The sequence below is a fragment of the Vibrio sp. T20 genome (assembly GCF_007858795.1).
Classification (GTDB): Bacteria; Pseudomonadota; Gammaproteobacteria; order Enterobacterales; family Vibrionaceae; genus Vibrio; species Vibrio satsumensis.
In genome coordinates, this window is record NZ_VFEB01000091.1 from 115,343 (window position 1) to 173,013 (window position 57,671).

43 protein-coding genes and 2 pseudogenes (2 of these 45 running past the window's edge) are annotated in these 57,671 nt (G+C 44.0%); 25 read left to right on the top strand and 20 right to left on the bottom strand.

Annotated elements, in window-relative coordinates; translation table 11 throughout:
- On the top strand, positions 1-861 hold the 3' portion of the coding sequence (locus tag FTW16_RS10195; protein WP_146490954.1) for an NAD-dependent succinate-semialdehyde dehydrogenase. It extends 567 nt beyond the left edge of the window; only the last 861 of its 1,428 coding nucleotides appear in the window; its start codon lies beyond the left edge, outside the window; the stop codon is at positions 859-861.
- 280 nt (positions 862-1,141) lie between these two features.
- Here FTW16_RS10195 and FTW16_RS10200 read toward each other — a convergent pair whose 3' ends face one another.
- Together FTW16_RS10200 and FTW16_RS10205 are read right to left on the bottom strand one after the other, a co-directional pair.
- On the bottom strand, positions 1,142-3,328 hold the full coding sequence (locus tag FTW16_RS10200) for a malate synthase G (RefSeq protein ID WP_146490955.1): 2,187 nt from the start codon (positions 3,326-3,328) through the stop codon (positions 1,142-1,144).
- A gap of 117 nt (positions 3,329-3,445) precedes the next feature.
- Positions 3,446-4,399 carry a LysR family transcriptional regulator gene (locus FTW16_RS10205; RefSeq protein WP_061038005.1) on the bottom strand — a complete coding sequence of 318 codons (954 nt, stop codon included), beginning with the start codon at positions 4,397-4,399 and terminating at the stop codon, positions 3,446-3,448.
- Between the two features lie 130 nt (positions 4,400-4,529).
- On the opposite strand from FTW16_RS10205, the gene FTW16_RS10210 reads away from it, so the two are divergent.
- Both FTW16_RS10210 and FTW16_RS10215 read left to right on the top strand, forming a co-directional pair.
- Positions 4,530-6,128 (top strand): isocitrate lyase, encoded by a 1,599-nt coding sequence (locus tag FTW16_RS10210; RefSeq protein WP_146490956.1) that lies wholly within the window; start codon positions 4,530-4,532, stop codon positions 6,126-6,128.
- Between the two features lie 221 nt (positions 6,129-6,349).
- Positions 6,350-6,928 (top strand): hypothetical protein, encoded by a 579-nt coding sequence (locus FTW16_RS10215; protein WP_146490957.1) that lies wholly within the window; start codon positions 6,350-6,352, stop codon positions 6,926-6,928.
- A 98-nt stretch (positions 6,929-7,026) separates the two neighbouring features.
- On the opposite strand, the gene FTW16_RS10220 is transcribed toward FTW16_RS10215, so the two are convergent.
- Both FTW16_RS10220 and FTW16_RS10225 read right to left on the bottom strand, forming a co-directional pair.
- On the bottom strand, positions 7,027-7,401 hold the full coding sequence (locus FTW16_RS10220; RefSeq protein ID WP_146490958.1) for a cystatin domain-containing protein: 375 nt from the start codon (positions 7,399-7,401) through the stop codon (positions 7,027-7,029).
- Between the two features lie 275 nt (positions 7,402-7,676).
- Positions 7,677-10,133 (bottom strand): M9 family metallopeptidase, encoded by a 2,457-nt coding sequence (locus FTW16_RS10225; protein WP_146490959.1) that lies wholly within the window; start codon positions 10,131-10,133, stop codon positions 7,677-7,679.
- 422 nt (positions 10,134-10,555) lie between these two features.
- Between FTW16_RS10225 and FTW16_RS10230 the strand changes: the two genes are divergently transcribed.
- Both FTW16_RS10230 and FTW16_RS10235 read left to right on the top strand, forming a co-directional pair.
- Positions 10,556-11,791: an acyl-homoserine-lactone synthase gene (locus FTW16_RS10230; RefSeq protein ID WP_146490960.1), complete on the top strand. Its 1,236-nt coding sequence runs from the start codon at positions 10,556-10,558 to the stop codon at positions 11,789-11,791.
- Positions 11,784-14,360: a hybrid sensor histidine kinase/response regulator gene (locus FTW16_RS10235; protein ID WP_146490961.1), complete on the top strand. Its 2,577-nt coding sequence runs from the start codon at positions 11,784-11,786 to the stop codon at positions 14,358-14,360. Before FTW16_RS10230 ends, FTW16_RS10235 begins: the two co-directional genes overlap by 8 nt.
- A gap of 98 nt (positions 14,361-14,458) precedes the next feature.
- Here FTW16_RS10235 and FTW16_RS24730 read toward each other — a convergent pair whose 3' ends face one another.
- Together FTW16_RS24730 and FTW16_RS24735 are read right to left on the bottom strand one after the other, a co-directional pair.
- Positions 14,459-14,734, bottom strand: coding sequence for a hypothetical protein (locus FTW16_RS24730; RefSeq protein WP_048661167.1), 276 nt, complete (start codon positions 14,732-14,734; stop codon positions 14,459-14,461).
- A 441-nt stretch (positions 14,735-15,175) separates the two neighbouring features.
- Positions 15,176-15,463, bottom strand: a pseudogene (locus FTW16_RS24735) (DUF1254 domain-containing protein); the annotation flags it as partial.
- Between FTW16_RS24735 and FTW16_RS10245 the strand changes: the two are divergent.
- The 4 genes and pseudogenes from FTW16_RS10245 to FTW16_RS10260 form a co-directional block, all read left to right on the top strand.
- Positions 15,432-16,502: pseudogene (locus FTW16_RS10245) on the top strand (DUF1214 domain-containing protein); the annotation flags it as partial. The pseudogenes FTW16_RS24735 and FTW16_RS10245 sit on opposite strands and share 32 nt — an antisense overlap.
- A 230-nt stretch (positions 16,503-16,732) precedes the next feature.
- Positions 16,733-18,064, top strand: coding sequence for an MFS transporter (locus tag FTW16_RS10250; RefSeq protein WP_146490963.1), 1,332 nt, complete (start codon positions 16,733-16,735; stop codon positions 18,062-18,064).
- Between the two features lie 123 nt (positions 18,065-18,187).
- Positions 18,188-19,069, top strand: a complete 882-nt coding sequence (locus FTW16_RS10255; protein ID WP_048661060.1) for a DMT family transporter — start codon at positions 18,188-18,190, stop codon at positions 19,067-19,069.
- Positions 19,070-19,229: 160 nt separating this feature from the next.
- Positions 19,230-19,475 carry a hypothetical protein gene (locus tag FTW16_RS10260; RefSeq protein WP_048661059.1) on the top strand — a complete coding sequence of 82 codons (246 nt, stop codon included), beginning with the start codon at positions 19,230-19,232 and terminating at the stop codon, positions 19,473-19,475.
- A gap of 53 nt (positions 19,476-19,528) precedes the next feature.
- Here the strand turns inward: FTW16_RS10260 and FTW16_RS10265 are convergent, their stop codons facing one another.
- On the bottom strand, positions 19,529-20,716 hold the full coding sequence (locus FTW16_RS10265; RefSeq protein ID WP_048661058.1) for a GGDEF domain-containing protein: 1,188 nt from the start codon (positions 20,714-20,716) through the stop codon (positions 19,529-19,531).
- 303 nt (positions 20,717-21,019) lie between these two features.
- Between FTW16_RS10265 and FTW16_RS10270 the strand changes: the two genes are divergently transcribed.
- The 3 genes from FTW16_RS10270 (at position 21,020) to FTW16_RS10280 (ending at position 25,023) form a co-directional block, all read left to right on the top strand.
- Positions 21,020-21,808, top strand: coding sequence for a phytanoyl-CoA dioxygenase family protein (locus tag FTW16_RS10270; protein ID WP_048661057.1), 789 nt, complete (start codon positions 21,020-21,022; stop codon positions 21,806-21,808).
- Between the two features lie 20 nt (positions 21,809-21,828).
- Positions 21,829-22,818, top strand: a complete 990-nt coding sequence (locus FTW16_RS10275) for a zinc-dependent alcohol dehydrogenase family protein (RefSeq protein ID WP_146490964.1) — start codon at positions 21,829-21,831, stop codon at positions 22,816-22,818.
- Positions 22,819-23,118: 300 nt separating this feature from the next.
- Entirely contained in the window at positions 23,119-25,023 is a 1,905-nt protein-coding gene (locus tag FTW16_RS10280) for a bifunctional metallophosphatase/5'-nucleotidase (protein ID WP_146490965.1), read from the top strand.
- Positions 25,024-25,214: 191 nt separating this feature from the next.
- On the opposite strand, the gene FTW16_RS10285 is transcribed toward FTW16_RS10280, so the two are convergent.
- The gene (locus tag FTW16_RS10285; protein WP_146490966.1) at positions 25,215-25,844 is read right to left on the bottom strand and encodes a hypothetical protein; all 630 of its coding nucleotides are present in this window, start codon (positions 25,842-25,844) and stop codon (positions 25,215-25,217) included.
- Between the two features lie 541 nt (positions 25,845-26,385).
- Here FTW16_RS10285 and FTW16_RS10290 point away from each other — a divergent pair.
- From FTW16_RS10290 to FTW16_RS10305, 4 genes are all read left to right on the top strand, one after another.
- Positions 26,386-27,084, top strand: coding sequence for an ABC transporter ATP-binding protein (locus FTW16_RS10290; protein WP_146490967.1), 699 nt, complete (start codon positions 26,386-26,388; stop codon positions 27,082-27,084).
- Between the two features lie 8 nt (positions 27,085-27,092).
- Positions 27,093-29,627, top strand: coding sequence for an ABC transporter permease (locus FTW16_RS10295; RefSeq protein WP_146490968.1), 2,535 nt, complete (start codon positions 27,093-27,095; stop codon positions 29,625-29,627).
- Entirely contained in the window at positions 29,627-30,760 is a 1,134-nt protein-coding gene (locus FTW16_RS10300) for a lipocalin-like domain-containing protein (protein WP_146490969.1), read from the top strand. Before FTW16_RS10295 ends, FTW16_RS10300 begins: the two co-directional genes overlap by 1 nt.
- A 457-nt stretch (positions 30,761-31,217) precedes the next feature.
- Complete coding sequence (locus FTW16_RS10305) at positions 31,218-32,147, top strand: LysR family transcriptional regulator (RefSeq protein WP_146490970.1); 930 nt, start codon at positions 31,218-31,220, stop codon at positions 32,145-32,147.
- 62 nt (positions 32,148-32,209) lie between these two features.
- On the opposite strand, the gene FTW16_RS10310 is transcribed toward FTW16_RS10305, so the two are convergent.
- On the bottom strand, positions 32,210-33,274 hold the full coding sequence (locus FTW16_RS10310; protein ID WP_261383436.1) for an alpha/beta hydrolase: 1,065 nt from the start codon (positions 33,272-33,274) through the stop codon (positions 32,210-32,212).
- A 265-nt stretch (positions 33,275-33,539) separates the two neighbouring features.
- On the opposite strand from FTW16_RS10310, the gene FTW16_RS10315 reads away from it, so the two are divergent.
- The 4 genes from FTW16_RS10315 (at position 33,540) to FTW16_RS10330 (ending at position 37,516) form a co-directional block, all read left to right on the top strand.
- On the top strand, positions 33,540-34,631 hold the full coding sequence (locus FTW16_RS10315; RefSeq protein ID WP_146490971.1) for a calcium:proton antiporter: 1,092 nt from the start codon (positions 33,540-33,542) through the stop codon (positions 34,629-34,631).
- 67 nt (positions 34,632-34,698) lie between these two features.
- Positions 34,699-35,349, top strand: coding sequence for a DedA family protein (locus FTW16_RS10320; RefSeq protein ID WP_146490972.1), 651 nt, complete (start codon positions 34,699-34,701; stop codon positions 35,347-35,349).
- 9 nt (positions 35,350-35,358) lie between these two features.
- Complete coding sequence (locus FTW16_RS10325) at positions 35,359-36,750, top strand: magnesium transporter (protein ID WP_146490973.1); 1,392 nt, start codon at positions 35,359-35,361, stop codon at positions 36,748-36,750.
- A gap of 115 nt (positions 36,751-36,865) precedes the next feature.
- Positions 36,866-37,516 (top strand): MarC family NAAT transporter, encoded by a 651-nt coding sequence (locus FTW16_RS10330; protein WP_146490974.1) that lies wholly within the window; start codon positions 36,866-36,868, stop codon positions 37,514-37,516.
- Between the two features lie 489 nt (positions 37,517-38,005).
- Here FTW16_RS10330 and FTW16_RS10335 read toward each other — a convergent pair whose 3' ends face one another.
- The 7 genes from FTW16_RS10335 to FTW16_RS10365 form a co-directional block, all read right to left on the bottom strand.
- Positions 38,006-41,059 carry an efflux RND transporter permease subunit gene (locus FTW16_RS10335; protein ID WP_146490975.1) on the bottom strand — a complete coding sequence of 1,018 codons (3,054 nt, stop codon included), beginning with the start codon at positions 41,057-41,059 and terminating at the stop codon, positions 38,006-38,008.
- Complete coding sequence (locus FTW16_RS10340; protein ID WP_146490976.1) at positions 41,059-42,150, bottom strand: efflux RND transporter periplasmic adaptor subunit; 1,092 nt, start codon at positions 42,148-42,150, stop codon at positions 41,059-41,061. The genes FTW16_RS10335 and FTW16_RS10340 overlap by 1 nt, the downstream gene beginning before the upstream one ends.
- A 117-nt stretch (positions 42,151-42,267) precedes the next feature.
- The gene (locus FTW16_RS10345) at positions 42,268-44,067 is read right to left on the bottom strand and encodes a mechanosensitive ion channel family protein (RefSeq protein WP_146490977.1); all 1,800 of its coding nucleotides are present in this window, start codon (positions 44,065-44,067) and stop codon (positions 42,268-42,270) included.
- 676 nt (positions 44,068-44,743) lie between these two features.
- Positions 44,744-45,427: a hypothetical protein gene (locus FTW16_RS10350; protein ID WP_146490978.1), complete on the bottom strand. Its 684-nt coding sequence runs from the start codon at positions 45,425-45,427 to the stop codon at positions 44,744-44,746.
- Positions 45,428-45,673: 246 nt separating this feature from the next.
- Positions 45,674-46,618: a protein translocase subunit SecF gene (gene secF, locus FTW16_RS10355; protein ID WP_186728048.1), complete on the bottom strand. Its 945-nt coding sequence runs from the start codon at positions 46,616-46,618 to the stop codon at positions 45,674-45,676.
- On the bottom strand, positions 46,605-48,365 hold the full coding sequence (gene secD / locus FTW16_RS10360) for a protein translocase subunit SecD (protein ID WP_186728049.1): 1,761 nt from the start codon (positions 48,363-48,365) through the stop codon (positions 46,605-46,607). The genes secF and secD overlap by 14 nt, the downstream gene beginning before the upstream one ends.
- A gap of 10 nt (positions 48,366-48,375) precedes the next feature.
- Positions 48,376-48,717: a DUF1214 domain-containing protein gene (locus FTW16_RS10365; RefSeq protein ID WP_186728050.1), complete on the bottom strand. Its 342-nt coding sequence runs from the start codon at positions 48,715-48,717 to the stop codon at positions 48,376-48,378.
- Positions 48,718-49,121: 404 nt separating this feature from the next.
- Here FTW16_RS10365 and FTW16_RS10370 point away from each other — a divergent pair, with 404 nt between their 5' ends.
- Entirely contained in the window at positions 49,122-49,484 is a 363-nt protein-coding gene (locus tag FTW16_RS10370; protein ID WP_146490982.1) for a hypothetical protein, read from the top strand.
- A 50-nt stretch (positions 49,485-49,534) separates the two neighbouring features.
- Here the strand turns inward: FTW16_RS10370 and FTW16_RS10375 are convergent, their stop codons facing one another.
- On the bottom strand, positions 49,535-50,323 hold the full coding sequence (locus tag FTW16_RS10375) for an AraC family transcriptional regulator (protein ID WP_123283566.1): 789 nt from the start codon (positions 50,321-50,323) through the stop codon (positions 49,535-49,537).
- Between the two features lie 98 nt (positions 50,324-50,421).
- Between FTW16_RS10375 and FTW16_RS10380 the strand changes: the two genes are divergently transcribed.
- The 4 genes from FTW16_RS10380 (at position 50,422) to FTW16_RS10395 (ending at position 54,504) form a co-directional block, all read left to right on the top strand.
- Positions 50,422-51,315, top strand: coding sequence for a DMT family transporter (locus FTW16_RS10380; RefSeq protein WP_146490983.1), 894 nt, complete (start codon positions 50,422-50,424; stop codon positions 51,313-51,315).
- A gap of 193 nt (positions 51,316-51,508) precedes the next feature.
- Positions 51,509-53,131: a peptide ABC transporter substrate-binding protein gene (locus tag FTW16_RS10385; RefSeq protein ID WP_146490984.1), complete on the top strand. Its 1,623-nt coding sequence runs from the start codon at positions 51,509-51,511 to the stop codon at positions 53,129-53,131.
- A 374-nt stretch (positions 53,132-53,505) separates the two neighbouring features.
- Positions 53,506-54,009 carry an acyl-CoA thioesterase gene (locus tag FTW16_RS10390; RefSeq protein WP_146490985.1) on the top strand — a complete coding sequence of 168 codons (504 nt, stop codon included), beginning with the start codon at positions 53,506-53,508 and terminating at the stop codon, positions 54,007-54,009.
- 222 nt (positions 54,010-54,231) lie between these two features.
- Positions 54,232-54,504 (top strand): hypothetical protein, encoded by a 273-nt coding sequence (locus FTW16_RS10395; RefSeq protein ID WP_060980586.1) that lies wholly within the window; start codon positions 54,232-54,234, stop codon positions 54,502-54,504.
- 571 nt (positions 54,505-55,075) lie between these two features.
- Here the strand turns inward: FTW16_RS10395 and malG are convergent.
- From malG to malE, 3 genes are all read right to left on the bottom strand, one after another.
- The gene (malG, locus tag FTW16_RS10400) at positions 55,076-55,966 is read right to left on the bottom strand and encodes a maltose ABC transporter permease MalG (protein ID WP_017633186.1); all 891 of its coding nucleotides are present in this window, start codon (positions 55,964-55,966) and stop codon (positions 55,076-55,078) included.
- An 11-nt stretch (positions 55,967-55,977) separates the two neighbouring features.
- A complete protein-coding gene (gene malF, locus FTW16_RS10405) occupies positions 55,978-57,549 on the bottom strand; it encodes a maltose ABC transporter permease MalF (RefSeq protein ID WP_132981774.1) in 1,572 nt (523 codons plus the stop codon).
- An 81-nt stretch (positions 57,550-57,630) separates the two neighbouring features.
- Positions 57,631-57,671, bottom strand: the 3' end of a protein-coding gene (gene malE, locus FTW16_RS10410) for a maltose/maltodextrin ABC transporter substrate-binding protein MalE (RefSeq protein WP_017060048.1). It continues 1,144 nt past the right edge of the window; 41 of the gene's 1,185 nt are visible here — the last part of the coding sequence; the start codon falls outside the window, past its right edge; the stop codon is at positions 57,631-57,633.

Consider the following 57,671-nt stretch of genomic DNA (forward strand, 5'->3'; position numbering starts at 1 on the left):
TACCAAGCGGGTATCCCTAAAGATCTGCTTCAAGTGGTATTGGGTGACAGCCCAGAACAAATTGGCGAGCTATTCACATCACACCCATTAATCAAGAAGATCTCTTTTACAGGCTCTACCCGTGTTGGCAGTATCTTGATGGCTCAAGCGGCAAAAGGCATCAAACGTACCTCGATGGAGCTTGGTGGTAATGCTCCGTTTGTTGTGTTTGACGATGCGGACATCGATGCTGCGGTTCAAGGCGCAATGGCTTCGAAATTCCGTAATGCAGGACAAACCTGTGTTTGTGCTAACCGATTCTATATTCACAGCAAGGTGCATGACGAGTTTGTGGCTAAATTCGACCAAGCGGTGCAGCAACTTAAAATTGGCAATGGCTTAGACGCGGACGTCAACATTGGCCCTGTGATCAGTGAGAGAGCGAAACAAAACATTCAAGGTTTGATTGATCGCGCCATTGAACAAGGTGCACAGCCTGTCACCCCAACTCAAGAGCTTGCGGGATTGTTCATTCAGCCTGTCATTCTCAAAGATGTGAAGCACGATATGGACATCGTTCAACAAGAGATCTTTGGCCCTGTCGCTCCGGTGATGAAGTTCGACAGCGATGAAGAGCTGATCGAAATGGCTAACGACACCATTTATGGTTTAGCGTCTTACTTCTACAGTCAGAATATCCACCGAGTGTGGAAGGTAGCAGAAGCACTTGAGTACGGTATGGTTGGTATTAACGACGGCATGATCTCAACTGAGGTTGCACCTTTCGGTGGGGTTAAACAGTCAGGCATTGGCCGCGAAGGCGCTAAAGAAGGCATAGATGAGTACATGGATATTAAGTATCTATGTTTCGGTGGCAACTAAGCCTCGATGAAAAGTAAGGTTTGGTGATAACTGAGCTTCGATGCTAATACGGTTTTAGTGGGAGATAAAATAACTGCTTTCCACTTCTGTTCTCAGATCCCGCATCTAATTAACAGCTAAAAAAAAGCCGCGCTATAAAGCGCGGCACCTTGGGCTCGGTTAAAGGGGGGTTTCTTTTTTAGTATTTTTCTTTCTCTGTTTTTATTATTAGATCACTTTTCTATTTCAGTGATTTGGGCTTTTTGTGCTTCCGCTTATCTGCGGCTCAGCACTTTCCGACTCAAGCACTCTGAGCTTTCAGCTTTAGACGCATCGCGTGTAACACTGGCTCGGTATAACCACTCGGCTGAGCACAGCCTTCAAATACCAACTGACACGCTGCTGAAAACGCAATGCTGTTTTCAAAATCAGGCGCCATGTTTTGGTAGCTTGGATCCCCTGCATTTTGCTCATCAACCACTGCTGCCATACGCTTCATGGTTTTCATTACTTGGGCTTCCTCGCAAATACCATGACGCAACCAATTAGCGATGTGTTGGCTTGAAATACGCAGCGTCGCACGGTCTTCCATTAAGCCTACATCGTTAATATCAGGCACTTTCGAACAACCTACGCCTTGGTCTATCCAACGAACTACGTAACCAAGAATACCTTGCGTATTGTTGTCCAGTTCATTTTGGATATCTTGAGCAGTAAGCTTTTGGTTGCCTAGCAGCGGGATAGTAAGAATATCGTCAACATTTGCTCTCACACGCTCACGAAGCTCTTTCTGACGGCTAGGAACACTCACCTTGTGATAGTGCAAGGCATGCAGAGTCGCCGCAGTTGGAGAAGGAACCCAAGCGGTATTTGCACCGGCTTGTGGGTGTCCGATTTTCGCGTCCATCATCTTGGCCATGTTATCTGGCTCTGGCCACATACCTTTACCAATCTGGGCTTTACCTTGCAGGCCACAAGCTAAGCCAAGATCAACGTTTTGATCTTCGTATGCGCCAATCCATGTCATGGTTTTCAGCTGTGTTTTAGGTGCAAAAGGCCCTGCTTCCATACTTGTATGGATCTCATCCCCCGTTCGGTCTAGGAAACCTGTGTTGATAAATACGACACGGTCTTTGGCTGCGCGAATACACTCTTTCAAGTTCACAGAGGTACGACGCTCTTCGTCCATGATGCCGACTTTAATCGTGAAGCGATCTAAACCTAATGCATCTTCAATGCGACCAAACAGTTCATTGGTGAAAGCCACTTCTTCAGGGCCATGCATCTTAGGTTTAACAATATTAATGCTGTTCGCGGTCGAGTTTTGGTAAGGGCTATTACCCTTTAAATCGTGCATTGCGATAAGCGATGTCACCATGCCATCCATGATACCTTCAGGCACTTCGTTACCTTCAGCATCAATAATCGCAGGGTTAGTCATTAGGTGGCCCACATTGCGTATGAACAACATGCTGCGGCCTTTAAGCGAGATTTCACCACCCGTCACACTGGTGTATTGACGATCGGGGTTCAGATTACGAACAATGGTTTTGCCGTTTTTCTCTAGCGACTCTTGTAGGTCGCCCTTCATTAAGCCCAACCAGTTGCGGTAAGCCAATGCTTTGTCTTCACCATCAACCGCAGCGACAGAATCTTCACAATCCATAATCGTGGTTAGTGCCGATTCCACCAGCACATCTTTAATACCAGCAACATCGACGCTACCAATTGGCGCGCTCGGGTCAATTTGAATTTCGATATGGAGATTATTGTGTTTAAGCAGGATACAAGAAGGCGCGCTTGCGTCTCCTTGATAACCAATAAACTGGTTGCGATCAATTAGAGTGACTTCTTCACCATTATCTAGCGTTGCTGTCAGCGTGTTGCCAATGCTCACATTGCTGATGCTGTATTTGGTCACGTCTTTATGAGAAACACCATTCAGCGGGGCGGCATCATCAAGGAACCCGCGCGCATAGCTCACTACTTTGGCGCCACGAACAGGGTTAAAGCTTCCACCTTTCTCTGCGCCGTCGCTTTCGCTGATCACATCAGTGCCGTAGAGCGCATCATATAAACTGCCCCAGCGCGCGTTTGCTGCATTAAGTGCAAAACGTGCATTCATGATAGGCACCACAAGCTGCGGCCCAGCTTGTGTTGCGATTTCAGGCTCTACGCTTGCGGTAGTAACTTGAAAGTCTTCGCCTTCAGGTACTAGGTAACCAATCTGCTGTAGGAACTGTTTATATTCTGCAGCATCTAATATTTGACCTGCACGCTCTTGGTGCCACACATCGATTTGATGTTGAAGATCTTCACGTTTGATAAGCAGTGCACGATTCTTTGGTGCCAGATCTTTAAGGATGGCTGCGAAAGATTGCCAAAAGTCCTCTGCAACTATGCCTGTTCCAGGAATGACCTGCTCATTAATTAATTGGTAGAGGGTGCTATCAATGCTCAAGCTTCCCTGTTGAATACGACTGCTCATAAAATCTCTCTCAAATTAACCGCTGACTACTAAATAAATTTACGTAACTGACAAAAATTTAGCTAATTTATGCCGCTTATATTGGATATTCACAAAAGAAATACCACAAAAACTGTGTTATCCGGTCACACCACTTTCGATTTCATTGGCGACACTTTTGATCAAGCGACGCATCCACTGGTGATCTGGATTGGTTTGTAACAATGGGCTCCACGCCATCTTCACTTCAAAGGGTTCAATCGCAAATGGGGCTGGTTTGATTAACAAATTAGGGTTGTTGCGCTGCAATTGCGCGGCTTTAGTTGGAATAGTAAGAATAAGGTTTTTCTGCTGAGCGAAGAGAATTGCAGATAGGTAATGTCGGGTAAACACCGTGATATTACGGGTTTTACCAATGCGCATTAATGCTTCATCTATCCAACCGAGCTTTTGCGCTTCACTTGGGTTGATCCCCACTCCGGTTCCCATACCCGTCTTACTTACCCAGATATGTTGCGCTTTTAAATAGGACAAAATATCAAAGTTATCGGCTATTGGATTATCACAGCTGAATAGGCAAGAGAACCCGTCGTGCCAAAGGCTCATCTGGTGAAAGGACTGTGGAATGTCATCAAAACGGTTGATAATAATATCAACTGTACCTTGTTCTACATCCTGATAGCTCACATCACTTGGCGTCATGATATCCAAGCGTATTTTCGGCGCTATCTCACTCAGTTTTTTCAATAGCGGTTGAATAATGGTCGACTCAGCATAGTCACTCGCCATGATACGAAACACGCGCTCACTGTCTTCTGCATTAAACTCTGTGGTCGGCTGGAGTGTCTTTTCTACATTCGCCAAGATGTTGCGGATTAGCGGTTGCAACTTTTGCGCGCGCTCGGTCGGCACCATCCCTTCGCTGGTTCTCACCAATAGCGGATCTTCAAACAGATCACGCAATCGGCGCAGTCCATTACTCATGGCTGGTTGAGTTATTCCTAATTGATTTGCCGCTCGTGTAACGTTTCTTTCACGTAGCAACATGTCTAAATACACAAGTAAATTAAGGTCTATACGAGCAATATTCATAAGAAAAATACCGAATATAATAACTATAAATTAACAAAATTATCACATGCGTGGTTATTCTTTGTCCATAGCAAAGTTTTAATCCAAGCCAATTTGGCAACCATACCCCACGTGAAACTAAGGAATAGTTATGTCGCAAATTACACAAGATATCGAAATGATAGAAGTTGCAAAAAGCGCTGCAGGTGCTCCATGGGATGCAATCAATGCTGAATCTGCTGCTCGTATGCGAGCTCAAAACAAATTCAAAACAGGTCTAGATATCGCGCAATACACAGCAGATATCATGCGTGCGGATATGGAGGCTTACGACAAAGACAGCTCTCAATACACTCAATCTTTAGGTTGCTGGCATGGTTTTATCGGTCAACAAAAGCTGATTTCTATTAAGAAGCACTTTGATGGCAAGACAGACCGACGCTACCTATACCTTTCAGGTTGGATGGTTGCAGCACTTCGCTCGGACTTTGGTCCACTTCCAGACCAATCAATGCATGAGAAAACATCGGTTGCAGGCCTAGTAGAAGAACTATACACATTCCTGCGCCAAGCTGATGCTCGTGAACTGGGTGGCTTATTCCGTGAACTGGATGCAGCCCGTGAAGCAGGCGATGTAAACCTACAAGATCGTATTCAAGACAAAATTGACAACCACGTAACACACGTTGTGCCAATCATTGCCGATATCGATGCAGGTTTCGGTAACGCAGAAGCGACTTACCTAATGGCTAAGCAGATGATTGAAGCGGGTGCATGTTGTCTACAAATTGAAAACCAAGTTGCCGATGAGAAGCAATGTGGTCACCAAGATGGCAAAGTAACGGTTCCACACGCTGACTTCCACGCAAAACTTCGTGCACTTCGTTACGCTTTCCTTGAACTAGGCATCGACAACGGCGTTATTGTTGCTCGTACCGATTCTCAAGGTGCTGGCCTAACAAAAGAAATCGCAGTAGTGAAAGAGCCGGGCGACCAAGGTGATATCTACAACTCATACCTAGATGTTGAAGAGATCGATGTTGCAGATATGGCAGAAGGCGACGTTTGCTTTAACCGTGACGGCAAGCTAGTTCGACCTAAGCGTCTACCTTCAGGCTTATATCAATTCCGCCAAGGTACGGGTGAAGACCGTTGTGTATTCGACTGTATTGAAGCAATCAACGCAGGTGCTGACCTACTTTGGATTGAGACTGAGAAGCCACACATCGGCCAAATCAAAGAGATGATGGACGGCGTTCGTGAAGTTCACCCTAACGCGAAACTGGTTTACAACAACTCTCCATCATTCAACTGGACGCTAAACTTCCGTCAGCAAGCTTACGATGCATTGGTTGCTGAAGGTAAAGATGTATCAGCTTACGACCGTGCAAACCTCATGAGCGCGGAATACGACGAAACTGAACTGTCTGCGAGTGCTGACGAGAAGATTCGTACATTCCAAGCGGACGCATCTCGTGAAGCGGGTATCTTCCACCACTTGATTACGCTACCGACTTACCACACTGCAGCGCTGTCTACCGACAACCTTGCGAAAGAGTACTTCGGCGACCAAGGCATGTTGGGTTACGTTGCAAATGTTCAACGTAAAGAGATCCGCCAAGGCATCGCATGTGTTAAACACCAAAACATGTCTGGTTCAGACATCGGTGATGACCACAAAGAGTACTTCGCTGGTGAGAATGCACTAAAAGCAGCGGGCGAAGCGAATACATCTAACCAATTTGATTAATCTTGATTAATCGCTAGAGCTAAAGCCTCCCCCGCCCTTCTCTCTTACTTAGGTAAGATCCGGGGGAAGGCTTTGAGATAAAGCTTGTACTGCCGGCTTTATCTCAAAGTCTAAGAATTGTGTTCTACACCACGGTCAGCTAAGCAACATCTGTTTAAGCTAACTGTATTCATGTTGTTGAGATTCCTGTTTGTTGATATTTTTTTTGATCGAGAGTGCCTATGACTTCAATACCTAAACACCTACAAGATGCAAAAACGCTGCTATCAGAAAATGGTTTCGCAACGGGTGATACTTGGTATCACGGCACATCTTCAGCCTTGCTTGCTTCAATTAAAGGCCAAGGCCTGAAACGTTCTGGAGACAAAGCACTCAATGAAGCCGCTTCAAAAACCATGGCAACGATTGGTAATAACTACACCGAGTCGGTTGAACCTGTGTTCCTAACTCAGAGTAAAGAGCTGGCGTATTACTGGGCGCAACAAACCGTTCGTGAGCGAGGTGTTCGCTTCGAAGGTGAAGAACACCCTATCGTGTTAGCGGTAAACCTATCTGAAAAGCAACGAGCTAAAGTAAGACCGGACGTGGGTGCGATGAGCCTGTTAATGATGAGTGTGGGTGAACAGTTCATGGCTCACATGGCTAAGGTTTATCAAGAGAACAACATCGCAGGCCCTGATATTGAACTTCGCACTGCTGATCGTATGGATTACTTGAACAAGCTGGGTATGGCTTACATTGATGAAGACATCAGCCGAGCTTGTATTCAAGAGTTAGCTGTCCCCGAGCTGGCCAACTAAAAACGTTCAATAATCAGTCTTCTTAAAAACAAAAATGGCTCCCAATAAGGAGCCATTTTTATTTGCAGTCTATCTAACAAAGTACAGACGCATCTAGACTATGAACACAAACGACCTTTCTGTGCCGGTTGCATCATTTCGATGTCACCCTGTAGAGATCGATATACGATGGTATTCCACACTTCACCATTATCCATTTCAAATTCGATAGCATAGTTCAAACCCGCGACGACCTGAGTTCGAACACTCAAGATCTGCTTGAGCTCAGCTGAAGTATTCATTTGGCCAAGAACCGCGTCTAGAGCTTGCTTAGCTTCTGGTGTGATATCGCTTTGCGACCAACCACCAGTTAGGTTTTGAGTGCTACAGATAGGGTTCGCATTTTCTTGTGATTGAGCTAAAACCTCAGCCTTCTGGCTGCATCCTGCTAACGCAGCAACACTAAACAAGGTTGCCAATAGTACTTTCTTCATAAACCCTCACTAAATAAATCATTAACGAGTGACCACTCGCAACGATATTTCATATGCAGACAAGCTTAAACTTCTAATGTCATCACTTCATCAGAGATTATGGTATAACTACTCTATAAACACAGAAGATTGTCAGAAAAACAAAGCCGGGCACTGATGCCCGGATTTTATCCGTCTACTTTATTGATATTTAAACATTTAGTTTAGTGACGTTCTCGTTAATACAGCTTGAAGGATACCCCTTTTTTAATGCCAATTACCTAATGCCTGTTCTGTTAGTGAAAATACACCAACATCACGACATCATCCCCTTGCTGCTCTGCACTCAATAAGAAGTGTATATAGCCTTCTTCTGTTACAGGTATTTGCAGGTACTCATTGCTTCCACGGTAATCAGACGCATAGTCATGCTGCCCTGCCGTTGGCCAGTATGAGTGGCTAGCGAACAGATCAACGTTACCCGCATTCGACTGTTCGTTTTCCGCTTTGTCGCTCTTATCGTTGAGCCACACTCGCACCTCTTGTACACCTTCTGGTACATAGACAGCGGCATAACGTCGTTGGTGCACGGTAAGCACTTGAGCCTGACCGGCCTCCAATACCACAGGCGTTAAATCATCTTGCTGTTGAGTTGGAGGCGTTGGCGTTTCTGTGGCTACCGATGCGGTTAGCGACACCTCATTAAATTTAGTACGACCCGTAACACTCATGTAGTAGCGACCCGACTTAATGTAGCCCGAAGGTTCTTGTTCAAACGTCACCACTTCATTGCTGCCATTGCCGTATTCGCTGAATTCAAAGTCGTAGTAATGCGCTGGTTTGTTGTAGCTCATGTAGAGGTCAGCATCACCTTGAGTTTGCCCCTCAATAGACACTTCAAAATGCGTAGTATTCTCTGGAATATCAACATAGAACAACTGCTCGCTATACGCCTCGCCACTCAACAACACACTTTGGTTTGCTGTAAGCACTATGGCTTGATCTGTTGGTTGCGTAGGATCTGTCGGCTCTGTGGGATCAGTTGGTTCTGTAGGTTCTGTGGGATCACTTGAAACCGAGTCTAACCAGCACTCAAACTCGCCATTGTATTGCTGCCCTAGCACTTTTACTTGTTGTACCCATTCGGAGAATTGACCAGTACGAGACAATGCCAATAAACCTTGCACCTCTTGAGGATGCTCTTCCAGCATGAAGCGTACCGCCAAGTATCCCCAACGATATATACGATTGGAGTCATGGGAGTAAGTAGTCGCAAGCACATCCGACAGACTCATCTTCCCGCTGCTGATCAAACTAATCGCTGCATCATAGCGTTGCTTGTAATGCATAAATTCGGCAAAGCCCTCTAACCACCACACTACATAGCCATGTGCTAGGTTGTCGTTGAATGAGCCATATTGGTTAAAGCGAGCATCGAGATAGTGAGTGTATTCATGCTCTAAATTGAGAATAGAAAGGTCATCATCATTGGCATAGCGATAAGCCACAAAGCGAGCGACGTTACCGACTTCTGCAGGATTACCCTCTAAATACTGACCGCCATTGTCTGTGGTATTGCCAAACAAGAACGATGAATAATCAATGTAACTGCCTTTGCTGCCAAACACAGCGACTTCAACTCGCTCGTTGTTATCATCAGCGACAGGTTGCTGACCCGTATTCGCAACTTGGTGGAAGTCGGCCTCTTTGGCAGCCAACACATCACACGCCTCCATCGCTTGTGACTCAGTTAGATCTTGAGAGCGAATAATCGCAGGCCCTTGGCACTCATAACGATGGGGAAGTACACGCGTTGCCAAGTCGCGTTTCGCTTGTTCTAGGTCTAACCCATTCAAGCCTTCTGGTGCGAAGTAACTCATCATTTCGACGGCCGCTAGCCATAGCTTATCGTGCTCGCTACCCAGCGGGTTTTGCGCCATCACTTGCTGTATAACTCGCATCGTTTTGTCTTTGGTCGCTTTATCCGGACTGGCTAACAAACGGCCTGTTTCACGCACGGCGTTATAAACCAGAAAACTCGTATCTGTGTCCAACGCCCAACTGTTATCACGAGCAAAAGTCGCCAGCGTATCGATATGTTGGGTGTGGTTTGCCATGTAATCGTAAAAGTCATCTCGAGCGGCATGCCCTGCCATTGCTCGAAAGAGATTGTTGAGACCATCGACCCATTGTGAATCCTGCGCTGTTTCATGGTTAAAGTGATTCAATGCCGCAAGTTGCGCATCCATGGTCAGTGGAAGTTGCTTAATATTATCGACCATCAGCGTCAGACTTTTCATCGCCCCAACTTGCTCACGGCCTTGATCGAGAGCATTAGGGTTCGCCAGAAAAGCATTAACAGATAGAGCGAAGCGCTGGCTTAACGCCTCGGAGAAATCCTGCGCTCGCGCGTTATAGCGAACGTAATAAGCGGCGCGAACAAATTCGCCAAGGTTTTCAAGTTTACGAGCCTGTTCAGCATCACCTCGGTAACGGGTAATTTCTAAATTCAGAGCTACTTGAACACGGCTTAGGCTTGCTTCGCTATAGATATTGTTTAACGAACTCTCTTGAGCAGAGAACCAAGCGCCATAGCAACTGTTGTCTGCTGCTGAGACAGCGAGAGCAAGGTCAGACGCCTGCTGAAGATCAAGCACCTCACACTGACTTTGAGCAAAGGAGAAACTGGAAACACTGGCCAGCATGCAAGCGAGAGCCAAACGGTGACGTGGAAATAAACGGTTATGAGACATACAACACTCATTAGTTAAATGTATATTTTGGCTCGCCGTTATATTCCTTACGATTAACAAGGTGAATTCAGTTGCGTATGGTTTATGAACTTGGTTCAAAAAATAGATATTTTACGTCAATTTATAAATTCAAAGGATTATGCTCAATTGATACAGGTCAGAATCGGAGCAAGGTTAAGCTCTAAGTGATTGAGAACATTCTAATTTAGCAACTTATAAACTAGTAAATGTTCTGTTGTTAAGGGGTAGCGCAAGTAGTAAACTTAAGCTCGATTATGCAACTTGTTTTAAAAACTATAGACACAATTAGAGTTACTCAATCTCAACAAAGTAACTTTATATCAAATAACTTAATAACAATTCGTGTCTGGTTAACGAGTGCAAATAAAAATAATTATATAAACCTAGGCTAGGTTAACACCATGGAATTAACGTCGTCTTTAGTCTCACTGTTGGCTAGCAGTCTGGCTATCGAAAAGAAACAACACGCGCTGATCGAGCTCGTGATCAACACTTATCAGCCACAAGATCGCACTGCACTTTTCCAAACCGTCACAGACTACCGTAGACGACTATTGGAATCGTTCTTCCCAGAACATCAACACAAAAGCCTCTCCGTTTTATTTGAATTGATGGACTATCGCGATCTCATTCAACGCTATCCAAGCAGTTTATCGACCGAGATGGCATTGTTAGAGGAAGCGGCAGGTCAGTGTTACATGCATTGGTTAGACTTTTGGTGCGAATGCGAAATTGCTGCCATTAAGGCAAAGTCGCCGCTCGATAGTCGTTCACCCTCTGGTATCGATCTTCCCATTAAAGACAGCGCTTATTACAGTGCGATCATCAATCAGATAGAAGATGATCAACTTGTGGTACAAACACCCAGTCACCCACAAGGAATGCCTATCAGTGATGCCATCGCTTTAAGCAACCTTGAGGTTTTCATCAAGGGTGAAAAATGGTTTGAGATGCTGCCTTTATTACACCTGTCACAAACGGGTAAGCACTTTATCCTGCTCAAACACCCAGACGATGAAGCCTTCCCAACATTAGTTTCTTCCGCCTTGATTCAAGATTGGTCAAAAAATGAAACCTGGCTAAGCTATGCGCCGCCATTCAGCAATGATCACTGGCAATACTGCTTACCAAATCATGGTTACGATTCACTTTCAGGGTTACAGCTATTCACGCCACCGATATTGTCAAAATGTGACTCTCTGCCAAAACTCGATAATCAGTTTCAGTTACAACTATCCGAAACTCGAGCCATATGTGAAGTTCTGCGCTTAACCGTCAGTGGAAATACCCAACAAAAACTCTACTTCCTCTATCTCGCTCAAAAAGAGCTGATGAGCGTCTTACATCAAGTTGGCTACAAAATTGGCTTCACCATCATTGAACAACCTTTCATGCTTCAGTTTTATCAAGCTATTGACCCAAAAGCGTATTTCCATTCGGGATATTGCGAATTGAACGATGACGGCACCACCATTTACCGTGGCTTTTGGAATTTCGAATTGATGGTCAACGTATTTAATGACACCGACTTTAAAGGCTACAAACGCGCCGTGCGTAACAGCAGAAAGCTTAACTCTGTTCAACAACCAGTTTCTCTGCAACAGCCAAGCTCGGTAAATAAGGACGAACATGTTTGATTTCGGCTTAGAAGCCATCATCCACGCCAAAGCGATAACGCTTCTTGCGACGGTTGTTGTAGTCGTGATGTGGTTACTCTACTATTGCTACCGTCTGAAACTAAAGAGCGAAGCGATCGCAGGTACACACCACGTTGCCTACATCGCCTATTCGGTCTGTATTGTGGCGTGGATCAGCAGTAATGCGTATTTCCATACCGACTTATTACCAGAGCTTGGGCCGTCAGCAGCTGTGTTTGCAGCCAAATTTGCCAACCTCGCCTCCTTCTTTGCGTTTGCCTTCGCGTATTACTTCTCGTGTCAGCTTGCCGCCGAGCAACGCAACGGTAAGGTGCACCTATGGCAACAAGCGATTTTCGTCACTCTAACCGTCTACTCCTTGTTTATTAATTTAAGTCCGGGCTTAACCGTTGAAGACGTTATCATTGTTGGTCCAAGTCAGTTCGTGATTGAATTTGGCCCGCACACTTCGTACTTCTTCATCGGCATGATCAGCTTTGTGGTACTGACACTGGGTAACCTAGTGGCAATGCGCGCCAACAGCAGCAAGCTCACGCTGACCAAAACCAGCTATATGATTGCAGGTATCTTGGTGTTCATGTTGTCCACAGCAACGATCCACCTAGGTATGACTTACTTCTTGCGTGATTTCTCACTGACTTGGCTACCACCAGCCTTGTCTATTAGTGAGATGTTGTTCGTTGGGTATGCCCTGCTGACATCTCGTTTCTACAGCGTGAAATACCTTGCGTACATGAGCCTGAACGCCCTGTTAGTGTGTGCTATTTTAGTGATACCGTTTGGTGCGATATTCATCCCGCTGACCGAAGATAATCAATGGCTAATCGCCATTCCAATCTGCGCGCTAATAGGCATTACTTGGCATGTACTTTATAAACGTGTGAGCCGTTATGCCTCCTTCTTTGTCTACGGGAACAAGACAACACCAGTACAGCAAATCCTTGCTTTAGAAGAAGATTTCAAGCTATCAATTGATGATGCGATGCGTCGTTTGGGTAGCCTACTTCAAATCCCAGAAGACAAACTGCGCCTTGTTAACAGCAACTACAACGAGACTTTCTACGAAGACTACCTGTCGACCAACAAGTCTGTTTTAGTGTTCGACGAACTGTCTGAAGAGCTCGATTACACTGCGCCAGCAAAACGTTCTATCAATGCGCTCTATGAAAAGATGAGTTCTAACAACACGGCCTTGGTAATGCCTCTGTTTGGTCAGGGAAAGTCGGTCACGCACTTGTTGGTGTCATCGCACAAGAGCAACGATCAGATGTTCTCTAACGAAGAGATTTCTGCACTGCAAACCTTGTTAACTCGTGTGCAAAGTACCATCGAAGCGGATAGACGCATTCGCCAAAGTCGTGCTCTGGCTAACTCCATTGCCCATGAGATGCGTAACCCGCTTGCTCAAGTGCAACTGCACTTCGAAGTGCTAAAGCAGCACATCGACAACCAAGCGCCAGCAAAACAGATCCTACTTGATATCGAAAACGGCCAAGCTGCAATTCAACGCGGCCGACAGCTGATTGATATCATCTTGCGTGAGGTCAGTGATAGTTCACCTGAGCATGGTCCGGTGACAATGACCTCTATCCACAAAGCTGTCGATCAAGCAGTAAGCCACTATGGCTTTGAAAACGAGAAGATAATCGAACGTATTCGCTTACCACAACATGCTGATTTTGTTGTAAAGCTAAATGAAACCCTATTCAACTTCGTTATTTTCAACCTAATACGCAATGCGATTTATTACTTTGATTCGTATCCAGATAGCCAGATCGAAATCAGCACCAAAATAGACTCTTACGAGAACGTTTTAATATTCCGAGATACCGGCCCCGGCATAGATGAAGCGATTGCTCACAAGATCTTTGATGACTTCTTCTCTTACCAAAAAAGTGGTGGTAGCGGCTTAGGGCTAGGCTATTGCCAACGTGTAATGCGTTCATTTGGTGGCAGAGTTGAGTGCCATTCTAAACTTGGTGAGTTTACTGAGTTCCACCTGTACTTCCCTGTGGTACCGAATGCTCCCAAAGCAGATGCGCTTCGTACACCTTATTTCAATGATTGGAAACACAACCAAACGACTACTCAAGATAAAACCTGCGCTGATACAGAACCAACAAGTTCGCGAGAATCTGAGAGCCATTTAGCACCTACCGTGCTCATCGTTGATGACAAAGAGGTGCAACGCACACTTGTTCAGATGTATTTGAGCCGACTTGGCGTTAACAGTTTACAAGCCAAAAATGGCGAAAATGCTGTTGAGTTGTTCAGAACACACAAAGTTGATTTGATCTTAATGGACGTGCAAATGCCGATAATGAATGGTTTTGACGCAAGCCAAATCATCAAGGCACGCTCTCCTCAAACGCCAATCATTGCTTTGTCCGGCGAATCAGGACAACGTGAATTAGACATGATCAATCAGTTAATGGATGGTCGACTTGAAAAGCCAACGTCTTTGAATGCATTGCAGCACGTACTCGATAACTGGCTTGAGAAAGACTGGGCGTCAAATGCTTCCAAAGAAGCCGAAGGTGAAGAGTAGATGGCTAACCAGTAAATTAACGACTGATTAAAAATCCCCTCAAGAAAGGTTCTTGAGGGGATTTTTATTTTGGGATATTTCAGCTATTCGAAGAGATACTAAAGCTCTTTAATCTCAATTTGACGCAACGTTTCCATATACTCTAAAGTTTCATCCACATCGACTGGCTCGTACAAACGTAATACGCCAGCCCAACCTTCAGACACTTCAAAATCATAAGCTGCACCGGTACCACAGTTGAATGTGACAGACACTGTACCATCACCGTTATCACGCATGGATTCGCCAGAAGCATAGAAGTGCTCAGAGTCGATCCAACCATCCGCTCCATAAGTGGTTAGAGAGTAGTAACCACCGCGCCCCTCAAAGTCCAAATTTGGCGTTGGAATCGTCCACTCTTGGCAGGCCGTCTTACCTTGACCTGGCACGCGCTCTAGGTATTGCGCTGTATCGGCTGGTAGCCCTGCGTAACCAAATGCCGTCACGTATTTGAAGTGGTGGTCTTCTACGTCATCCAAAGTCGCACCAAATCCCTTTAACCCTTCAATAGGCGCGCCGTGTTTCATTACATTGTTGATCAGTTTTAAACGGTAATTTTCAACATCACTAGGGTTATAGCCTTTACCTTGATAAGGCTTATCTGAATTCGCTTTGATAGAAAGCAGACTTTGGCGACGTTTGGTATCTTCGATAGAATCTGCGATACGTGTTCTGGCTAGTACATGAACATGTGTACCTGTCGTCAAGTCACTAGCTGTTAGGTTAAGTGTTTCACCACGACGAACCACCTTATGCACCAGATGATTTTCGTCCATGATATGGATGATTTGGAAATAGTCGTTGTCTTCTGCGGGCACATGGAACGTTGCACCTTCTGATACATCAACAACCATCGTCGAGTAAACAACATCACGATTTGAACGAATCACAGTTTGTGTATCTTTTGAGACTGGTTCGGCGTGCAACCAATGGTTTACACCGACCTTATTTTGGAGGCCAAGAAAGTTCCAATCTGACTCCGCTTCTGGGTAGTTATCCCAATTAACACCACCAACAGCAGTATGATCATAAACAGATGAACTGCGTGGCGCAGTACACACCATGTGGCAGATCGGAATTTCTCAGATGACCGAGCCGGGCGTCTACGTGGTAAAAGCCAAAGGGTCTGAGACACCGAGTAATCTGCCAAAAGGCGCTCAGGTTTTTGAGTCAGACACCAACTATGTTTTCTTTGGCGTTCGCTTAATGGCAGAGTCAGACCAGCAACGTATGAAAGACTTAGAGGCCCTGAAAATTACCAACCTCAACGGAAAGCCACTGAGTGATAACGGCGTAAACTTCCCTGAGCGTGGTGAAGATGCCAAACACCCAAGAGGCATGGCATTTTGGAATACGTTGAATGAAGCCATTCAAGCTGAGCCAGTAGCAGAGCGTGATCGCATGATGCACGACATGCTACGTCCCCTGGGTATTGAGAAAGGTAAGACGTTTGAACCATCAGGTCAGCAGCGTGAGATTTTAGAGCAAGCTGTAGTGATGGGGGAAGCTATGGTTAAGAATATCGACTTCAACAAAACAGAACGCTTGCCACACGCAGCTTACGGTAAGGAAGGCAACTTTTGGGAAGTAGCGACGGCTTCAACACCAAACCAAGATCGTTACTACGGTATGGATCTCGATGGACGCGCAGCATGGTTCTACGAAGCTGTAACTAACGACGTAGCAATGCACGGTTTTGAGAATGGCGGTTGGGGCCAGATCTATCTAGACAACTACCGCGATGACAGTGGTAAGGGGCTTAATGGCAGCAACCACTACACTCTGACTCTGGATGGTGATGTAAACTTCGCGGATCTGTTCTGGACAATCACTATCTATAACGTTGAGAACCGCGCCATTATCGACAACGACATTGAGCGTGCAGATGTAGGTTCAAACATCGAGGGAACGGTCAAAGACGCACAAGGCAATTACACCTTCCACTTCTCGCCAACTAAGCCAGCAGGTGTGAATGAAGCTAACTGGGTGCAAACACGAGAAAACGAAAACTGGTTTGTTTACTTCCGTGCATACTCACCAAGTAAAGCATTTGTAGCGCAGCAGCCAGAAACGTTATTACCTAACTTCAAGCGTGTGGATTAATCGCCTATAAGAAATTTCATCAAGAACAATTATCAAGTTAGATGAAGTAATAAAAACAAGAAGAGGAGCCTAGTTGCTCCTCCTCTTGTTAGCTCCTTTATATTTTTAGCCTTTACATGTACAGAGAGACAAGCTCATCAAAAGTTTTCCGATTCTTACAACAATCCCATGATTTAAATAGAGAAAAGAGGTATACATAATGATGTATTATCTAAATTACTGAAATTATCATGACGCTCAAAGAGATCCTTAAAATTCCCAATGTCCGCTACTTCTTGATGTTTAGAAGCAGCTACTTTGCGCGTTTTTATTACCCAGTATTCACTCTACTCTACTTAGATTACGGGCTAACCCTTTCTCAATTCGCGATGCTCAATGTAGTTTGGGCGGCCACCATTGTGCTTGCTGAAGTACCGTCGGGTGCATTCGCTGATACCTTAGGCCGCAAGAAACTAGTGGTGCTGTCTTCGATCGTAATGTTTGTTGAGATCGCGATGATCGCGCTAGTGCCAACCGGAAACCCTGACTTGGTGTTCATAGTCTTTCTGATTAACCGGATTCTCAGTGGCTTAGCGATGGCACTGGCCAGCGGCGCCGACGAGGCATTGGCTTACGACACCTTAAAAGAACAAGGCAATGAAGAGTTGTGGCCTCGAGTGCTGCAAATCCAGCTTCGTGTCGCGTCTAGCGTGGGGATCTTTGTCACGCTGATTGGTGCGGCGATGTACGATGTGAACTTTATGACAAACATCTTTCATTTCCTTGGACTAGCCGAGCCAGAAAGCACTAAAGACCTGATGCGTATTCCCGTATTTGCCACCCTATTTGTTGCGATGCTCGCTATCTATGCAGCGATTAATATGCGCGAAGAGAAAAAGGTGATGCCAAGCGACCAAACCAATTTAGTAACCACCATCACAAGTCTTAAATTAACGATCGATGCGGGTAAATGGGTATTTGCTACGCCTTACGTGCTGTTCATCTTGCTCTACTACAGCCTATTCGAACACACCTCACGCATGTTCCTCACCATGAACAGCCAATACTATCTGGCCATTGATATTCCTATTATCTACTTCGGTTTTATTGGCGCGGGTATAAGCTTACTTAAGATCATCTTAGCTGGGCAAAGCCGAAGATTAGCAGAGAGCATTGAGCCTAAAACCTTCATCGTGGTTATGGGATTGGCGAGCACGGCGACTTATTACTGGATCAGTTTAGGTTGGTCGATCTACGGAGTCATTCCGGCATTGGTGTTAATCTTTATCATCATGACGATGAATATTTTCATCAGCTACCACCTGAATAAAAAGACCGAATCGCACAACAGAGCCACGGTCCTCAGCTTTAAAGGGCTGATGTTTAACCTCGGATACGGCCTGATCGGTATCTTGTACGCTTACTACTATAAGTTGGTGTCTCAGGGCTACACCGAACAAGAAATAGAACAGAACCTTGCCTTCTTGGCCTCACTATCTTCGTTTTTCTATTACTTCACCTTACTGTTCGTTTCGATCAGCGCGCTGTTCTACTTCAAGAACAAGAAACAGCCGATCTTCTGAAGAGCGATCTAATACTGAATAGAGAATAAAGGTGAGCCTCTGGCTATAATCAGACCATGTCGCTTCTTATCATGTGATTTTTTGTTAGTATCATCATCAAATTACATCACACATGGAAGCGTCATGTCTTTTAGTTGGATCGCCTTTACTCTTCTCGCAGCCTTTAGCCAATCTTGGCGTAATGCCTTTCAAAGCAAACTCAGTGGCACCATGAGCGTGGCTGGCGTGACGTTGGCGCGTTTTATTTGGGCTGGCCCAATAGCCCTTATTTACCTCTACACCCTCTATCAATGGCAGCCTGTAGCTATCCCCGACTTTTCGGGTGAATTTGTTTTCTATATTGTTGCTGCCGCCATTATGCAGATCCTCGCGACCGGCTTAATGGTGATGCTGTTCAAGCTAGAAAACTATGCGATAGGCGCTGGGTTAGCCAAGTGTGAAGCTCCTGTTTCTGCGGTGCTCTCCGTGTTGTTTTTTGGCACCGCATTAACAGTGACAGGTTGGGTCGGCGTACTTATTGGTACTTTAGGCGTGCTAATCATGAGTAGCGCTTCTGGCTGGCGAAGCTTGTCCCCGAAAGTGTTCTTGTTAGGTATGGCGTGTAGCACCGCCTTTGCTTTAACGTCTCTTTGGGTACGTGAAGCTAGCTTGAGCATTGGCTTACCCTTCCCTCACAGCGCAGCGTGGGTGCTGTTCCTAGTTATTTCCCTTCAAACAGTGATTATCTGTACGTACCTCTTTTTCAGAGAACGCGACACGTTACACCAGATATTCAAGAAGTCGAGATTGGTGGTGATGACAAGCTTAGCCAGTGTGATTGGTTCTCTTGGCTGGTTTAGTGCGATGTCACTTCAAGCCGTGCCTTATGTGAAAACGTTGGGACAAGTTGAGGTGGTCTTTATGGTGTTGATATCTTACTTCTGGTTGGGGCAAAGCATCGCGCGCAAAGACATTGTTGCGCTCATCTTACTCTCTATCGCAGCAGTATTAGTGATGTGGCAATGAGTAAGTTTCTCAATGCTTGGGCGTTGGCAAATAATACCCGAACAAAATATTCATCCACAGTATAAATCTTACCGTGGCATAAAATGATAAGAACGACCGCCACATAATTTTTATAGTGCTCGTATCAGCTATTAATCATAACCCAATAGGATACAGCCCAATGAAAACGCTCGCTCAAATCGCACTAGCAACGATCTTTTTTACAACCTCAATGATGGTATTCGCTGAACCCGCGACGATAAACCAATCCCAATCAAAAACGGCAACCACAACTGTGAAACATGAAGCAATGACTGTAACGTTAACTGATAAACATTTTACGTCTGCAGAAGAAACTGAAGCCACTGCCTCACAGACTTTAACGCAAAGCCAAAAAACAGACTCAGCGCCACAGCCAACAATATAATGGCTGTATCAAAATAGTGGCGGGGCAAACTAACGTATAAAGACCTGTCATCATCAGGCAGTGACGAGCTCGTTAATATGGCTAGGACAAATTGAAGTCATATTGCGACCGTTTGTTTTCGCTTGATACAACGCTTTGTCGGCTCGACTAATAAACCCATCCCAATTCTCATGTGGGTGAAGCTGAGCGACACCGAAACTCGACGTCAGAAACATCTCTTTTCCTTGCACGGCTGAGATCTCTGAAATAGACAATCGCAACTTACAAGCAATAGCCTGTGCTTGTAGGAAATTGACATTGGGTAATAAAATCATTATCTCGTCTCCGCCAAAACGGAACGCGCTGGCTGTTGGCGATGTTTTTATCGCACTTTGAACCATTTCAGCAAAAGACTTGATCACGAGATCACCCACAATGTGTCCGTGTTGATCATTGATCGACTTAAAATTATCAATATCCATCATAATGGCACTGACAGGCGTAGTACCCGCCTGCTTCATGATGACTGGAACCATTTCATCTAATGCTCTGCGGTTTCCAAGTGCCGTTAAAGGATCACTGTAAGACAGGTCATGAATAGACCTAAGTAACCTTGCATTAATCAACCAGAGCATCGTGAAGCTCATCGATACGATAAGAACAATACTGACTAAAAAGGCAAGTTGATGAATAAGTGCGGCCGCCATGAAATCCTCCAGCTCAGCTGAAAATAACGTCACCGTTACTCGGAAAACCATAAACCCGCCATATATCAAAAATGACAAGGCCATCATCCGAGTTGCTAAGGTTAAGTCATCGCGTTGACCCTTCAATACCGCAAAGGCAGTACAAACAGTCACAAAGGCCAAATAGAAACTAATGAGGATGATTCGAGCCTTGATGGAAGGTTCGTAGTACGTAAAATAAATAAAACATGGCAAAAGAGCCAACATCATCAGACTACTTAGGTAGGTGCATTTTAGGGAATATTCTCGAAACAGGCATAAGCTATACAAAGCGAGATGAAAGCCAAGCGCAATGACCATGTTGGCGCCAATAACAGTGATCCAATCAGGGAGTTCCCCTCTTAGGCTCAACATCAACGGCCCACTTCCGATAACAAATATTGAAATGGAAAAAATTGAAAGCCCTTTAATGGACTGTTGGGTAAATTGGAACAGCAACAAGCCAATGCAGTAAATGAAAGAGAACAAAATAATAATAAAATTAAGTGTTCTCATATCCAGCGAAAAACCATCCATGATTTACTCTCTTCCCTAAGCCAATTAAATTATAACATGGTCAATAGTTATCGAAATTATAAATTTATTCACTATATGAATCATTACACTTTGTAAAATAGGGGATGTGTCACATATGGGGAGATCGGTATCGCATGAGTCCATGATATGGATAGGTATGTAAAACTCGCCCCATATGGCTTTATAACATCACTGAATCTACACGCTTCTTCACTCGTTACTTGGTTGAATGACGACTGTCTGGCATTATGCGCTCAAGAAATCTGTAGTTATTACGCGGTACAGAATGAATGAAGGTAGTCAGTGGTAGAAAACAGCCAACAATTAAGTAGCCAATACGACGAACATGGTTACTTTGTTATCAGAAATTATTTCAATGAAGCTCAAATTGCATCGCTAAGAAAAGTCGTGCTGAAATTCCATGAATCATGGAAAGCAGACAACGAAGAATTCTATCAAGAAGAAGCATTTAACTCGTCTTTGATTACGGGAAGTGAGTATTTGCCAACCGAAGATAGACGCGTACTTTTCAACTTCATCAGCTCAAAAAAAGTCATGGAAGTGGTCGATGCGGTGATTCCGAACAAACCGGCATTCATGAATACACAGCTGTTCTTCAACCCAGTAAACCCGCAGCAAAAAGACTTCTGGCATCGTGACTGTCAATACGACTACGACATTGATGACCAGATGAAAGTCATCATGGAAACCCAGGTATTGCATCTGCGAGTGCCCCTTTTTGATGAGCCAGGTATGGAGCTTATCCCCGGAACACATAAGCGCTGGGACAACGAAGAAGAGTACAATGTTCGCCAAGAAGAAAACGGCAAAGTGAGCAGCGATGACATATCTGGCGGTAAGCAAATACCATTAGCAGCCGGGGACTTATTGGTGTTTTCAGCGGATATGATCCACCGAGGCCGTTATGGCTTGGATCGTTTGGCTTTGGATATTTTGATCTTCGATTCGGCGGCAGACTATGTCGACTACGTTGATGACGACTGTTTACCAACACCAGCTATGTTGAGCAATATTAGCGACCCAAGATTGTTTATGAACACGCTACACTTAAAATCAATGCAGTACTCATAATCCATAAAGGTACCCGAACTATGACTGACACTAAGCAAAATACCCGAATTAGCCAGTTCCGTTTCGGTCAGCCAAAAGAATCTCTCAAGTTAGAACATGTCGCTTTAGGGGCACTAGACAAAGATAAAGTTCGAGTACAAATTGAAGCCACTAACATTAATCCTAGTGATCTGTTGTCGATTTATGGTGTGGGCCAATACAAACATAGCCACCAGCCGCCGAGAGTACCGGGGTTTGAAGCGGTAGGAAGGGTTATCGAGTCCAGTCATGCAGAGTTTGCAGTGGATCAGCGCGTGCTTGTGGCAACCAGTGGAACATGGCAGAACTATGTCGATGTATCACCAGATGACCTGTTCCAAATTCCTCAGCATCTAGAAAATGGCTACGCCTGCCAGTTGTACATTAATGCGCTAACCGCATGGGTGTTGACGACAGAAGTGGCTAAGCTGACCCAAGAAGATGTGTTGATCATCAACGCAGGCAGCTCTGCCATCGGTAAGATCTTCTCCCAGTTATCAGTATCACTCGGCTTCAAAATCATTGTCGTTACATCACAGCCGACACAATACCCAACCACTTCCAGTTGGGTGTTAGATGCGAACGCTGATCTAGTTTATCAAATTAAGGCGTTAGACTTACCTATGCCAACCGTTGCCTTTGATGCGATTGGCGGTTCACCCGGAACCGATCTTATTCACACCCTTGGCAACAATGGGCGCTTTATCAACTATGGGACGTTGTCGCTGGATTTTTACGAGCCACGCTTCTTTGAATACGCGAAAAGCCAACACATCGATTTCAGTACCTTCTTCTTACGTTATTGGGAAGAAGCGGAAGGTAAAGATGTTCGCCGTGATAAGTTCACGACCATGCTAGATCACTTCATCACAAACGACATTCAGCTCGACATTGACCGCTATCTGCCATTCGATGAAGTGCAAACCGCGATTGATCTCATTGAATCGAAAACCACACGCTTAGATGGCAAGATCATATTACTGCCACAGTAAGTGAAAGTTGGACGATATACCTTGTTTATCTCAACAGGCAAGACGTTCAACAGCTTACAAACGTGCTTATTAATACACCAACGCTTAGAAAGTTTGATCAAAGAATTCGGAGTATTAAAAAGATAGCGAAGAGTTGTAGTGAGTTTCATCGTAACTTAAGTGGTTACGAGATGGTCATGAATCACATTTATTTGAAACATCAGTAAGTTATATCACTATAAATATGATACTGATCACCCATAAGGTAATCTCGATTCTATATGGTAGCGTCATACTTAAAACCACGATGTGAACATACTTATGAAAAGACACATACTATCAAGCGCCATCCTACTCTCTCTAGCCTTTCCCACCTTTGCAGCTGATGGCGACATACACGATGTCACGATACTGGGTACTTCAGATATCCACGGTCATTTTATGGCGTGGGATTACGCGGCAGATAAACTCAACACTCGTGGTAGCTTGAGCCAAATCGCGACCAAAGTTGGTGAGATCCGCAAAGAGCAATCTAACATTATCCTTGTCGACGCTGGCGACACCATCCAAGGCAACTTCGTAGAAACCTTCAAAGACGAGCCCGTTGATCCAATGATGCTTGGCTTTAATCACATGAAATATGATGTGTGGGTTTTAGGTAACCACGAATTCGACTTTGGCCTTAAAACGCTCAACAGAGCCGTTACCCAATTTAAAGGGCAGTCTCTCGGCGGCAACATCAAGAACAAAAACGGAAATCCATTCTTACCGGGTTACACCATTCTAGAACGCGGTGGCATTAAGATCGGCGTGATCGGAATGGATACCCCAATGACGGAGGTCTTTGCACAAGGTACAAACCGTTTAGAAGGCGTCACTTTCACTAATCCAACCTTGGAAGTGAAGAAAATCGTCAAAGAGATTGATGATAAAGTGGATGCTATCGTATTGGTTGCCCATATGGGGATTGAGAACGAGAATGACATTGCCGACACCGGTGTCACCGACATTGCCAATGCAAACCCAGAGCTTGATGCCATCGTCGCTGGTCACATGCACACTCGCATCGATAAGGCCGTTGTGAATGGCGTTATTATTACTGAGCCCGACAAATATGGCCGCGCCCTATCTCGTATCGATCTTCAATTTGAAGAGCGCGATGGTAAATTCACTCTCGTTAACAAAGACAGCTTCACTTATAAAATCAAAGGTATCGATTCTGACGAGAATATGGACGAGCTATACCAGCCTTATCATAAAAAACTCCGAGAAATGGCGAATCGACCTGTCGCTCAGCTTACCGGCGTTGATTTAGTCCCTGAAAACGAAATCCGCGGTATCCCTCAAGTCCATGTTCAAGACACAGGTATCAGTGCGCTATACCAAGAAGCGAGCTTCTTCTATGCACCTAAAGCCAATGTCATCGCACTTCAAATAGACAACGACAATGCAGAGCTCGATGTTGGTCCGATTAAAGCCAAAGACATCGCTTACAACTACCAATACGCAGGTGGCGAAATCACTGTCTACCAGATGACAGGCAAAGAGTTAAGAACCTACATGGAATGGTCTGCGGGCTACTTCAACTCAGTACAACCTGGCGATGTGACCTACAGCTTTAACCCTGAACGTAGAGCTTCAAAATATTCGACCAATGACTTCTTCGCGGGCGTAACTTATACCATCGACCTCACTCAGCCTGCAGGTACACGCATCACCAACCTCGCGTTTGCTGATGGCACACCGGTAAAAGATGAAACAGAAATCCGCATTGGTATGAATAGCTATCGAATGGGTCATCTAACCAAGCAAGGCGGCGTGCTAGAGGGTGAATCGTTCCCTGTACTCTTTGATACTGAAGCCGAGTATGGAGAAGAAGCAGGCACAATCCGTAATATGACCATCAAGTATCTTAAAGAAGAAAAGAACGGCCAGTATGAAGGCAAACCTCAGCAGCGTTGGGCACTTTCTGGTTTAGAAAGCCGCTACAACGAACAGCGTGAGATCGTAAAGTCATTGATTAATGATGAAACCATATCAATCCCAACCAGTGACGATGGCCGCTACACAAACATCGCTTCTATCAACGTAAAAGAGCTGATGTTCAAATCTGACGAAGCCAAACAAGCAGCCATAACCACACGCGAAAAGAAACTAGCACAGGCAACTGAACAAGAGAGTAAGCAAATCAAACGCGAAATCACTCTGATCAAAGCGCTCAATTAAGCTCTGACCTCAAACCAATAACGACTTAACGACGCTTAGAGCGTGGTTAAGTCGTTGTCGTTTCCATCTTCCAACATTACATCTGTACTGAGTAAAGCGGTTGATATTGGATGAATGAGCTGCAAAGGCTAACTCGTAGTTGGTAAAGTGCTTTGGGTTAAAAGTCAGCCTGTCACTGCTTTTAGAAATGTTTAATTTGAGTAACAAGATTTTATGGATGCCAAAAGCAGAAATAATTTCAAGCAATCAGTTTTATTGTACGGGCTCTCTCTGCGACCATGCGCTGAAACATGTCTATTTAACGTAATGTCGCATTCACTAGCATCGAACCGCATCGGTGAAAACAGTTCCTCGGTTGTGTTTGCGATCTGAAAAAGCTTACTCTTTAGACCTAAATGTAAAGATTCAGAACTTTCTCTTTTTCTAATTCCAGAAACGTAGCGAATATTATTGTATTCACCTTTGTTTGCAAGATGCATTAACGCTGATTCGATAATACTAAATAAACTCGGTATACAAATATTATAAAAACCTAAATTAAACGATTTGATAGATTCGATTAACATGTCACTGTAAGGTGGAATCAATAGTCGAGTTTCTCTTTCTAACTCAACTTGTAATAATGATTCAAAGCGTTCAGTCAATAACTCTTCTATTGCTTCAACTTCACTTAGCTCATGCTCCCGCATGTAATCAAATAGTTCATTTTCTAAAGTTTCGGACGTAATACACCAACCTTGCTTTCTAAGTTCATCACTTCCGTACCATATTGCTTGATCTAAAACTCGTTGAAATAGCTCGATAACATAATGTTCATTCATCCAAATTTACCTAACAGATAATTTCTATACCTAATGTAAAATCGTCATCCCACTTCATAGTAGATTGATTATACTAAAATTTTTTACTTCATTAAAATCTCTTATGCTATTTGCGAGTTTTCAGCACCTCCAGTATAAACTTTCTACATAGTGATATGTTCAAGTGCTACCGTGCAAGATTACAACTAGATCTGAGTTATTTGAGTGCTGCTAGATAGGTATAATTTCCCCCGAAATACAACGCGAGGATTCACAGTGAACAACATTAGAAGAATGGAACAGTAACAAGCTAGAGAAACAGCACGAACCATCTAACGATAAATCCAAAAGCCTCCATAGTGACTCTAAGCTCCCACCACCAACTGTATTCTCCCTCTCACTGATCTATTTCCCTCTTTTTGAAGTACAAGTTATTAATAATTCGATATAAATCGCTCTATTGTTTGAAATTGTTGTCTACAGTTTTATAGAACTTGCCGTTTTGGTAATTGCCACAAGTAACGACACCTTTTGATGGTAATTTTGGTTATAAGGAAAGGAAATGGAAAGCCCAATTGTCACACTCACACAGGCCAGCAAAAGCTTTGTTGATGGTAAAGATATCCATCACGTGTTGGACAATGTCGACTTCGCTTTGGCGACAAGGGCAAGCGTGGCTTTAACAGGGGCGAGTGGCAGTGGGAAGAGTACTCTGCTGAACATCATTGCGGGCTTTGAACCTCTATCTGGTGGCGAGTTGTGGCTCGATGGCGAAAATACATTAAATTGGAAAGATCCACAGTGGAGCCGATTCCGCCATCAAAAATTAGGCGTTATCTTTCAACAGTTCAACTTGCTAACGCCACTCAACGTAAAACAAAACATCGCCTTCCCTCTTCATTTAAATCAACAGAAATGGAGCGACTGGTGCGACTATTTAGTTGATGCATTGGGTATCAGCGAGCTACTCGAAAGACATGTATCCGCACTCTCTGGCGGTCAGCAACAACGAGTCGCAATAGCGCGTGCACTGGCACACAAACCCAAACTACTGCTTGCCGACGAACCCACAGGCAACCTCGACCACAAAGCAGGTATTGAGGTAATGAAGCTGCTCAGTGAAATTACCACGCAAGGCAACACTGCCGTGCTTTTGGTTACGCACAGCCCAGAATGCGCCAGCTTTATGCAGACAAAATTGGTGTTAGATGATGGGTGTTTAAAGAACGCGGAGCTAACCCCAAGAGCAACAGCGTTGTGAGTAATCCAATGAAGCAAACTGGCTTCGCTCAGAACCAGCTCATCCATACCAAGCTGACTCTGAACCTATTCGCGGCGCACTATCGTCAATCACCATTGCAAGCCGCAGCGATTCTGATCGGCATTGTGCTAGCGGTCACCTTGTTTGTCGCAGTGCAAGCCATCAACCTCAATGCCAAGCGCAGTTATGCAGAATCGACCGAGCAACTTAGCGCCCAAGCACAAAACCTTATCATTCCACCAGCAGGGCAAAACTATTTGCCGGAATCGCTCTACTTCAGCTTAAGACAAAGTGGATTAAGCGCAGCACTGCCTGTTATAGAAGGGCGAGTAAGAGACGAACAAGGTCGACGTTGGTCAGTTCAAGGCAGTGAGTTGATCGCTGCCCTCACTTCAAGATCTCGTCACGCTCGCGCCGACGAAAAAAGCAATACTCAAACCAAAGAGCCAAGCATTTCCCTGTTCGACAATGCCATACCTTTGCCGCAACTCTTAGCGGGTGAACCCATTGTGATGATGAGCCAGTCACAGCACCAGAACTTGGGAGAAGCAGACACACTCACTTTGGATGAAGTACTCACCCAAGTGGTAGTGCTGCCCGATGAATGGCAACTGGGCAGCAGAATGTTGATGGATATTGGATTCGCTCAGCAACTGCTTAACAAGCAAGGACAACTGAGCTATATCGCTATTTTTGACACCAAGAGCGACAATAACAGCAATACTCAGGATAAATGGCAAAGCCTCATAGGCACACAGGGGCAATGGATTTCCAACAACCAAAGTACGGATCTCGGTTCAATTACCGATAGCTTTCACCTCAACCTCACCGCCATGAGTTTGTTGGCGTTTTTGGTTGGCCTATTCATCGCTTACAATGGCGTTAAGTACAGTTTGCTCAAACGTAATCGGCTGTTGGTGCAAATTCAACAAGCCGGGATAGCGCCAAGCATCGTATTTTCAGCTCTGTTAGTCGAGCTGATTCTTTTAGTCACACTGGGCGCGTCGCTTGGTTTCATTCTCGGCATTCAACTCAGCCATTGGCTACATCCCACCGTCGCGATAACGCTTGAGCAACTTTATGGTGCAACACTGCTTCCCGGCACGTGGCAATGGCAATGGTTAGTGCAGGCACTGCTACTCACGTTGGCCGCAACGCTTATTGCTTGTTGGCAGCACTTTAAACAGCGGGTGCGACAACCACTCTCCTCCCATAGTGGTTTCTATCAAGCGCCGGAAACGTCTAACGAAAATCAGCTATTTGTTATCGGGTCAGTATTAACTATTGTCGCGTTAGCAGGGTTATGGCTGAGCCAGCATCACCGCTTCACCATGGCGTGGCTAGGCGTGTTAGTGGTGTCGATTCCCTTGTATCTACCCAAAACGCTCAGCGTGTTAGCAAATTGGAGCGAGCAGCGCACCAAGTCGGGATTAATGCAGTATCTGTTTGCTGAGCTGCGTGAACTTATCTCCCCTCTTTCCCTTGCCATGATGGCGTTGCTTCTCGCCGTCACCGCCAATATAGGGATGAATACTTTAGTCGGCAGCTTTGAATCCACGTTAAAGCAATGGCTTGAACAGCGCTTACATGCCGATATTTACGTTAGCCCGGCCCAAGCTGAAATCGCGAATGTGGAACGTGCGTTAGAACAGTTTGATCATGTTGAAACCGTCTATAAGCAATATTATGTCGACGATAACTTGCAGGGCTTACCGACTTTGCTCGGCACTAAAGACAAAGACACACTTGAGCAAACCATGGTGTTCCAATCCCACCTTGATGATTTCTGGACGCGCTTTTACCAAGGTGAATTAGTGGCAATCAGCGAGCCTACGGCAGTGAAGCTCGGTTTGTCCCTTGGAAGCCGACTCAAGCTCGACGCGATCCAAGACAAAACACTCATCGTCGGGGCGATTTTCCACGATTACGGCTCACCGAATGGTGAAGTGTTACTTGCTCCTAATTTATGGCTCGAAAGCGGATTTACTGACTTACCCACCAGCTTGGGAATCAAAGTATCTGGCGACCCACAAGTGGTGTACGAACAGCTACGCCAACAACTCAATTTACACCCTAGCCAGCTTTACGATCAAGCGCAGATAAAATCGATCGCGTTAGATATCTTCTCACAAACCTTTGCCATCACTCGGGCGCTTAATGGCGTCACTTTAATGGTGGCGGTGATAGGGTTGTTCTGCGCCTGTTTCATGTTGCTCGATGCACGCAAAGCCGCCATTGCAAGGCTGTATGCGCTCGGTGTTAGTCAGAAAAAATTGATGGCGATGGTGGTCGGGCAAATCGTTGTTCTGGTCGCCTTCACTCTGGTTATCGCCTTACCACTCGGCGCTATGGTCGGCTATGTGTTGACGGACATCGTTACCCTGCGCGCCTTTGGTTGGAGCTTAAACTACGTATGGAATTGGAGTGATGCACTCAGCATCGCAGCCATCACCATTCTAGTGGCTGTGTTTGCGACCTTGATTCCACTGTGGCGTTTGGTCAGTAAACCCGTGGTATCCAGTTTACAGAGCGAGGTGTTGTGATGAATCGATCAATGAGAGTTTTCGTTCTCACACTTACCCCCTTATTCTTTTTAGGATGCGAGGAGTCCACGCAACCATCAGCTCAAAATATGGGTTCGATACTTGGTGCAGAAACACAAACCGATGATGAAACACAAAAAGAGGCTGAGCAATTCACGCCGGTAGTAAAAGGTATCGACATCACCTTCCCTGCCGACCATCAAGCACACCCAGATTTTCGTCATGAATGGTGGTATTTAACCGCAAACTTAATTGATGAAGACGGCAATGCGTTAGGCCTGCAGTGGACACAGTTCCGCTTCGCGGCTGCACCACAGGAAAGTGGCAATGGCACTAAGGAAACTACGTGGCAAAGTCAGCAAATCTACATGGCACACAGCGCCGTCACCACCAAAGACAAACACTACGCCGATGAGAAGTGGTCACGCGACCAAGCTGAACTCGCAGGTGTAAGCGCTTCACCATTTCGGGTCTATCTCGATGACTGGCAATGGACATCGTCAAGCGATGATCTGTTCCCCGCAACCTTGAACGCTAATTCCGGTCAGTTTGGCTACTCGCTTAAGTTAACCAACAACGCCCCTTATCAAAAGCAAGGCGAACAAGGCTACAGCACCAAAAGTAGCGATGGAAAAGTAGCTTCCTATTACTACAGCCAACCATTCATTAATGTATCGGGCGAGGTAATCATCGATGGAGTCACGCATCAAGTTTCTGGCAAAGGTTGGATAGACAGAGAATGGAGCTCGCAGTTTTTACTCGACTCGCAACAAGGCTGGGATTGGTTTGCGCTAAGGCTAGGTGATGAAACCAGTTTGGTGGTATTTCAACTTCGAAACTCAACAACAGGCGAAGCCAGTTATGCTCACGCAAGATTGATGCAGCAAGATGGTTCTGGCATCGCGATTTCACAGCAAGACATCACCCTAATCGCCACCAAACAGACTGAAATCGATGGGCGTGACTACCCAACAGAGTGGCAAATTTCGATTCCAACTCAACAAATCGAACTGACCGTCTCAGCACTCAATCCAAATGCCAAAATGCCACTGTCAGTTCCCTATTGGGAAGGGCCTATCTCAATTGAAGGAACACACTCCGGTTCTGGTTATATGGAGCTTACGGGGTATTGATTGAAAAATACTACCTAACACATATTGAGTCATTAAGAGAGCGAGGGCTGAATTGAACTACCACCACTGAAGACTTAAATAGATTCTAGTAAAACCATTGGCACAATAAACTGTCCCAACACGTTCAGAGCTAATCATTTGGGCTCATTAACAATAAGATTAAATGCAGGAACAGCAATATACGGACTTTGCAAATGGCTGGGTGACTCTCCAATATCACCTATCGCAACCTAGATACTATCAATTACACAATATCAAGGTCGTTCCGACAATCCTATTAGGGTACAAATATGTTCCAAACCTCAAGTAACGGTGACATATGCAATTTTCTGTAAACCATACTTATATTTATGTTTAAGTCGGTTTGACACAGACTGATACACCTGCGGAAAAAATGAGTTTGCGTCATCCGCGTTCAACACTACAATGGAAGACTCTCAATAGTTAAGGGCTAACGATGAAAGAACTTCGCGATTTAGATTTAAACCTACTGAAACTATTGCAAGCGGTTGTAGAAACACGAAACACACATCAGGCCGCAGACAAATTGGGGATATCACAAACTAGCGTCAGTCGTGGTCTAGCTAAGCTGAGAGAAACGTTTGGTGATCGACTGTTTATTCGTAAAGCTCATGGTGTCGAGCCTTCTGAGCTAGCTGAGAAACTTGCAGAAGCCGCCGATGAAATGTTCACACCTCTACTAAAAGTCGTCGAGTCTTATCAAAATTTCGACCCTCTGCAATTTAAAGGTGAAGTGTCGATCGCAATGAACATCTTCATGCTTGAGCAATGGGGAGATGGTATTTTTAGTGCTCTAAGAGAAGCACTACCTGCTGCCAGTTTTAAATTAGTTTATTGGCAAGAACAAAGCTTAAATGAAATGCTTAATGGCCAAATAGATTACTTGCTCCTTTTTTCTCAGTTCCAATTGCCACAAGAGATTTATCAGCACCGTTTAAAAGAAATAAAACTCAGCCTCATTGCTCGTAAAGATCACCCAGTACTTAGTAAGAGTACCGCCCTAGAAGACATCCATCACCTTCCTATCACTCGGATACTCGCTGATGGGATTAACTCAAAACGCGCCCCGGTTGAAGACTTTTACTTAGCAAGAGGGTATAAGGCAAATATCGTTTTAACGACTCACAGTATTCGAGTTTTACTCAATAAATTGAAACATTCTGACGCCTTATCTTTTGGCAGTACGCTAGTAACTGAGAATGAGCCAGAGCTGAGTTGTTACCCTCTTCCGACGGTTCCAAAAGAGATGAGATCAATCCAAATCAATGGTGGTTACTTACAATCAAAGCGTGGTTTCCCTTTAAACCAATTATTGCACCAAACGATGCAAAACTTTTTCGACAAGGTAGTGCAACCTGAGAAATAACCCTTTAATTAGGACAACTTAATCTAGGTTGCTATTATCAATCTATCTCCAAAATTATTATATTAATTGATGTGCTTATTAAAAAATAAACCAATCTCTTTAAGCGCATCTTCCGATTCAGGCATGTCCGCAACAAGTCCATTTATATAGTCACCATGAGACTGACCATCATAAACATGAAGCTCAGTCTCAACATCAGCGCTGCGCAGTAATCGGTGCATTCGAACCGTGTCACTCAGTAATAAATCACGAGTTCCTGAAATAAAAACAGTGGGTGGAAAAGAATCTATATTTGCGTAAATAGGTGAAATTAGCGGGTTATCCAACGCCTCACCATCAGCATATAAATCAAATGTCGCTTGAATTAATCCTTCACGCTGACCTAATGAATCAAGTCCCTTTAATGTATGCCAAGTATCTGATGTTTCTTTAAGATCAACCGCGGGTGTACCAACAAAAAGAGCTCCCGGAGCAGGCAAATTCATCTCTTGTATTTTCAGTGTCGTTGCTAACGTTAAATTACCGCCCGCAGATGTGCCAAAAATTGCACTCGACTCTGCTGTTTGGGTTTTCATTAACTCTTTCCAAACGGCAACGGCATCATCAATTGCAGCTGGAAATGGGTGTAATGGCGGTTGACGATAATCAACTGAAATCACTTTTGCACCAAGACCGTCAGCGACCCAGATAGCTTCTCGTAACGCAGATTCGCCACCACCAAATACAAATGCACCACCATGAATGTGTACTAACCACTTGTCTTTATATTCAGATGAGATCACTTTTGGTGTCACAAAAAAAGTGTCTACTCCTGCAAATTGTTTTGCTTCATACGTTACTTCAAAACGTTCCGCTACCGATTTAGCGAGTTCAACTCCGTGCGCATCAAACATGGACTGAAATTCAAGCCACGCCTCTGTACTTTCAGGGACAGGAAACTCTGGAATGCTGCCTCTACCTTCGATCATTTCAGCAAGCGTTGTCGATATCCCCACAGGCGTTGGAATTGTGCGCTCAGCCAAGTTGATATCAGCGATTGCCGTAGTACTTGAAAGACTAAGTACAAGCGCAGAGACAAGAGTAGTAGGCATTAAATTAGTCGGTATAAATTTGTGTAATGTTCTCATTGTGACTCCAAAGGCGACTTATGAACTGTGGTTTGCAGTTTATTTACGCCATTATTGAATTCAATGAACTTAAAATCGACGAATTAGAGAAATTCAGAATTGGAGCAACAATTGAAGCATTTATGAATTTCTCTAATTCATATTCAACCTCTCCCCACAACCATAGACTATGAGCAAATCACTACCTTATGGAGGATGTAGTGAACATTCGCGAATCAACAACGTTACTAGGACCTTACGATGTTGATATCAACGAGAAGCTCAAATGTATAAGATTTTAAAACAAGAGAAAACACTGCTCCTCGGTATTTTGACTGTTATATTTTTCAAGACTTTAGGCGAAAACATACTGACCTCAAGTCTCTCAACCCTCTCTTATGTCATCACTACCTCTGTACTCTTTTATGTCGCCATGACCGCCATTTTCGCGGTGGTTCGCCACTCAGATTCCTTAGCAATCAAGTTGGGAGACCCGTTTGGCACACTCATTCTTACACTGTCAGTCATCTCATTAGAAGTGATCATGATCTCCTCTGTCATGTTGACCGGAGATCCGAACCCCGTTCTTGCCCGAGATACGATGTTCGCAGTGATCATGGCGGTATTGAATGGTTTTGTCGGTATTACTTTATTAGTCGGTGGGATGAAGTATCACACTCAGTCGTATAATTTGGATGGTATTAAGGCGTATTTGGTTGCCATTATCCCTCTTGCGATGCTCTGCTTGATCTTGCCAAACTTTACCAGCAGTAGTGACAATGGAAACATGTCATTCAGCTTGATGGGCACACTGGTTCTTGCATCCATTGCGTTATATGGCGTATTTCTATTCGTACAAACACGTAGCCATACTCACTTCTTCATTGATGCCGACAATAAAAGTGAACACGACCACCACGGTCCTGTAAGCAGCAATCTATTTCACACTGTCATGCTCATTAGCTACTTGCTCATCGTGATACTTCTAGCAAAAGGGCTAGCTATTCCAATTAACGACAGTATTAGCGTTATGGGCGCTCCAGCAGCCCTTGGCGGCCTTATCGTTGCACTTATTATTCTCGCGCCAGAAGCCGTTGGTGCCGTGAAAGCTGCTCTGACAAACCAACTGCAGCGTGCTATCAACCTATTTTTTGGTTCGGTATTAGCAACGATTGCACTGACCGTACCGGCCGTTTTACTCATCTCTGGCGTAATGGACCAGCCCTTGAAGTTAGGCCTAGAACCCGCAGAAATGGTGTTGCTGGCCGCGACGCTTCTCATGACCAGCGTTAGCTTTAGTAGCGGCAGAACCAACTCACTGAATGGTGCCACCCACCTTGTTCTCTTCTTCGCTTATTTGATTTTGATGTTCGACTAACACCACGCACAACAGCCAGATCATTCGATCTGGTTGTCACGTCGTTTTATACCATTAAGGAAAAAGTATGAATGAGATATTAGCCGCCATTTGGGTGCAAGATTTTGACACGCTACTTGAGATCAACTCACTCCATATCTTGCTACTACTGCTCGCTGTTGTGTTATTTCTAGAGTCGAGTTTTGTGTTTTTGCCTCTCCCCGGAGACGGACTGGTATTGTTTGTAGGAGGACTGGTGGGATTAGGTGCTGTGGACTTTTATACCGCCCTGACAGCTCTCAGCGTATCGGCTTGTTTAGGCACGATTGTCGGTTATCTACAAGGACGCTGGTTAGAAGGTTCACGCTTCATGAACAAAATTGAAGTCGTACTGCCTGACGATTCATTACCTAGAGCAAGGCGCCTTCTCAATAAATTCGGGTTCCTATCGTTGTTCGTATCTCGCTTTATTCCATTCGTTCGTGTTTTAACCCCAATGCTTATGGGTATTGCACGCCTCAGCTTTATCCGCACAGTCATGATCAGCATGACCAGCTCTATCGTGTGGGTGTTAACGCTGCTTTATGCTGGAAAATCCATTATGCGACACCCATTTTTAGCCCAACACCAAGAGCTCATCACCAAATGGTTTCTCTTCACTAGCTTAACGTTGATGGCCATTGCTTTTATCACGCTGTTTGTCCGAATTATCCGTAAACGAAACCACGTTGTAGTGTAGCCCATTATTATGACCTTAATAACCATCCCATTACCTAACACGGAAGCCGAGCTGCTGTACTCCGAGTTAGTTGCAGAAATACAGTCTGGTACTAGTGATCGCATTATCAAACAAATAGAGAGTGCTAACCTAACCAACCTTCCGTTTGTTATTCGAAAGTTCACCAACGCACAGTGTGAACAGTTTTGGGCGTTGCTTTGTACTCAAAAACCTAATCTAGCTGCTGATTTTCTGGATTACCTAACAGAGCCAGAACGTGCACTCTTATTTTCAAACCTTCCTATCGACAGCGCGAAAGACATTCTTTTACATATGCGTTCAGACGTTCGCCGCTCTCTATTACGTAGCTTACCTAAACCACTTCACAAAGCCCTTGAATCCTCCCTGCCCGAAACTTGGGAAAACGAAGAAAAAGCCGCAATGTCTTTTCCTAATGGCTCCGTGGGACGTATTTGCAAGAATGAGATCATTAAATTGGAAAACTGGGCAACCATTTCAGACTTAGAGAACGTCTTGCGTGAAGGTGAGCAAAGCTCTGAACGAATTGAGTGGCGCTACATTTATTTACACGACAAACGCGGTAACTACTTAGGTACGGTGAAAACTAGAGAACTGTTTCTCGCTCAATCTTGGGATAGATTGCTCGATCATATTGATACAAGTGTCCCCACCGTACCTGCAGATTTTGATCTCCAATCATTAAAAAGTGTGCTCGACTCTACCTCACACTCTACCGTTCCTGTTATCAACGAACATGGCTTTCAAATTGGTATTGTTGGTCACACCCAATTAAACCAGGCGTTATATGAGAAATCCGAACAACAACAACGTGAAGCCAGCGGTATATTTGGTGGCGACGAGTTTCGTACTATGCCGCTATTACAACGTAATATCCGACGCCTCACATTTTTGCTGCCATCGGTCATCTTGAGCTATGCCGCGGTATCGATCATCGCTTCCTTTGAACATATTATCGAACAAGTTGCCGTATTAGCCGCAATTTTACCTTTAGTGGCTAACTTATCCGGTGCCGCGGGTAACCAATCTGTTGCCGTTTCTATTCGAGAATTATCAACAAAGCATATTTCCGCTAGAGACTGGTTATTTGTTGTCGCCAAAGAGTTCCCGATTGGTGCTATCAATGGTCTTGCTATTGGTCTGGTTATTGCTCTACTCATGTTGATTACCCATGGTCAGCAAAGTCATTTATTACCAGTGTTAGTCGCGGGGGCCTACACGATATCGTCCACTTGTGCAGTTATGATCGGTGGCGCGTTACCTCTAATTCTCAAGCGCGGAAACCTCGATCCGGCGATGTTATCTAGCCCACTGCTCACCACATTAACCGATGCGATTTCATTCTTTAGTGTTCTGTACCTTGCTCAGTTAATGCTTCTTTAACCTAGTTAGCTAGTCAGTCATTTAGTCATTAATTTGATTCGAGATTAAGCCAACACCTAATAATTTAACCACCATCCAATGACACAGAAACCCACAAAAACCTTAAGGGAACCGTATGCATTTAGAAACTTTATTCACCTATTTAACTCTCACCGTTCTCGGCTTGTTGCCGATGATGAACCCGCCTGCTGCTGCCACCGTGCTTCTTGGTTTAAGTAAGGGCCGAGACAAGAGTTATATCGTTTCACAAGCGAAAACCGTTGGGCTTTACCTATTCATCGCCATGTGCATCACCTTTTTTATTGGTGCTTCTGTTTTAGAGTTGTTTAGTATTTCAATTCCGAGCTTACGCTTGGGTGGCGGAATTATCATTTGTGCGATTGGTTTCAACATGCTGTTTCCAAAACCAGAAAGTATGGATGGCAGTGTCGGACAAGATTCTATTGCTTTAGTGCCCCTTACGATTCCATCACTGTGCGGCCCCGGAACAATGGCACTGATCATTAGCCTTGCCGCTGAAATTGCTTCTAGTGAAGAAGAGTTAGAAAAAATAAGTATTTATACAGGAGTGATTGGTGGTTTTGGTGTCGTGAGCTTAGTCGCCGCTTTTATTCTGAGCATGGCTTACCCGTTACTTAAAGCTCTGGGCCAAAATGGCATTAACGCGTTTACTCGAATAATGGGTTTTCTGCTTATCTGTATGGGTGTGCAGTTCTTTACTATCGGTATTACTGAGATCGTACAAGACATCGGCGCATTGCTGTAATTTTTCGTATCAAAACCCCGCACTTTAGATTGCTTATTGTGTGGGTTTTTCTGTTTAAATAAAGGCACCCAGTTTCCACTCCAACAGCTCACAATACTATCCCCCTCAGAATTCCCACTCTACTTCTAATCACTCGACTTGCTCTTCGTTCTTCTATGTAAGTGCTCCACTGATCCAGTAAACATTGAACCAGTATATATTGACGGACCAGTAAACATTGGCACATCTTCCCGAGTTTTCATCACAGAGATTCGATAGCAATGTATGAACGTTTTAAGGCGGTCACGCTGGTGGTTTTCTAGCTAAATAGTACTGTTTATACATTAATAACAGCACGTATCTTTCATCAAACTTGAGTACTAAATCGTTCACTTCCTCCAGGCTAATACGAATAAAAAAGCTGATACCAACATTATTGGTATCAGCTTAATCCTACGTACTTCTGGACGTTCTTTCTTATCCTAATGAAAGGTATTGAACATGTAGATGTTAACGATAGCTTACTCGATACAGCAAGGCATAAATCACAGGCAATACCACTAATGTTAGTAGTGTAGCAAACCCAAGTCCGAATATGATGGTCACCGCCATCGACTGGAAGAAGGCATCAAATACCAGCGGGATCATACCTAGCATGGTAGTAATTGCCGCCATGCACACAGGTCGTACACGACTCACACTCGCATCCACAATCGCACGGTTAAGGTTTGAACCTTGGTCGGTTTCGATATTGATTTGCTCCACCAACACAATACCATTCTTCACAATCATGCCTGATAAGCTCAATAGTCCTAGCAATGCCGTGAACGAGAACGGAATATTCATTAATAGTAAGCCCGCAGTCACACCAATTAATGCTAATGGTACGGTTAACCAAATCGCCAAAGGCTGACGAATGGTGTTAAACAACAAGACCGTAATCAAGAACATGATCAGATAGCCCATTGGCAATGAACCCATTAGGTTGTTGGTCGCCTTTTGCTGACTTTCATATTCACCGCCCCACTCAAAATGATAGCCCTGAGGGAGTTCAATCGCTTCGATTTTAGGAGCAACCAAACGGCGCAAAGATTCAGCCGTATCATCACCAAATGGCGTCACATCGGCCATAACGGAAATCACGCGTTTAAAGTTACGACGAACAATTAGAGAGTCTTCCGTCGTCAAATTAAAGTCGGAAACAACCTGTGTTATTGGGATATAACGGCTTTGGTCTTGGCTCCACACTTGTAACTCAGGTAATCTATCGATATCAAAACGTTCTTCATCTGGCGCGCGCATCACAATCGGCATGATATGACTACCATCTCTGAACAAGCCAATCTGCTCACCATTTAAATTGCGTAACAAGGTTCTATCAAGATCACTTTTGGTTATCCCAACTCGCCTTGCTGCTGCACCATCGAGTTGCGGTTCAAGCACTTGAGTTTTCTCTCGCCATGAGTGACGAACTGCAGTTGCTTTTGGCTCATTACGCATGATCTCATTCGCTTGAGCAGCAAGTTGTCTCAACACCTGTGGGTCCGCACCATAAAAGCGCGCTTCGACTTTAGCGGCGGGGGCTGGACCTAAGTCCATTAACTTAAACTTGAAATCAATATCTGGATGTAAACTTTCAAGCCTTGCTTTCATCTGGGGTAACATCGTTTCGATCGCGGCTAAGTCTTTCGCTTCAACAATCAATTGCCCGTAACTGCTATATGATTTTTCAGGTGCATAAGTCAGAATAAATCGCTGAGCACCCGCACCTACGACGGTTGTAACATTATGAACATCATTAAAGCCGCTCACGGTACGTTCAATTTGCTTTAAGCGTCGTTCTGTTTCACGAACGTCTGTGCCTTGTTGCAGCCATACATCCACATAGAAAATTGGCGTATTCGATGGCGGGAAAAAAGCTTGTTTTACAGAGCCAAACCCGATCACAGCAGAAATAAGTAAGACCAGAGTGATGACCATAGTCGCGACACGATTTTTTAGTGCGGTATTAAGAACCGTGCGATACAGGGTAAATATCAACCCTCGATAAGGATCGATATGCTCTGACTCACCTTTGGCTATTTCTTCTTTAAACATCAGTTCGCAGAAGAACGGCGTTAACGTGATAGCAAGCACCCAACTTAGTAATAAAGAAATCACTAATACTTGGAATAAAGACCCTAAGAAATCCCCCGTTGCATCGGCAGACAAGCCAATCGGGGCAAATGCAATGATACCAATCAGTGTTGCACCAAGCAGGGGCCACTGGGTCTGTTTAACCACAGATTCAATGGCTTTACGTTTGGTCAATCCACGCTTCAGACCGATTAAGACACCTTCAGTTATCACTATCGCATTATCAACCAGCATCCCGAGTGCAATGATCAAAGCACCAAGTGAAATGATTTGAATCTCAACGCCTAGAATACTCATTCCAATAAAGGTACCGAGGATAGTCAGTAATAAAATAACCCCCATTAAAATGCCAGAACGCAAGCCCATCGCAAATAACAGCACGACAATAACAATCAATACCGCTTCAACTAGGCTCATCACAAAGTCAGATACCGATTTATCAACCGCATCGCCTTGGTCGTACACCTTGTTTAATTCAATCCCCATTGGGCGAGCAAAATCGAGTTCAGACAATTTATTACTGACACGTTCACTCACATCAACCACATTGACGTTGTTCGCAAACGAGATCCCTAGAGAAATGGCTTGTTCACCATTGTTACGATACAAGGTATAAGCTTTATCCTGAAACTGACGGCTTACCTCTGCGATATCACCTAACTGGATCAGGTCATTGCTTCCCGGCGGGCTAAATTTAAATGATTTTAACGCTTCAATTTCATTAAACTCACCAGAGGAATGGATTCGGATCGATTGTCCATCAAGTAGTAAATCACCACCGTTAGACACCATATTCTGATTTTGAATCAAACGAGAAAGCCAAGCAGGATCAAGATTCAACGTATTAAGATCTTGCTGAGCAATCTCAATCACAATGTGTTCAGAGACTAGCCCAGCCAAGTTAACTTTCTTTACCCCTTTAATAGCAAGAAGCTCACGCTGAAGGTATTCACCGTAATTTTGCAGTTCGCGATAAGTGTATTCATTACTCGTAATGTTGTAGAGAATGCCATACACATCGCTAAAATCATCAATGACTTGCGATGGATTCACTCCCGGTGGCATTCTAGGTTGAATATCATTCACCTTGCGGCGCAATTCATCCCATACCTGAGGTTGTTGTTCTGCTTGTATGGTCTCTTTTAATATCACCGCAATCTGAGACAGCCCAGCACTGGTAAAAGATTCGACATCTTTGACATATTCGAGCTGAGAAATCGCACGCTCAAGCGGTAAGGTGACCTCCTCCTCAACTTGCATTGCAGAGGCACCAGGGTACGTGGTGTTAACCATGGCTTGTGGAATAGGGAATGCTGGAAATTCCAATTGCCCTAAACCACGAAAAGAAAGCACACCGCCCACCAATAAAATGGCAACGACGAGCCAGCTTATGACTTTGTTTTTGATTGCGTAATTAGTTAGGTTCATTATAAACCTCGCTCACGAACGATGGGCGTAACTCTCATGCCCTCTGACAATTGACTGACACCAGCACTCACCACATAGCTATTCTGAGAAAGATCTCCAGAAACAATCGCACCACGTGCCGACACTCCTTGAATGGTGATATCTAACGGAGAGACTAGCCCGTTCTGAAATACCCAGACTTGAGGTTGACCAATCACGTCATTGTCTAAAATGGCGCTAGCAGGAACGACAAAACGTTGAGCTCCTTGTTTATCGGCAATGATTTTATCGATATCAAGGTGCAGCGTTGCTCCCATACCTGGATACACAGTATGGTTATGTTTTGGCGCGGCTAGAGTAAAGGTCACTTCATAGCTTTGTGTACCTGCTGTTGCTTGCGTTTTATGCTGTTTATAAGTCACAGGGTAGGAAACCGACGAGCCATTAAAGGTCGCTAATGGCTGATAAGATGGGTCAATTCTCTTAGCATCCATCTGGCTAAGTACGTTCTCAGGTAACTGGATCGTGACATCAATCATTTCATGATCTTGTAAAAGGACGATACCTTGGTGAGCTTGCACTTGTTGATGGTTTTCAATGTGAGTTGTTGCAATTCGACCACTGTAAGGCGCAGTAATGACGGTATCTTTCAACCTGTCTTGTGCAAGCTGTAAAGCCCCCTGTGCAACTTGAAGACGAGCTTGAATGCCATCAAACTCCGCTTGAGCCAATAGATTCTTTTTCATCATTTGGGTCGCTCGATCTAATTCCCTTTTTACTAAATCAAACTCCGATTTTTTCAATGCGACTTCAGTTTTAAAATCTCGCTGATCAAGCCGAGCAATGACTTCGCCTTTGGTCACTTTTTGCGATGGCTTTAAGTTAAATTCCACCACTTCACCACCCACCCTGAAGGCAAGTTCAACTTCCTTAGACGCAGAAACTTGGGCAGGGAAACGGCGTATATCTTGATGACCCACGGTTTGAACTTCAGTCAAACGAACAGGGCGAGGAGTGTCACCTATCAGTGGTGAGTCTTCGGTCGAACACCCCGTCGACATAAGTAAAACAGAAAAAGAAAGAAGTATGCGTGAAGGACGAATACGAGGCATGGATATCTCCAAAGTAGCTTAAATATTTGACGCTACTTTGGAGTAAACTGAAGGCAAACACGATGAATTAGAGAAATTCAAATTAGCGGAAATCACCTTAAGGTAAAACTTTTAATTTTAACCATTTCCATTTGCGCGAACCGCTGAACTTTTGGCTGGGTACATAATGCTGTCTTTGATTCCATCTTTAAATTCATAGCTAAAGTCTGGGAATGGGTAGTTATTGTTATCTAGCCACTGATTTACCGTTTCGGTCGCTTTCTCTTTGAGTTCATCATCAATAGGGTTAAGTGCCTGCGTCAGTTGGTATTGATTAGAGAATGCCAACTGGGCACCTACCGCTTCAACTTGCTGCATTACCGAAAACATCACATCTTCTTGCACAGCAAGAAACTCTTCATGGTCTTTGCATATAATATAAGCGAGTATATCGATGTGTATCGCAAACTCACCAACACCCACAAACCTTGCTCTAACTGGATCTTCATCGAGTCTAGGATGTTGTAATAACAGCCGCCTAATACCAACAACCAGAAGTTTGAGTTGGTCTTGAGTTAGCTCTGACCGCAACCTCAAGCGGTGGCTCATTCGACGCTTATCACGACGCTCTAAATTATCAATTTCCATGTTGGCAAACTCGGAATTAGGAATAGTAATTAATGAACGTTCTAGCGTTCTAATTCTCGTAGACCGTAACCCTATGCTCTCAATCGTCCCTAGATTGTCGCCATAACGACAAAGTTCTCCAATTTTAATTCCACCATCAGCATACAAAGTCAGTCCATTAATCACGTTTTCCAGTACAGGACGAATGGCGAGTGCTACCGCCAAACCACCAACGCCTAAACCGGTAACAATTGGGGAGATTGAAAAGCCCATAAAATCGACCACATAAATGCCCAAGATGGCAATCGTGAGGCCACCAAAAATACGCGCGAGTACCGTAATTAAAGAGGAGTCAACATACTTACCTTCGTGTTTATTAAATACATACAGCTCAGCAAAGTAATTGAAGATGGTCATGATCAACCACGCAACGAAGAAAAACTGGCCAATCAAAAAAGAGGTAGACAAAAACTGGTAGATACCTCCAGTGATCCATATTCCGTCATCAATCACTTTTCGGGTAATAAACAGGATAAAGACGACCCCAACCAAAGATAACTGGCGGCCAACTTGCCATTTCAGTCCATTTCGATACCAATGTAAGTTCCAACGTTCGCCAAGCGAGAAGCTTAACTTAATCATAAATCGACATAACAAAAAGACGCCCACTAAAGCGAACCACTGCCAAAGAGGAATCGATGCGTATAAGGTATTAAAGCTTTCTGGTAAAGATTTGATCAATGATATTGAAAATAGCGGGCCTGGGAGAATTAAAAACTCATGGTACAAATCAACGTCATGTTCACTTTTCTTCGTAGACGCTGAGATCAGGCGATACCATTTCGATAAGCTATTAATGGAAGTGGTCGTAAATAGATATTGGCCAACCTTCTCACCATTCGTCTGCCTAGCAATCAAAATGTCTGTATTAGCGAGACGCCATTGGTAACCAGTGTCACCCGCTGGTGATGCCATTTCTGAAGGATGTAATTGAACATCTTGGCCTAACCTATTTAGAATTTCGTGCAGCAAAATGATTCTTTCCATCACAACCACGGTTCGACTGCGATTGGGAAGGTTTGACAGATCCATGGTACGCGTTACTTGGGCATAAGCATGTTGGGCTTCAGGTAAATCGAGCTGCTCAAGCTGCCAATAATGGATCACGTGCTCAGAATACTTAATAAAACCAGACAGAGTGCTATTGGGCGTTGAGGTATCCACAAAACCGGGCTTGTCTTGCCCGTGAGCGAATGAACTAAACCAAACAATTTGGATTGAAAAGAAAAGTGTTAAAAGTCGAGCGACCATAATTGACCTTTGATTTAGTAGAGATACCCTCTCAGAGAGCATACGATTCTTACCATCAATATGATTAGTAAGAATAAAAAGTGGAATAACTCAAGAATGGTTCACTATCAGTTCGAGCAATAATGAATTTCTCTAATTCATGGGATTTGTGAAGTAGTTATGCGATAAATAATCATCAATAATCGATGGAGATAAACCATGAAATACTTCCCACTTATTACCGTTATTCTTGGTTACTTAATTTTCATGTCATTTCTAACGTTACGAATATCATCATAAATATATTTTATCTTTAGCTATCGCATAGCAAATTACATCACTATGTGATTACACTTCCCTTTGCGATTAATTTTCTCTATAAAGATCATTTCCTTTAACCCATCCCTCCTATCAAAGACAAAAAACCACACATAACAATTATATAAGAAGACAAACCAAAATAGATGTATTTAAAGGGAACTTTTCCATAAAGAATCAATGGTTGAGCAGTTATACTTTCCATATATGGTTATACCTATTATTTAACATTTTCATTAAACGTTACGCTTAGCTAGTAATCAATTGAACTATCATTTTTTAGTTACTGGTTATTAGCTATAACATATTATTCATTAAGTAACTGTACACTTCAAATTTAAGGTAAATACAGTCACTTAACAAAGGGTAATATTGTGGATTAAAAGCTCATGTTGTAACTGATACCAGTATGGTGATCATTGTTTTCATCGTAACGATATGTCGCTTCAACAAACTGATTTGGCGCTAATTTGAAACCTAAATTGGTTTCAATAGATAAATCACGGTAACTCTCTTTACCGCCGACTTTCTGTTTTTGATCATTAAAGCTATAAGTGTATTCTGGTGTCACATCAAGCCAAACGACACTAGTGAATGCGTAGGTCATGGTCAGTGCTGCATTAGCTAAATAACTTGTGTTTGTCGATAAATCATTGGTATTAAAGCCTAGCCCCATTGATGGATAAAGGCTGAAGTTAGAGTCAATAGAGGTTGTTTTTATGGCATTAAAAAACACCGTATGTGAGTTTTTGCTTGTATCCTTGTAATCGGTATCCCATAGGTAATCCAACTGAAGAGCGGCATCGCTATCACTATTCGCTAATGTCGCAATAAAATTATGTTGGTAGAAATCATTAGAACCAATGTATTCAAACATGGTTGAACCATTGTTTAGATCCTGGCTTGCAGCAATGCCAGCTGTAAAACCATCACTATCATAACCTAGGTTCGCATAAGAGTAAGTCGACACTAGGTTTGAAAAGTCGATATTCTGGTTTGCATTCGCAACAGCTGAAAAAGTTAAAGGTAAAATAGCAGAGATAGTTAATACAATTTTTTTCATAATGTGTTCCTTAATATTTAATGTCGAGTAAATTGTACCTAACCAGCTATTGTTTACGACGAATTACAGAAATTCAAAATAGAGCTCACTACTATTTTAATTTTTTAAAACCACTCCAAAGAGTCACCAATAGGTAATCTAAGAGCATATTGGGTACATTAGACGAAAGATGATGAATAATTACTTTGGCACAAAAAAGGCTCCAATATAGGAGCCATAAACTTTCAATTAGCTATAAACGGCGGGCTATTCACTATGAATAGGATTACCGCCTTCATCTAACAAAGGAGTTTGGGGCTTATAATGCTCAGAAGACAAACCGATCCTTTCCGGTATTGCTGTACCGATCACTAATGAAGACCAAGTGCCCACAATAATCCCAGCGAACAATGCAAACGCAAACCCACTTAATGTACCGCCTGCGATAAGGCCAATACTGCTTACCGTCAATAACGTGGTTCCAGACGTTACTAGAGTCCTAAACAATGACGATCGTATCGCTTGATCCGTAGATTCACTGGTACTCTGATTCGGTCTACGGGTTAGGTACTCACGAATTCGGTCTCCGATCACAATAGAGTCATTGAGCGAGTAACCGACCACAGCAAGCAATGCAGCAAGAGCGGTGAGATTAAATTCAATCGAAAACACCACAAACAATGCTAGAACCACCAGTACATCATGCAGTAGAGCAACAATCGCGCCCAGAGCTAATCGCCATTCAAAACGCACAGTTAAGTAAAACATAATGGCGATAGACGCAACAATCAGGGCTAAACCACCTTGCTCAAATAATTGCTCACCCACCTGCGCGCCAACAACTGAGCTCGACACTAGATTAAGCGGATGGCCTAGCTCCAACTCTACAGCTCTTAACCACTGCAACAACTCCAATTCACCCGTTCCGCCAATAGGAAACTGTAACTGCCAAGTTTGGTAGGTAACATCGGGCACTAGATTGGGTAATTCATCAAATACCGTATTCAAAGCTGATTGCATCGCTTCCAAGCTCACCGGGACATCAGCATTGACGACATGAGAGATACCACCGGTAAACTCAAGCCCAAGTGTAAACCCTTTGGTCGATATCAGGACAATTGATATAAACATCAACCCAAGTGAAACCAATAAACCGTTCCACCTTACTTTTGACCACTGAATATCAGCGACTCGTTGGTTAAGCTTTGTCATTGTCATGCCCCCAAAGTTTTGTCATCCACATTTGGCTATAGAGTAATCCCGTAAACATACTGGTTAAAAGTCCAATCCCTAGCGTTATTGCAAAGCCCTTCACGGCACCATAACCAATCGCAAACAGAATAATCGCAGTGATCAACGACGTAAGGTTTGCGTCAATAATCGTACTTCTGGCCTCTTTATAACCTCTCGGTATCGCACTCGCTAGCGATCTTCCTGAACGCATTTCTTCTTTGATTCGTTCAAACACTAGAACGTTAGTATCAACCGCCATGCCCATGGTGAGTACAAGGCCCGCAATACCCGGCAAAGTAAGCGTTGCTCCCGGTATCAATGATAAGAAACCCACAATCATGACAATGTTGGTGATAAGCGCGGCACAAGCTATAACACCGAACTTTCGGTACAAAACCAGCATCGACACAAATGTCAGAGCTAAACCTACCATCACCGCGAGCAAACCCTTTTGGATATTTTCTTCACCTAGGCTTGGACCAATCACTTGCTCATCAATAATGGTCACAGGTACGGTCAATGACCCAGAGCGTAGAATTAGCGCAAGGTCTTGTGCATCGGAAATTTGCCCGATACCCGTTATTCTAAAACGACTTCCTAATTGGCTTTGGATCGTAGCAATGTTGATCACTTCATGGCGTTGAACAAGTTGGTTGTTATGATCTTGATGATATTCGCTGTATAAGGTCGCCATAGGCTTACCGATGTTACTACGTGAGAAGTCAAACATTTTGCTGCCTCCCGCACTGCTCAACACTAGGTTCACTTCAGGTTGTCCAAACTCACCAACCGATGCGGATGCACCAATAATGTACTCTCCCGTTAACACCGGTTGCCTAGACAAGCGTACAGATTCCCCATCACGCGTAGTATGAGTCTGTGCAGCTTGGCTTGAATCAACAACCGTATGAAAAGAGATCGTCGCCGTCGCACCAATAACACGCTTCGCAACTTGAGGATCTTGAACGCCCGGGAGCTCTATCAATATACGGTCAGCCCCCTGACGCTGGGTGACGGCCTCAGTGATACCTAAACTTTCAATACGCTGGCGCATAATATTTAGGGTTTGCTGCATAGCGAGGCTTGCCTGCTCTTCTTTAATGCTTTCATCAAGCGTAAAACGTAATACGTTGCCGTTTACACTGATTTTCCATTCAGAAAACTGTGAACGCATGTGGTCGGTTACGCTTTGAATACTGTTTGAATCACGACTACTTAAATTAGTAATAATGATCGAGAATCCATTGTTATCTATGTCAGCAATTCGACTGCGAACCCCTTCTGCATGAGCCACGTGGCGAGCATTAGTCGATGTCGCTTCTACCAAACTTCTCACGCTATCATCTATTTCAACTTGCAGCATGAACTGCACGCCACCACGAAGATCTAATCCAAGGTTAATGGGTGTTAGCCCTACTTGGCTAAATAGCTGAGGTGCTGCACTGACGAATGAAAAATGAGAATGAGCTAACGGAAACGCCAATGACAATACCTGTTGTGCTTCTCGCTGTTCTTTTTTACTTTCAAAGATTAATGTAGTTTCGTCTTGTTGGTTCTCAACACCTAACGGAGTTATCTGACTTTTAACTAATGTGCTTAGCAAAGGCTCAATGGGTAATGAGCTATCAGCGTGATTAAGAACCAATGCAGGCTTTTCGCCAAAAAAGCTCGGTATGGCGCTAATCAATAAGAGAATTAGCAGGAAATAGGCAAATATTTTTTTCATGTTATCTACCCTATAAATACACATACTTCACGAGATAAAAGCTACCTTCTGGGGCTTGTAACCAGTTAGTAGCGTTCACATCACCAGGTCGGTACTTCGATATTTTGATCAGTAAGCTGCCATCGAGTTCTCGATGAAAATTCATGTTGTCGATATTGGTAATCAATTGCTGACCACCATCTGCTACCTCGTCACTTTGCCCATCCATGATAACAATCGACCACAAATCGCTTTCGGCTTCTTCCTTTGTAATTCGATACGTCAGAGATTGGTTATTACTGATTTGTTTGACATCACTCGTCGCTTCAATTTGAGGTTCACTGTCATAAATGAGCTTGGCGATTGCAGACACGTCCTCCAACATTGAGCTCGAAGACCATGCAAAACTTGAGAAAAAGCCGCTTACAAGAAGAGAGAATAACAAAAGATATTTATTGATATTTTTCATTGGGTTGACAACTGTTGATTGATGCTACTTAGATTCTTTTTTGAACCTATCTCCTTTGCTGCATTAGGTTTCCTTTCCTAGAAAACCATGAATGCAGTGATCATAAATAACCAACAGTGTCCTGAATATGGTTTACAGAAATTCAAATATGACTTGAGAGATTCACATTTGAATTTCTCTAATTCTTTGAGTCTTTAAGTGAAGTTAAGCAAACTCAATTCAAACGACATTGAGTTAAAAATCAACGTCTAATGCCAACTCAACATTTTCATTTTGGCTGATTATTTAAATCCCGAGGAATCGATAGCATGAAATTCAATATTATTTATCTCAATGATCGACGCTATAAGATCTACGATATCGGAGAGGGCCAAAGTGTGATGTTTATTTTCCACAGAGAGAAAAGCATGGCCGATTTAGAAGATATTGTAAGATTGAAGCTAAAAAAGCATCAACGAGTGATCATTGTCGATCTCAGTGATGATTTCCCTAGTGATATTTCAAAAGTGACTGAGGCAAATTGCCAAGCATTGATTGAAGATCTTCACCTACTTGCAGATATTTACTGGCTTGACGACGTAGCAGTAGAAAGCGATTACATTAACAAACCAATGATCGCAACGTTGTCGACCCTGTTAGGTAACAGGTGCGTTGCTTTGACTACGTTATAATTGTCTCAAGGGGGAGGCTTGTCATGTTAGCCATGCGAGAGCAGCACGGGTTACAACAAACGGTTCTTATACTGTTCTGGCGTTTGGTTCGCGTAACGTTTGAACATGGTGATAAAAGGGCTTGCTTGGTTGTAACCCAATGTGAGAGCGACTTCCTTGACCGATTGCCCGTTTCTTAACAAATCCATTGAGTATAGGTAGCGCACTCGCAGTCGCCACTCGGTAAAGCTCATTCCAAGCTCCGTCTGGCAGTGGCGAGAAAGAGTTCTTTCCGTGGTGTGGACACGTTCAGCCCAGTCTTTCAGTGTCACTTCATCGGTTGGGTTTTCTTCAACAGAAGCCAATATTGGTGCTAGGTACTTATTGTCGGTTGAAGGCAAGAAGTGGTGTTCAACCTCACGCTGCGCAAGTTGGTCAAGCAGTACCTGAACGAGCCTTTGATCTTGCTCTGTTTCCGCAACATTTATTCCACGCTCGCGAAAGTCATCGATGATCGAAGACACAATGGGCGTGATCTTTATAAGACTGGTTTTTTCTGGCAGGTGTTGCGTGAGTTCTGGCGCGATATTTAGCGAGCAGTAGTCCAGAGGCTTACGGTTATAACTGCAATGCATCACCCCGGCTGGTACCCAAATCGCCAAATGCGGTGGTGCTAGAAATCGGGTGCTTTCCGCTTCCATCTCTAATATACCACCACTGATCAATTGAACCTGTCCCCATGAGTGGCTATGAACTCGGGTCTCAGTGTTCGAAAGAAACGCTTCAAAATTCATAAATACGTTGGATGGTGCCTTGTCAATTGATAAGGATGGGTGAAGGTTTCTGGAGTGTTTTTTCAAACTTGTCTTCCTATCGCGCCTGATGTCTTTCTAAAGATACTTGTAAGTATAACGACCTGTCAAACTAGCCGCATCAACTCATTTGCGACGGAATTCACATGCATTATCTCTTACCATTTTTTACAGTCTGTATCTGGGGCGCCAATGCAATCGTCAACAAGCTTGCTGCAAGCACCATAGAACCTAGCGCGATGAGTTTCTACCGCTGGTTTTTTGCGATGTTAATTCTCACGCCTTTCTGTATTCGCCCTGTGATGAAACAGTGGGCCGTCATTAAGCCAAACCTATCGAAGTTAGCGTTCCTCGGCTTTTTGGGCATGGTGTTGAACCAATCTCTAGGCTACTACGCAGGCTTAACCACAACCGCTTCCAACATGGCATTAATCACATCTTTAGTCCCATTGATCAGCGTGTTTCTAAGCGTTCCTTTGTTGCACAAGTCGATTTCTAGTTTGAGTATTGTTGGTGGTGTATTGTCACTGTCAGGCTTAGCACTGATGTTAGGCAAAGGCGATCCTCTGTTCTTCATCCATCAAGAATTGACCCAAGGCGATGGCTATATGCTGATTGCAGCCTTTGTTTATGCTTCTTACTGTGTGCTATTGAAACGCTGGAAAATGCCAATCAGTAGCTGGGTGGTGATTTACATGCAGGGGCTTTTTGCTGTCGCAATGCTAGCGCCACTTTGGCTTACCAGCGAACAGCTTTTACCACCGCAACAAGCGATCCCATTAATAGCTTACGCCGCGGTGGCCGCTTCGATTTTAGCACCTTGGATGTGGGTGAAAGCGATTGATACCATTGGTGCGGACTCAAGTGCGATGTTCATGAACTTGATGCCCGTTATCGCAATTGTATTAGCTTCCACTTGGCTAGGCGAAGAGATTAATCAGTTCCACATTATTGGTGGTGTAATGGTGATTTCGGGTGTCATCCTTGCACAAATCAAAAGAAAACCAAGGCTTGAGGCTCCTCTCCCTCAGCAAAGCTAAACGGATGGGACAACGCTCATATTAGGGCAAACACTCAAACTCACTTTTTCACAGTGCCTACTCCTAAAGTAGGCACTGTTGTTTTATTTACAAGTCTTTCAAATGCTTTTAATAAGCGTTCATTGTGGTTGCAACATGTTAACGAGTCAGGCTTAATGCATTGAGTACCGTTTAAGTTGTAAAAGGAATTACAATGACTCAACCAACGATCCCAGTGATCATCTCGTCCCTGCTTGCTTTATCATCTGCTTCAAGCTTTGCTGCCACTGTTCCTGCTGATACACCATTAGCTGAGGAACAACATTTTGTACGTGGCAACGGTGCAGAGCCCAATACACTAGACCCTAGCTTCGTAAATTCAGGCATGCCCGGTGACATTATCGTCAATGATATGTTTGAAGGCTTTGTGATTGAGAACAGTGACGGGCAAATCATCCCAGGGCAAGCCAAAGAGTGGTCTATCAGCAAAGACGGTAAAACCGTGACGTTTGTATTGAAAGAGAACCTCAAGTGGTCGAATGGCGAGCCAGTCACAGCGTCTGATTTTGTCTTTGGTTGGCAGCGCGCTGTGTCTCCTGAAACGGGTAACAACACGGGTTTTGTTTTTTCAACGGCTAACATCGTGAACGCTAGAGAGATTCTATCAGGAGACAAAGATCCCTCTGAGCTTGGTATCAAAGCATTAGATCAGCGCACGGTTGAAATTTCACTTTCAAAACCTACGCCCTACTTTATGAGTTTAATGAGCATCAAGACCTGCTTCCCTTTGCCTGCTAAGTTGGTTCAAGAGAAAGGTGACCAATGGACTCGCGCAGAAAATATCGCAACCAACGGTGCTTACACTTTGAGTAAATGGGTACCCAACGAATACGTTGAGGTCGAGAGGAACCCAAATTATTGGGATGACACATCGACAGTCATCAACAAGGTGACCTATTTAGGCTTATCATCTCAAAATGCCGAGCTTATCCGTTACCAAGCTGGTGAGATCGATATGACCAATCGCGTTCAGCTTGAGTACTACCAGAAATTAATCCAAAAAAGCCCTGAACAGATCAAAGCGCAAGCTCTATTGGGCTCATATGTTTATTCATTCAATACGCGTCAAGCGCCCTTTGATGACGTCAGAGTTCGTCAAGCACTCAGCATGGCCGTCAATCGTGAGACTCTGGTCGAGAAAGTTACAGGTCAAGGTGAGCCTGAAGCCTACAGCGTGACGCCGAATAATATTCCTGACTACACAGCGCCTTTATCCGAATTCAACTCTTTGGACAGCGCTCAGCGTTTAACAAAAGCCAAAACGCTACTGGAAGCAGCTGGATATAACGAGAACAACCCACTTAAATTCACACTGACATACAACACCAGTGAGAACCACAAGAAAATAGCTATTGCGATTGCATCAATGTGGAAACCACTTGGCGTAAAAGTTGAGTTAGAGAACATGGAATGGAAAGCGTATGTTGCAGCGAAAGGGGCTGGTGATTATCAGATTGCGCGCTCATGGGCGTTTGGTGACTACCCAGAACCTTCTGCATTGCTAGAAGCCTTCACTTGTGACCACACTGCAAATGAGAGTGGTTACTGTAACACCGATTATGATGAGCTCTTACAGCAAGCAAGTAAAACGGAAGAACAATCTAAACGCTTCGCTCTATACCAGCACGCAGAGTCGATACTTAACGAATCAGCAGCAGTTATGCCTTTATATCATTACAATCACACTCGATTAGTGCGAAATACACTAAAAGGTTTCCCTAATAATAATCCGAAAGGAAATATCTACGCGAAGGATCTATACTTTATCCAAGAGTAAAAGTGAGCTGAATAACAAATATTTTTAACTACCACTTTAGTAGTAAAGAGGCTAGAATAATTTAACTAAACCAGATAAACAGCGGTTAGTTGGCTAAAACAAAATAAGGTACCGTAATGAGTACCACACGGCTTAGAAACACCTAGCATTACGCTAGGTGTTTTTTTGCAATCAACCTTTCGAGTAACTTACTCGATAAAGTACACCTCTGTTGATGCAACACCTTTAAACACCAATATTCACCAACTTATCACCTGTTCGAAAAAATAGTCTTAATCGTGAGATTATCCGCTTTAATTTATGTCATCTTAAGTATATTGTTATTAGCAAGTAACAAGCATGTTATGCAGCACGATAATAATGAAGGAAAATAAATGAGCAGTAGCAATAGCCGACAAGATGGTAAACGAGACGTTACTCTGCGTTTTTTAGCTGAACCCGGGGATGTGAACTTTGGTGGTAAAGTTCATGGTGGTGCAGCAATGAAGTGGATCGATTTAGCAGCCTACGCTTGTTCTGCTGGATGGAGTGGTAAATATTGTATTACCGCTTACGCAGGGGGGATTCGATTCGTAGCTCCGATCCATGTTGGCAACCTTGTAGAGGTAAGTGCGAAAGTCATCTATACCGGTTCATCTTCTATGCACATCGCTATCGACGTTCAAGCCAGCGACCCTAAAGAGCTCAACAATCGCCTAACGACTCACTGTATCGTTATTATGGTTGCTGTTGATGAAAACGGTAACCCGACAAAAGTGCCGGAGTGGACGCCAGAAACGCCAGAAGACATAGAATTAAGAGATTCAGCTATTCGTCTAATGAACATGCGAAAACAGATCGGCGAAGAGATGGAAGCGCACGTGAAATACCTTAAGTAAAGCCCACCAACCGCTCTACCCTACAAAACCTTATTACTATGCCAAGTACCTGCTTGGCATTTGCTTATCTAACCCCTTAGTTCTGTGTATCTATACAAGGCATGCCTATGAAAGCGTGATAGCCAGTCAAAGGTTGAAATGAATCGAAGCTGTATCTCGGATTTATTTTGACTGTAATAAAGTCGTCATTTTGCTCTGTTTAAATACCGCCAATCATAATGGATGTATTTGAATTTCCCGGAGCCACTCTTGAGCGTCACACGCCCCACTCTTAGCGAATCTACACTGAACAATTTAAAGGCTGTTGAGTACCAATGGGTTAGAACTTTGTACGTCGAAGGCTACGACAGCAATGAAATCAACCACTACATCCAAACTTGTTTTGGCGGTGACCAGACGTTTGCGGATCTATTTCGCCGTGTGGCACTCGATCAAGAAAGCATCTATGTGCTGTTGCAGCATCTTGGTTGTGCTCCTTCTAGTAGAGAATTCTAATCCCAACATCTGATTCTCTCTTACCTTTGAATCGAAACATGCTTTCAAGCAAATTAATAACCGGCAGTGATGATTACTCGCGATACATCAACAGTGGCCTGCCGTTATAGACATTTCCTGTGTAATCTGGCTAATCGTTGCATACAAATCATTGAAGTATCACGCATTGGAATATTAGCAACATATCAATAGTACAACAGCCAATTATACTGAGAGTCTGATTTGTGAGACTAGTTCATTTCTACAAGTAACCAAAATGAAGTAGTCGGTATTTAGGAGAGAAGTAACTCGAAACTTTGGGCTTTAAAGTAGATATGAGCACGATAGTTGACGAGTAACGCTGACACAAAAAACAAAAAGTAGCAGGCATAAAAAAACCCAAGTAAATACCTGGGTTAGAGTTACAAAAACCACTAATCATTAATAGCGTAAGGAACCTGATTAGTAGCCAGCTATGCGTAACCTGAGGGTTATTTTTATTACTGATCGGCGGCCAAACCAAATGATGTAATAAAAATGCCAATATAGAGCGACCTAACGGTCGCTCTTTTTCTTTCTTATAGGGTATAGCTTATCCTTTTACACCACCTGCCGTCAAACCGCCAACTAACCAACGTTGAGCAAGTAAGAACACGATAGTAATCGGAAGTGCTGATAGTACAGCCGCTGCCGCAAAGTCACCCCATAAGTAGTTCTGAGGGTATAGGTATTGCTGCATACCTACTGCTAGTGTGTAAGAGTTCACATCTGTAAGTAGGATAGACGCTACTGGCACTTCACCAACTGTCGCGATGAAAGATAGGATAAACACAACCGCTAGGATTGGCACAGACAATGGCAGTAGAACCAGTCTGAATGCTTGCCAAGGCGTTGCACCATCCAGTGCTGCCGCCTCTTCCAAAGAGTTATCAATCGTCTCAAAGTAGCCTTTAATAGTCCAAACGTGCAGTGCAATACCACCCAGGTAAGAGAAGATCAGACCGCCATGCGTGTTCAAGCCTAAGAACGGGATGTATTGACCAAGTTTATCGAACAGCGCGTAGATAGCCACTAGAGCAAGTACCGCTGGAAACATTTGGAAAATCATCATCGCTTTCAAGATAGTTTCTTTACCTTTGAAGCGCATACGAGCAAATGCGTAAGCCGATGTTGTAGACAACGCCACAATCAAAATAGACGTAACACCCGCTACTTTAACCGAGTTCCATAACCAAGTTAGAACAGGGAATGGAGGTGGCGTTACCGAGCCATCTGCGTTCGTTACTGAAATTCCCAATGCTAGCTTCCAGTGCTCCAGTGATGGATTGTCTGGAATCAAGCTACCGGTTGCGAAGTTACCTTCACGGAATGAGATCGCGATAATCATCAGTAGTGGGAAGATAATCATTGCCAAAAAGCACCACAACACTGCATGCGTAGCCCACACTCGGTATTTAAGGCCTTTACCTTGTACCATAGCCATTGTCGTGCTCCTTAATCTTGAGACAGTTTAGTGAAACGAAGGTTTAGTAACGCTAGTGCACCAACCAATAGGAAGATAAGCGTTGCGATAGCACTTGCTAGACCGAAGTCTTGACCGCCGCCGCCTTCGAATGCAATTCGGTACGTGTAGCTTACAAGCAAGTCTGTGTAACCCGCTGGTTCAGAAGTACCAATCATGTTCGGGCCACCGTTCGTCAATAGTTGAATCATTACGAAGTTGTTGAAGTTAAAGGCAAACGCTGCAATCAATAGCGGTGTAAGCGGTTTAATCATCAATGGGAACGTAATGCGCTTAAAGTTATCAAGAAAGTTCGCACCATCGATTGCTGACGCTTCGTATAAATCATCAGGAATCGCTTTAAGCAGGCCCATACACAGAATCATCATGTAAGGGAAACCTAGCCATGTGTTAACCATCAACACCATGGTTTTCGCAAGAATCGGGTCTGAGAACCAGTTTGGGCTTAAGCCGAAGATATTCTCGAGCACCATGTTGATCTCACCAAAGCTTTGGTTGAATAGACCCTTAAAGATAAGAATCGAGATGAATGCTGGTACGGCGTAAGGCAGAATCAGTAGAACACGATAGATAGAACGACCTTTCAGCTCTTCCCACTGTACGATGTTTGCAAGCACAAGGCCGATAACCAGTGTGAACGCGACAGTACATACCGAGAAGATAACCGTCCAAATAAAGATGCTGATAAACGGTTCTTTAATGCCGTCATCTTTCCATACACGCTCAAAGTTATGCGTACCAATACTAACCACGAAACCTGGAGAGATGGTATTACCCGTAAACTCACCGTTTGCATCAACAGGCTGGTAGAAACCCACATCCATGTTTGGCTTGAGAACTTCACCCGTTTCATTGTTGATTAACGTTTCTTCATCGTCTTGTAGCGTGTAAAGCGGAGCAACAGAAGCAAACTTACGTAAGCCACTCATGCGAATGTCACCACCGTCCGGTAGATTGAAATCAACACCACTGATCGCTGCTCGGTTTTGGATGATCGCTTTGATCTTCTCTTTTTCACCTTGCGCAGACTCGATGACAGATAGGTCCATCTCTGTTGCTGTCATATTGTCTAGAGAAAATACGTCAGTTGCTAACAGTTGGTCGCCATCTTTTACTACGATCTGGTGACCGTCATCTGTCTTGTACAAAGTAAATGGGTAGCTCTCACCGCTTTGGAAAGAACGGTCTAAAAGAACGGTTTGAGTACGCTCTAGAGAAAGCTGGTTTTTCGCGCTGTAGTTAGTAAACGCAAGCCCTACGGTGTATGCCAATGGGAAAAGAATGAACAAGATCATTCCGGCAATACCTGGGTAAATATAACGGTGGGCGTAAGTTTTTTTACTACCAAAAATGTAAAGTGCCAAAGCCGTTAAGATCACTGTAAGCAGCGCAAAAGCGAGCTCACCGCGAGAATACATTAGAATTGTAGCGTAGCCGTTTATTAAGCCAACGCTACCAAGCAACCCCCATTTGATGAAGACGCTTTTACTGCCTGGAAGGCTTGATGGTGCTGGGATAGCATCTGTACCTTGAACTGACTGCATAGAGGAACCTGCTAGCGATATAGATAAAAAATAGAAAAGTAAGGAGAGGTTACCCCCTCCTTAAAAGGTAGTGCCTGGGTGTTACTTAACCATACGACCTTCAGCAGCTTTTAGTGCTTGGT

Bases quoted from the DNA above. Each gene is read 5' to 3' on its own strand.
- FTW16_RS10200 (WP_146490955.1), bottom strand. From the start codon at position 3,328: ATGAGCAGTCGTATTCAACAGGGAAGCTTGAGCATTGATAGCACCCTC.
- FTW16_RS10205 (WP_061038005.1), bottom strand. From the start codon at position 4,399: ATGAATATTGCTCGTATAGACCTTAATTTACTTGTGTATTTAGACATG.
- FTW16_RS10210 (WP_146490956.1), top strand. From the start codon at position 4,530: ATGTCGCAAATTACACAAGATATCGAAATGATAGAAGTTGCAAAAAGC.
- FTW16_RS10215 (WP_146490957.1), top strand. From the start codon at position 6,350: ATGACTTCAATACCTAAACACCTACAAGATGCAAAAACGCTGCTATCA.
- FTW16_RS10220 (WP_146490958.1), bottom strand. From the start codon at position 7,401: ATGAAGAAAGTACTATTGGCAACCTTGTTTAGTGTTGCTGCGTTAGCA.
- FTW16_RS10225 (WP_146490959.1), bottom strand. From the start codon at position 10,133: ATGTCTCATAACCGTTTATTTCCACGTCACCGTTTGGCTCTCGCTTGC.
- FTW16_RS10230 (WP_146490960.1), top strand. From the start codon at position 10,556: ATGGAATTAACGTCGTCTTTAGTCTCACTGTTGGCTAGCAGTCTGGCT.
- FTW16_RS10235 (WP_146490961.1), top strand. From the start codon at position 11,784: ATGTTTGATTTCGGCTTAGAAGCCATCATCCACGCCAAAGCGATAACG.
- FTW16_RS10250 (WP_146490963.1), top strand. From the start codon at position 16,733: ATGACGCTCAAAGAGATCCTTAAAATTCCCAATGTCCGCTACTTCTTG.
- FTW16_RS10255 (WP_048661060.1), top strand. From the start codon at position 18,188: ATGTCTTTTAGTTGGATCGCCTTTACTCTTCTCGCAGCCTTTAGCCAA.
- FTW16_RS10260 (WP_048661059.1), top strand. From the start codon at position 19,230: ATGAAAACGCTCGCTCAAATCGCACTAGCAACGATCTTTTTTACAACC.
- FTW16_RS10265 (WP_048661058.1), bottom strand. From the start codon at position 20,716: ATGGATGGTTTTTCGCTGGATATGAGAACACTTAATTTTATTATTATT.
- FTW16_RS10275 (WP_146490964.1), top strand. From the start codon at position 21,829: ATGACTGACACTAAGCAAAATACCCGAATTAGCCAGTTCCGTTTCGGT.
- FTW16_RS10280 (WP_146490965.1), top strand. From the start codon at position 23,119: ATGAAAAGACACATACTATCAAGCGCCATCCTACTCTCTCTAGCCTTT.
- FTW16_RS10285 (WP_146490966.1), bottom strand. From the start codon at position 25,844: ATGAATGAACATTATGTTATCGAGCTATTTCAACGAGTTTTAGATCAA.
- FTW16_RS10290 (WP_146490967.1), top strand. From the start codon at position 26,386: ATGGAAAGCCCAATTGTCACACTCACACAGGCCAGCAAAAGCTTTGTT.
- FTW16_RS10295 (WP_146490968.1), top strand. From the start codon at position 27,093: ATGAAGCAAACTGGCTTCGCTCAGAACCAGCTCATCCATACCAAGCTG.
- FTW16_RS10300 (WP_146490969.1), top strand. From the start codon at position 29,627: ATGAATCGATCAATGAGAGTTTTCGTTCTCACACTTACCCCCTTATTC.
- FTW16_RS10305 (WP_146490970.1), top strand. From the start codon at position 31,218: ATGAAAGAACTTCGCGATTTAGATTTAAACCTACTGAAACTATTGCAA.
- FTW16_RS10310 (WP_261383436.1), bottom strand. From the start codon at position 33,274: ATGAGAACATTACACAAATTTATACCGACTAATTTAATGCCTACTACT.
- FTW16_RS10315 (WP_146490971.1), top strand. From the start codon at position 33,540: ATGTATAAGATTTTAAAACAAGAGAAAACACTGCTCCTCGGTATTTTG.
- FTW16_RS10320 (WP_146490972.1), top strand. From the start codon at position 34,699: ATGAATGAGATATTAGCCGCCATTTGGGTGCAAGATTTTGACACGCTA.
- FTW16_RS10325 (WP_146490973.1), top strand. From the start codon at position 35,359: ATGACCTTAATAACCATCCCATTACCTAACACGGAAGCCGAGCTGCTG.
- FTW16_RS10330 (WP_146490974.1), top strand. From the start codon at position 36,866: ATGCATTTAGAAACTTTATTCACCTATTTAACTCTCACCGTTCTCGGC.
- FTW16_RS10335 (WP_146490975.1), bottom strand. From the start codon at position 41,059: ATGAACCTAACTAATTACGCAATCAAAAACAAAGTCATAAGCTGGCTC.
- FTW16_RS10340 (WP_146490976.1), bottom strand. From the start codon at position 42,150: ATGCCTCGTATTCGTCCTTCACGCATACTTCTTTCTTTTTCTGTTTTA.
- FTW16_RS10345 (WP_146490977.1), bottom strand. From the start codon at position 44,067: ATGGTCGCTCGACTTTTAACACTTTTCTTTTCAATCCAAATTGTTTGG.
- FTW16_RS10350 (WP_146490978.1), bottom strand. From the start codon at position 45,427: ATGAAAAAAATTGTATTAACTATCTCTGCTATTTTACCTTTAACTTTT.
- secF (WP_186728048.1), bottom strand. From the start codon at position 46,618: ATGACAAAGCTTAACCAACGAGTCGCTGATATTCAGTGGTCAAAAGTA.
- secD (WP_186728049.1), bottom strand. From the start codon at position 48,365: ATGAAAAAAATATTTGCCTATTTCCTGCTAATTCTCTTATTGATTAGC.
- FTW16_RS10370 (WP_146490982.1), top strand. From the start codon at position 49,122: ATGAAATTCAATATTATTTATCTCAATGATCGACGCTATAAGATCTAC.
- FTW16_RS10380 (WP_146490983.1), top strand. From the start codon at position 50,422: ATGCATTATCTCTTACCATTTTTTACAGTCTGTATCTGGGGCGCCAAT.
- FTW16_RS10385 (WP_146490984.1), top strand. From the start codon at position 51,509: ATGACTCAACCAACGATCCCAGTGATCATCTCGTCCCTGCTTGCTTTA.
- FTW16_RS10390 (WP_146490985.1), top strand. From the start codon at position 53,506: ATGAGCAGTAGCAATAGCCGACAAGATGGTAAACGAGACGTTACTCTG.
- FTW16_RS10395 (WP_060980586.1), top strand. From the start codon at position 54,232: ATGTATTTGAATTTCCCGGAGCCACTCTTGAGCGTCACACGCCCCACT.
- malG (WP_017633186.1), bottom strand. From the start codon at position 55,966: ATGGCTATGGTACAAGGTAAAGGCCTTAAATACCGAGTGTGGGCTACG.
- malF (WP_132981774.1), bottom strand. From the start codon at position 57,549: ATGCAGTCAGTTCAAGGTACAGATGCTATCCCAGCACCATCAAGCCTT.